The organism is Actinoplanes nipponensis (assembly GCF_016862275.1).
GTDB classification, from domain to species: Bacteria; Actinomycetota; Actinomycetes; order Mycobacteriales; family Micromonosporaceae; genus Actinoplanes; species Actinoplanes nipponensis.
Genome location: NZ_BOMQ01000055.1, coordinates 1 through 54,774, shown reverse-complemented (window position 1 = coordinate 54,774; position 54,774 = coordinate 1). Strand labels below are relative to the sequence as shown.

General features: G+C 73.5%; 59 protein-coding genes (1 of these 59 only partly in view). 26 read left to right on the top strand and 33 right to left on the bottom strand.

Going from position 1 to position 54,774, the window contains the following annotated elements:
• Positions 1-193 carry the end of a LuxR C-terminal-related transcriptional regulator gene (locus tag Ani05nite_RS23710; RefSeq protein ID WP_203771562.1) on the top strand. It extends 515 nt beyond the left edge of the window, so 193 of the gene's 708 nt are visible here — the last part of the coding sequence; its start codon lies off the left edge, out of view; its stop codon occupies positions 191-193.
• Between the two features lie 19 nt (positions 194-212).
• On the opposite strand, the gene Ani05nite_RS23705 is transcribed toward Ani05nite_RS23710, so the two are convergent.
• On the bottom strand, positions 213-1,016 hold the full coding sequence (locus tag Ani05nite_RS23705; RefSeq protein WP_203771558.1) for a DUF4097 family beta strand repeat-containing protein: 804 nt from the start codon (positions 1,014-1,016) through the stop codon (positions 213-215).
• Positions 1,017-1,041: 25 nt separating this feature from the next.
• The gene (locus tag Ani05nite_RS23700) at positions 1,042-1,530 is read right to left on the bottom strand and encodes a toxin-antitoxin system HicB family antitoxin (protein WP_203771556.1); all 489 of its coding nucleotides are present in this window, start codon (positions 1,528-1,530) and stop codon (positions 1,042-1,044) included.
• A 191-nt stretch (positions 1,531-1,721) separates the two neighbouring features.
• Between Ani05nite_RS23700 and Ani05nite_RS23695 the strand changes: the two genes are divergently transcribed.
• Together Ani05nite_RS23695 and Ani05nite_RS23690 are read left to right on the top strand one after the other, a co-directional pair.
• The gene (locus tag Ani05nite_RS23695; protein WP_203771554.1) at positions 1,722-2,489 is read left to right on the top strand and encodes an ABC transporter ATP-binding protein; all 768 of its coding nucleotides are present in this window, start codon (positions 1,722-1,724) and stop codon (positions 2,487-2,489) included.
• The gene (locus Ani05nite_RS23690) at positions 2,489-5,035 is read left to right on the top strand and encodes an ABC transporter permease (protein ID WP_203771552.1); all 2,547 of its coding nucleotides are present in this window, start codon (positions 2,489-2,491) and stop codon (positions 5,033-5,035) included. Before Ani05nite_RS23695 ends, Ani05nite_RS23690 begins: the two co-directional genes overlap by 1 nt.
• Positions 5,036-5,079: 44 nt before the next feature.
• Here the strand turns inward: Ani05nite_RS23690 and Ani05nite_RS23685 are convergent, their stop codons facing one another.
• Positions 5,080-5,727, bottom strand: coding sequence for an HAD family hydrolase (locus tag Ani05nite_RS23685; protein ID WP_203771550.1), 648 nt, complete (start codon positions 5,725-5,727; stop codon positions 5,080-5,082).
• 102 nt (positions 5,728-5,829) lie between these two features.
• Positions 5,830-6,570: a neutral zinc metallopeptidase gene (locus tag Ani05nite_RS23680; protein ID WP_203771548.1), complete on the bottom strand. Its 741-nt coding sequence runs from the start codon at positions 6,568-6,570 to the stop codon at positions 5,830-5,832.
• Positions 6,571-6,724: 154 nt separating this feature from the next.
• On the opposite strand from Ani05nite_RS23680, the gene Ani05nite_RS23675 reads away from it, so the two are divergent.
• Positions 6,725-7,273, top strand: coding sequence for a hypothetical protein (locus tag Ani05nite_RS23675; protein WP_203771546.1), 549 nt, complete (start codon positions 6,725-6,727; stop codon positions 7,271-7,273).
• Positions 7,274-7,338: 65 nt separating this feature from the next.
• A complete protein-coding gene (locus tag Ani05nite_RS23670) occupies positions 7,339-8,085 on the top strand; it encodes a YqjF family protein (RefSeq protein ID WP_203771544.1) in 747 nt (248 codons plus the stop codon).
• Here the strand turns inward: Ani05nite_RS23670 and Ani05nite_RS23665 are convergent.
• From Ani05nite_RS23665 to Ani05nite_RS23640, 6 genes are all read right to left on the bottom strand, one after another.
• Entirely contained in the window at positions 8,082-8,540 is a 459-nt protein-coding gene (locus tag Ani05nite_RS23665) for an SRPBCC family protein (protein WP_203771542.1), read from the bottom strand. The genes Ani05nite_RS23670 and Ani05nite_RS23665 overlap by 4 nt on opposite strands.
• Entirely contained in the window at positions 8,537-8,872 is a 336-nt protein-coding gene (locus tag Ani05nite_RS23660; protein WP_203771540.1) for an ArsR/SmtB family transcription factor, read from the bottom strand. The genes Ani05nite_RS23665 and Ani05nite_RS23660 overlap by 4 nt, the downstream gene beginning before the upstream one ends.
• 77 nt (positions 8,873-8,949) lie before the next feature.
• Positions 8,950-9,495 (bottom strand): hypothetical protein, encoded by a 546-nt coding sequence (locus Ani05nite_RS23655; protein ID WP_203771538.1) that lies wholly within the window; start codon positions 9,493-9,495, stop codon positions 8,950-8,952.
• Positions 9,496-9,513: 18 nt separating this feature from the next.
• The gene (locus Ani05nite_RS23650; protein ID WP_203771536.1) at positions 9,514-10,227 is read right to left on the bottom strand and encodes a spermidine synthase; all 714 of its coding nucleotides are present in this window, start codon (positions 10,225-10,227) and stop codon (positions 9,514-9,516) included.
• Positions 10,228-10,332: 105 nt separating this feature from the next.
• On the bottom strand, positions 10,333-11,295 hold the full coding sequence (locus tag Ani05nite_RS23645) for a CDP-alcohol phosphatidyltransferase family protein (RefSeq protein WP_203771534.1): 963 nt from the start codon (positions 11,293-11,295) through the stop codon (positions 10,333-10,335).
• Positions 11,296-11,431: 136 nt separating this feature from the next.
• Positions 11,432-12,211: a hypothetical protein gene (locus Ani05nite_RS23640; RefSeq protein WP_203771532.1), complete on the bottom strand. Its 780-nt coding sequence runs from the start codon at positions 12,209-12,211 to the stop codon at positions 11,432-11,434.
• A gap of 150 nt (positions 12,212-12,361) precedes the next feature.
• Between Ani05nite_RS23640 and hpt the strand changes: the two genes are divergently transcribed.
• From hpt to Ani05nite_RS23625, 3 genes are read left to right on the top strand one after another with little or no spacing between them, the layout of a single operon-like run.
• Complete coding sequence (hpt, locus tag Ani05nite_RS23635; protein WP_203771530.1) at positions 12,362-12,916, top strand: hypoxanthine phosphoribosyltransferase; 555 nt, start codon at positions 12,362-12,364, stop codon at positions 12,914-12,916.
• Positions 12,913-13,617 carry an HAD family hydrolase gene (locus Ani05nite_RS23630; protein ID WP_203771528.1) on the top strand — a complete coding sequence of 235 codons (705 nt, stop codon included), beginning with the start codon at positions 12,913-12,915 and terminating at the stop codon, positions 13,615-13,617. Before hpt ends, Ani05nite_RS23630 begins: the two co-directional genes overlap by 4 nt.
• Complete coding sequence (locus Ani05nite_RS23625) at positions 13,608-14,126, top strand: pyridoxamine 5'-phosphate oxidase family protein (RefSeq protein ID WP_203771527.1); 519 nt, start codon at positions 13,608-13,610, stop codon at positions 14,124-14,126. Before Ani05nite_RS23630 ends, Ani05nite_RS23625 begins: the two co-directional genes overlap by 10 nt.
• Positions 14,127-14,287: 161 nt before the next feature.
• Here Ani05nite_RS23625 and Ani05nite_RS23620 read toward each other — a convergent pair whose 3' ends face one another.
• Positions 14,288-14,902, bottom strand: coding sequence for a LysE family translocator (locus Ani05nite_RS23620; RefSeq protein WP_203771526.1), 615 nt, complete (start codon positions 14,900-14,902; stop codon positions 14,288-14,290).
• A gap of 32 nt (positions 14,903-14,934) precedes the next feature.
• Between Ani05nite_RS23620 and Ani05nite_RS23615 the strand changes: the two genes are divergently transcribed.
• Entirely contained in the window at positions 14,935-15,414 is a 480-nt protein-coding gene (locus tag Ani05nite_RS23615; protein ID WP_203771525.1) for an AAA family ATPase, read from the top strand.
• Between the two features lie 334 nt (positions 15,415-15,748).
• Here Ani05nite_RS23615 and Ani05nite_RS23610 read toward each other — a convergent pair whose 3' ends face one another.
• From Ani05nite_RS23610 to metH, 5 genes are all read right to left on the bottom strand, one after another.
• Positions 15,749-16,606 carry an arginase family protein gene (locus tag Ani05nite_RS23610; RefSeq protein ID WP_203771524.1) on the bottom strand — a complete coding sequence of 286 codons (858 nt, stop codon included), beginning with the start codon at positions 16,604-16,606 and terminating at the stop codon, positions 15,749-15,751.
• 127 nt (positions 16,607-16,733) lie between these two features.
• The gene (locus tag Ani05nite_RS23605; RefSeq protein ID WP_203771523.1) at positions 16,734-19,589 is read right to left on the bottom strand and encodes a carbohydrate-binding protein; all 2,856 of its coding nucleotides are present in this window, start codon (positions 19,587-19,589) and stop codon (positions 16,734-16,736) included.
• Positions 19,586-20,092, bottom strand: a complete 507-nt coding sequence (locus Ani05nite_RS23600) for a DUF2690 domain-containing protein (protein WP_203771521.1) — start codon at positions 20,090-20,092, stop codon at positions 19,586-19,588. Before Ani05nite_RS23600 ends, Ani05nite_RS23605 begins: the two co-directional genes overlap by 4 nt.
• An 87-nt stretch (positions 20,093-20,179) precedes the next feature.
• A complete protein-coding gene (locus Ani05nite_RS23595) occupies positions 20,180-21,193 on the bottom strand; it encodes a hypothetical protein (protein ID WP_203771519.1) in 1,014 nt (337 codons plus the stop codon).
• 293 nt (positions 21,194-21,486) lie between these two features.
• Positions 21,487-25,011 (bottom strand): methionine synthase, encoded by a 3,525-nt coding sequence (metH, locus tag Ani05nite_RS23590; protein ID WP_203771517.1) that lies wholly within the window; start codon positions 25,009-25,011, stop codon positions 21,487-21,489.
• Positions 25,012-25,178: 167 nt separating this feature from the next.
• Here metH and Ani05nite_RS23585 point away from each other — a divergent pair, with 167 nt between their 5' ends.
• A complete protein-coding gene (locus tag Ani05nite_RS23585; RefSeq protein ID WP_203771515.1) occupies positions 25,179-26,048 on the top strand; it encodes a PAC2 family protein in 870 nt (289 codons plus the stop codon).
• 45 nt (positions 26,049-26,093) lie between these two features.
• On the opposite strand, the gene Ani05nite_RS23580 is transcribed toward Ani05nite_RS23585, so the two are convergent.
• From Ani05nite_RS23580 to Ani05nite_RS23555, 6 genes are all read right to left on the bottom strand, one after another.
• Positions 26,094-26,291, bottom strand: coding sequence for a DUF397 domain-containing protein (locus Ani05nite_RS23580; RefSeq protein WP_203771513.1), 198 nt, complete (start codon positions 26,289-26,291; stop codon positions 26,094-26,096).
• Between the two features lie 105 nt (positions 26,292-26,396).
• The gene (locus Ani05nite_RS23575; protein WP_203771511.1) at positions 26,397-26,579 is read right to left on the bottom strand and encodes a DUF397 domain-containing protein; all 183 of its coding nucleotides are present in this window, start codon (positions 26,577-26,579) and stop codon (positions 26,397-26,399) included.
• 123 nt (positions 26,580-26,702) lie between these two features.
• Positions 26,703-27,602 (bottom strand): helix-turn-helix domain-containing protein, encoded by a 900-nt coding sequence (locus tag Ani05nite_RS23570; RefSeq protein WP_203771510.1) that lies wholly within the window; start codon positions 27,600-27,602, stop codon positions 26,703-26,705.
• 223 nt (positions 27,603-27,825) lie between these two features.
• Positions 27,826-28,233 carry a DUF6232 family protein gene (locus Ani05nite_RS23565; protein WP_203771509.1) on the bottom strand — a complete coding sequence of 136 codons (408 nt, stop codon included), beginning with the start codon at positions 28,231-28,233 and terminating at the stop codon, positions 27,826-27,828.
• Between the two features lie 310 nt (positions 28,234-28,543).
• Positions 28,544-28,891 carry a hypothetical protein gene (locus Ani05nite_RS23560; protein WP_203771508.1) on the bottom strand — a complete coding sequence of 116 codons (348 nt, stop codon included), beginning with the start codon at positions 28,889-28,891 and terminating at the stop codon, positions 28,544-28,546.
• Positions 28,892-28,900: 9 nt separating this feature from the next.
• A complete protein-coding gene (locus Ani05nite_RS23555; RefSeq protein WP_203771507.1) occupies positions 28,901-29,704 on the bottom strand; it encodes a class I SAM-dependent methyltransferase in 804 nt (267 codons plus the stop codon).
• Positions 29,705-29,819: 115 nt separating this feature from the next.
• Here Ani05nite_RS23555 and Ani05nite_RS23550 point away from each other — a divergent pair, with 115 nt between their 5' ends.
• A complete protein-coding gene (locus tag Ani05nite_RS23550) occupies positions 29,820-30,611 on the top strand; it encodes a GntR family transcriptional regulator (protein ID WP_203771506.1) in 792 nt (263 codons plus the stop codon).
• Here the strand turns inward: Ani05nite_RS23550 and Ani05nite_RS23545 are convergent.
• Positions 30,598-31,104 (bottom strand): MarR family winged helix-turn-helix transcriptional regulator, encoded by a 507-nt coding sequence (locus Ani05nite_RS23545; RefSeq protein ID WP_203771505.1) that lies wholly within the window; start codon positions 31,102-31,104, stop codon positions 30,598-30,600. The two genes, Ani05nite_RS23550 and Ani05nite_RS23545, sit on opposite strands and share 14 nt — an antisense overlap.
• Before the next feature lie 121 nt (positions 31,105-31,225).
• Between Ani05nite_RS23545 and Ani05nite_RS23540 the strand changes: the two genes are divergently transcribed.
• A complete protein-coding gene (locus Ani05nite_RS23540) occupies positions 31,226-32,293 on the top strand; it encodes an alkene reductase (protein WP_203771504.1) in 1,068 nt (355 codons plus the stop codon).
• 42 nt (positions 32,294-32,335) lie between these two features.
• On the opposite strand, the gene Ani05nite_RS23535 is transcribed toward Ani05nite_RS23540, so the two are convergent.
• Complete coding sequence (locus tag Ani05nite_RS23535; protein WP_203771503.1) at positions 32,336-33,586, bottom strand: hypothetical protein; 1,251 nt, start codon at positions 33,584-33,586, stop codon at positions 32,336-32,338.
• 178 nt (positions 33,587-33,764) lie between these two features.
• On the opposite strand from Ani05nite_RS23535, the gene Ani05nite_RS23530 reads away from it, so the two are divergent.
• On the top strand, positions 33,765-34,907 hold the full coding sequence (locus tag Ani05nite_RS23530; protein WP_203771502.1) for a sensor histidine kinase: 1,143 nt from the start codon (positions 33,765-33,767) through the stop codon (positions 34,905-34,907).
• The gene (locus Ani05nite_RS23525) at positions 34,904-35,572 is read left to right on the top strand and encodes a response regulator (RefSeq protein ID WP_203771501.1); all 669 of its coding nucleotides are present in this window, start codon (positions 34,904-34,906) and stop codon (positions 35,570-35,572) included. The genes Ani05nite_RS23530 and Ani05nite_RS23525 overlap by 4 nt, the downstream gene beginning before the upstream one ends.
• A 62-nt stretch (positions 35,573-35,634) precedes the next feature.
• On the opposite strand, the gene mshC is transcribed toward Ani05nite_RS23525, so the two are convergent.
• The 5 genes from mshC to Ani05nite_RS23500 form a co-directional block, all read right to left on the bottom strand.
• The gene (gene mshC / locus Ani05nite_RS23520; protein WP_203771500.1) at positions 35,635-36,873 is read right to left on the bottom strand and encodes a cysteine--1-D-myo-inosityl 2-amino-2-deoxy-alpha-D-glucopyranoside ligase; all 1,239 of its coding nucleotides are present in this window, start codon (positions 36,871-36,873) and stop codon (positions 35,635-35,637) included.
• 55 nt (positions 36,874-36,928) lie between these two features.
• A complete protein-coding gene (locus tag Ani05nite_RS23515) occupies positions 36,929-37,744 on the bottom strand; it encodes an SCO1664 family protein (RefSeq protein WP_203771499.1) in 816 nt (271 codons plus the stop codon).
• Complete coding sequence (locus tag Ani05nite_RS23510; RefSeq protein ID WP_203771498.1) at positions 37,741-38,340, bottom strand: DUF3090 domain-containing protein; 600 nt, start codon at positions 38,338-38,340, stop codon at positions 37,741-37,743. Before Ani05nite_RS23510 ends, Ani05nite_RS23515 begins: the two co-directional genes overlap by 4 nt.
• A 109-nt stretch (positions 38,341-38,449) precedes the next feature.
• On the bottom strand, positions 38,450-39,139 hold the full coding sequence (locus Ani05nite_RS23505; RefSeq protein WP_203771497.1) for a histidine phosphatase family protein: 690 nt from the start codon (positions 39,137-39,139) through the stop codon (positions 38,450-38,452).
• 2 nt (positions 39,140-39,141) lie between these two features.
• Positions 39,142-40,194, bottom strand: a complete 1,053-nt coding sequence (locus Ani05nite_RS23500) for an LLM class F420-dependent oxidoreductase (protein WP_203771496.1) — start codon at positions 40,192-40,194, stop codon at positions 39,142-39,144.
• A gap of 165 nt (positions 40,195-40,359) precedes the next feature.
• On the opposite strand from Ani05nite_RS23500, the gene Ani05nite_RS23495 reads away from it, so the two are divergent.
• Together Ani05nite_RS23495 and Ani05nite_RS23490 are read left to right on the top strand one after the other, a co-directional pair.
• Entirely contained in the window at positions 40,360-41,376 is a 1,017-nt protein-coding gene (locus Ani05nite_RS23495) for an aldo/keto reductase (RefSeq protein WP_203771495.1), read from the top strand.
• A gap of 5 nt (positions 41,377-41,381) precedes the next feature.
• Positions 41,382-41,573 carry a DUF5703 family protein gene (locus tag Ani05nite_RS23490; protein ID WP_203771494.1) on the top strand — a complete coding sequence of 64 codons (192 nt, stop codon included), beginning with the start codon at positions 41,382-41,384 and terminating at the stop codon, positions 41,571-41,573.
• A gap of 59 nt (positions 41,574-41,632) precedes the next feature.
• Here Ani05nite_RS23490 and Ani05nite_RS23485 read toward each other — a convergent pair whose 3' ends face one another.
• Both Ani05nite_RS23485 and Ani05nite_RS23480 read right to left on the bottom strand, forming a co-directional pair.
• Positions 41,633-42,301, bottom strand: coding sequence for a hypothetical protein (locus tag Ani05nite_RS23485; RefSeq protein WP_203771492.1), 669 nt, complete (start codon positions 42,299-42,301; stop codon positions 41,633-41,635).
• 19 nt (positions 42,302-42,320) lie between these two features.
• Entirely contained in the window at positions 42,321-43,631 is a 1,311-nt protein-coding gene (locus Ani05nite_RS23480; RefSeq protein WP_203771491.1) for a M20/M25/M40 family metallo-hydrolase, read from the bottom strand.
• A 96-nt stretch (positions 43,632-43,727) separates the two neighbouring features.
• Here Ani05nite_RS23480 and Ani05nite_RS23475 point away from each other — a divergent pair, with 96 nt between their 5' ends.
• The 8 genes from Ani05nite_RS23475 (at position 43,728) to Ani05nite_RS23440 (ending at position 51,611) form a co-directional block, all read left to right on the top strand.
• Entirely contained in the window at positions 43,728-44,333 is a 606-nt protein-coding gene (locus Ani05nite_RS23475; RefSeq protein WP_203771489.1) for a hemerythrin domain-containing protein, read from the top strand.
• Positions 44,334-44,513: 180 nt separating this feature from the next.
• Positions 44,514-45,494: a LysR family transcriptional regulator gene (locus Ani05nite_RS23470; protein ID WP_203771487.1), complete on the top strand. Its 981-nt coding sequence runs from the start codon at positions 44,514-44,516 to the stop codon at positions 45,492-45,494.
• A 233-nt stretch (positions 45,495-45,727) separates the two neighbouring features.
• Positions 45,728-46,483, top strand: a complete 756-nt coding sequence (locus Ani05nite_RS23465; protein WP_203771485.1) for a hypothetical protein — start codon at positions 45,728-45,730, stop codon at positions 46,481-46,483.
• 23 nt (positions 46,484-46,506) lie between these two features.
• Positions 46,507-46,881 carry a PIN domain-containing protein gene (locus Ani05nite_RS23460; RefSeq protein ID WP_203771483.1) on the top strand — a complete coding sequence of 125 codons (375 nt, stop codon included), beginning with the start codon at positions 46,507-46,509 and terminating at the stop codon, positions 46,879-46,881.
• 223 nt (positions 46,882-47,104) lie between these two features.
• Entirely contained in the window at positions 47,105-47,365 is a 261-nt protein-coding gene (locus tag Ani05nite_RS23455) for a hypothetical protein (RefSeq protein ID WP_203771481.1), read from the top strand.
• A gap of 4 nt (positions 47,366-47,369) precedes the next feature.
• On the top strand, positions 47,370-48,266 hold the full coding sequence (locus Ani05nite_RS23450) for a hypothetical protein (protein ID WP_203771479.1): 897 nt from the start codon (positions 47,370-47,372) through the stop codon (positions 48,264-48,266).
• Positions 48,259-50,904: an FtsK/SpoIIIE domain-containing protein gene (locus tag Ani05nite_RS23445; protein ID WP_203771477.1), complete on the top strand. Its 2,646-nt coding sequence runs from the start codon at positions 48,259-48,261 to the stop codon at positions 50,902-50,904. The genes Ani05nite_RS23450 and Ani05nite_RS23445 overlap by 8 nt, the downstream gene beginning before the upstream one ends.
• Positions 50,901-51,611 carry a hypothetical protein gene (locus Ani05nite_RS23440; protein ID WP_203771474.1) on the top strand — a complete coding sequence of 237 codons (711 nt, stop codon included), beginning with the start codon at positions 50,901-50,903 and terminating at the stop codon, positions 51,609-51,611. Before Ani05nite_RS23445 ends, Ani05nite_RS23440 begins: the two co-directional genes overlap by 4 nt.
• A gap of 98 nt (positions 51,612-51,709) precedes the next feature.
• On the opposite strand, the gene Ani05nite_RS23435 is transcribed toward Ani05nite_RS23440, so the two are convergent.
• Both Ani05nite_RS23435 and Ani05nite_RS23430 read right to left on the bottom strand, forming a co-directional pair.
• Entirely contained in the window at positions 51,710-52,957 is a 1,248-nt protein-coding gene (locus Ani05nite_RS23435; protein WP_203771472.1) for a cupin domain-containing protein, read from the bottom strand.
• A 10-nt stretch (positions 52,958-52,967) separates the two neighbouring features.
• Entirely contained in the window at positions 52,968-53,150 is a 183-nt protein-coding gene (locus Ani05nite_RS23430) for a hypothetical protein (protein WP_203771470.1), read from the bottom strand.
• A gap of 93 nt (positions 53,151-53,243) precedes the next feature.
• Here Ani05nite_RS23430 and Ani05nite_RS23425 point away from each other — a divergent pair, with 93 nt between their 5' ends.
• Positions 53,244-53,975 (top strand): DUF72 domain-containing protein, encoded by a 732-nt coding sequence (locus tag Ani05nite_RS23425; RefSeq protein ID WP_239130539.1) that lies wholly within the window; start codon positions 53,244-53,246, stop codon positions 53,973-53,975.
• Between the two features lie 9 nt (positions 53,976-53,984).
• Positions 53,985-54,773 (top strand): aminotransferase class IV, encoded by a 789-nt coding sequence (locus tag Ani05nite_RS23420; RefSeq protein ID WP_203771465.1) that lies wholly within the window; start codon positions 53,985-53,987, stop codon positions 54,771-54,773.
• Position 54,774: the final 1 nt, after the last annotated feature.

Genomic DNA, 54,774 nt, shown 5'->3' with positions numbered 1-54,774 from the left:
CGACCGGGAACGCGAGGTGCTCGCCCACGTCGCCAAGGGCCACTCGAACGCGGAGATCGCCCGTGCCCTGACGGTCAGCGAGACGACCGTCAAGACCCACGTCGGCCACATGCTGACCAAGCTGGGCCTGCGCGACCGGGTCCAGGCGGTGGTGCTGGCCTACGAGACCGGGCTGGTGCGCCCGGGCGGCTGACGCCGCCGCGGCGGCCCGGTCAGGCCGCCGCGCGCAGGTCCCCCGTCGCCCGGTGCACGTCGATGTCGCCGCTGGCCGTGCGCACCCGCAGCTCCAGCGCCGCCTCCGGTGTCCCGGCCGGGGCTCCGCCGCGCATCGCGAGATCGCTCGACGTGGAGCCCGACGCGGTGTCCAGGTCCAGCCACACGCCCGTGCCCGCGGCCACCCCCACCGACACGTCACCGGACGCCGTGCTCACCCGGGCCTTGCCGCGGCTCAGCAGGCCGACCTCGACCTCGCCGGACGCCGTCCTCGCGTGCAGCGAGCCACCGACCCGGCGGAGCGTGATGTCGCCGCTGGCCGTGTCCGCGTTGACGTCACCGTTGACGTCACCAACGCGCAGGCCGCCGGAGCTGCTGCTGATCCGCAGCGAGCCGCCGACCCGCCCGGCGGCCAGGTCGCCGCTGGCCGCCTTCAGGAACGCGTCGCCGGTCACCTCGTCGAGGGACACGTCGGCCGACGCCACGTCGGCCTGCGCGCTCGCCCAGCGGCCGGTCGCGCGGATGTCGGCCGACGCCGACTTCGCGGCCAGGGCGCTGTCCAGCGGCACCCGGATCCGGACCCGCACCTTCGGGGTGCGGCGCCAGTTCCAGGTCCATTCGGGCGCGTGCACCACCAGGGTGTCGCCCTCCAGGGTCACCGTGAAGTCTTCGACGGCCTCACCGCCGTTCTCCGCGACGACTTCCACCTGGGCGTCGGGGCGCTCCTCGGCCACCACTTCCGCGGTGCCCCGGTGCAGGCGCAGGGACACCGTCACGGGGGTGGAACGGTCGAACACGTACATGGTCTCTTCCTTCCGTCGGGGCTGGTCAGGCTTGTGCGAAGCCGGTGATGCGCTTGCCGGGCCGGCCGCGGCGGGCGTCCGGGGGCGGGCCCGCCGGCGCCGCCCCGGCCGCGGCCGTGACTGCCCGGACGAGCCAGGCGTTGACCGAGACGCCCTCGGCCGCCGCGGCCTGCTCGACGTGCGTCTTGAGCGATTCGGGCATGCGCAGGGTGAGGCGGGCCAGGTCCCCGCCGTCGGCCGGCGGCGGGGCCGGCGCCGGCGGGGCCGAGAAGGCCGGCTCGGTGACCACGAGGTCCGCCTCGCGGCCGCGGAGGCGGACGTCCACCACCGGGCCGTGCAGCCGGGTGGTGATCTCGGCCGCCGCGTCCGACAGCGCCTGGAGCAGCGCCAGGCGGGCCGAGGCCTCCAGGGCGTGGCCGAGCAGCTCGGCCGCCCGGGTGGTCTCCGGACCGCCCGGGGCCGCGGCGGCGCTGAGGTCGCTGCGGAGCGCTTCGAGGTACGGCGTCAGGTCCATGACCCCACTATGACGTCACTTATGACGTCTGTCAACCGTCACGATGACGTCGAGGGGGAACCCTGAGCGCCCCTGGGTGGCCACCCCCAGCGGAATCTCCGCGTCGGGCTACGCCCCAGGGCGGACGCCCCGCACCGCGCCCGCCGGAAGACTGGGCCCGACCGTTCAAGGGCGTATCCCAGGGAGCCACAGTGACAACGACGAATTCCGGCGAGCCGGCGGCCGCACGGGCCGATGAGGTCTGGAAGGTGTACGGCACCGGCGAGGCGCGCGTCGTCGCGCTGCGCGGCGTGAGCGCCGAGTTCGAGCGCGGCCGATTCACCGCCATCATGGGGCCTTCGGGCAGCGGCAAGTCGACCCTCATGCACTGCCTGGCCGGGCTCGACACGGTCGACCGCGGCGAGGTCCACGTCGGCGGCACCAAGATCACCGGAATGGGCGACAAGGCGCTCACCCGGCTGCGCCGCGACCGGGTCGGCTTCATCTTCCAGCAGTTCAACCTGCTGCCCACGCTCAGCGCCAAGGAGAACATCCGGCTGCCGCTGGACATCGCGGGCCGCAAGCCCGACCCGCAGTGGTGGGACATCGTGATCGACACCGTGGGGCTGCGGGACCGGCTCGGCCACCGGCCCAGCCAGCTCTCCGGCGGCCAGCAGCAGCGGGTGGCCTGCGCGCGGGCCCTCATCGGCCGGCCGGACGTCATCTTCGCCGACGAGCCGACCGGCAACCTGGACTCGCGCTCGGGCGCCGAGGTGCTGTCGTTCCTGCGGGCCAGCGTGCGCGAGCACCGCCAGACCATCGTCATGGTCACCCACGACCCGGTCGCCGCGGGCTACGCCGACCGGGTGGTGTTCCTGGCCGACGGCGCGATCGTCGACGAGCTCGCCGGGCCGACCCCCGAGACAGTCCTGGACACGATGAAGCGCCTCGACACGCACGCCGAACCGGTGATGCTCTGATGCTGCGCGCGACCCTGAAGAGCCTGCTGGCGCGCAAGCTGCGGCTCGTCCTCTCCGGGCTCGCCGTGGTGCTCGGCGTCATGTTCGTCTCCGGCGCGTTCGTGGTCACCGACACGCTGAGCCGGTCGTTCGACGCGCTGTTCGCCAGCGCGTACGCCACCACCGACGTCGGCGTCACCGCGAAGCCGAAGGTCGAGGTGTCCGAGTTCGAGGGTGAGCAGGTGGTCACGCCGCTGCCGGCGAACGCGGTGCAGCGGGTGCGGGCCGTGCCGGGCGTACGGACGGCGACCGGACTGGTGGAGGCCGACGGGGCCCGGGTGATCGGCAGCGACGGCAAGGTGGTCACCTCGATGGGTCCGCCCCGGCTGGGCATCGCCTGGACCGGCGCGGACGACCTGGTCGAGCTGCGCGCCGGCCGCGGTCCCGTCGCCGCCGACGAGTTCGTGGTGAACGCGACGGTGGCCGAGGCCGCCGGCATCACGGTGGGTGACCGCGTCGGCGTGCTCACCCTGGCCCCGAAGAAGCAGTTCACCCTGGTCGGCATCTACGGCTACAGCGGCAACCGGGACAGCATCGGCGGCGTGCAGGAGGTGGCGTTCACCGAGCCGGTGGCGCAGCAGCTCATGCTCGGCGAGACCGGGGTCTACAGCTCCATCCGGGTCACGGCGGCGCCCGGGGTGACCCGCGAGGAGCTGCGGGACCGGATCGCGACGGCCCTGGGCCCCGGCTACGTGACCAAGACCGGCGACCAGCTCGCCGCGGACAACGCCGCGGGCCTGCAGGAGGGGCTCGGCTTCTTCACCAACATCCTGCTCGGCTTCGCCGGCGTGGCGCTGTTCGTCGGCATCTTCCTGATCCTCAACACGTTCTCGATCATCGTGGCCCAGCGGACCCGCGAGCTGGCGCTGATGCGGGCCCTGGGCGGCAGCCGGCGCCAGGTGATCGGCTCGGTGCTGGTCGAGGCGGTGGTGATCGGGCTGATCGCGTCGGTGCTCGGCCTGGCCGCCGGGGTCGGGGTGGGCGCGCTGCTGGCGTACCTGTTCAGCTCGTTCGCCGGCGGGATGGAGCTCGGCACGGTGGGCGTGCCGCTCGCCGCGGTCGTCAGCTCGTTCGTGGTCGGGGTGCTGGTCACCGTGGTGGCCGCCGTGCTGCCGGCGCTGCGGGCCTCGCGGATCGCGCCGGTCGCCGCCATGCAGGACGTCGCCACGCCGGACCGGCCGCTCACCAGAATCAGCGTGGCCGGCGGCGTCGTCACGGCCGCGGGCGCCACCGGGCTGGGCCTGGGCCTGTTCGCCGACCTGGGCGACGCCACCCTGTGGACCATCCTGGGCGGCGTGCTGGTGTCGTTCGTCGGCGTCGCGCTGCTCACGCCGCTGATCAGCCGCCCGGTCGTGTCCGGCATCGGCCGGCTGTTCTCCTGGTCGCTGCCCGGGCGCCTGGGCCGGCTCAACTCCGGCCGCAACCCGCGACGCACGGCGATCACGGCGGCCGCCCTGATGGTCGGCATCGCGCTGGTCACCGGCGTCACCGTGGTGATGGATTCGGCCAAGAGCAGCCTCAAGGCCGAGGCCGCGACGATCCTCAAGGCCGAGGTGATCATCAGCGGCGACCAGAACGGCCCGCGGCCGCCGAGCTACGACCCGGCGGTGCTGCGCGGGGCCGCGACGATCCCGGGGGTACGGTCGGTCGCCGGCCTCTGGAACGACCAGGTCGTCATCGACGGCGAGAAGCACTACGTGAACGCCACCGACGACCTGGCCGCCCTCAAGGACGCGTTCGGCGACGCGGCGGGCGCCGTGCCGGCCACGTTGCGGGACGACCAGCTGGTGGTCAGCGTGCCGGAGGCCGCCGCGTACGGGTGGCAGGTCGGCACCAAGGTGACGATCCAGCCGTCCCGCGGCGATCCCCGGGCGTACACGATCGCCGCGACCTACCCGGAGGACAGCCTTCCGGGCGACTACCTGCTGCCGGTCGCGGCGGCCCGGGACTTCGGCATCACCCAGCCGACGATGGGCTTCCTGCGCCTGGCCGACGGCGTGCCGGTGGGCCAGGTGCTGCCCCGGGTCAAGGCGCTGCTGGCGGACAGCCCCGAGGTGTCGGCGCAGGACGCCCAGGCGTTCGTCGACCAGCAGGCGGCGACCTTCGACACCCTGATCACGATGATCCAGATCCTGCTGGCGCTGGCCATCCTCATCGCGGTGCTCGGCGTGGTCAACACGCTGGCCCTGTCGGTGCTGGAACGCACGCGGGAGCTGGGGCTGCTGCGCGCGGTCGGGCTGGGCCGGGCGCAGACCATGCGGATGGTGACGGTCGAGGCGGTGGTGATCTCGGTCTTCGGCGCCCTGCTCGGCGTGGTCGTCGGGGCCGGCATGGGCACCGCGGTGACCCGCGCCCTGAAGAGCGACGGCATCACCGAGCTGGTGCTGCCGTGGGAGCGGATGGGCACGTACCTGGTGCTGGCCGCCCTGGTCGGGGTGATCGCCGCGGTGCTGCCGGCGATCCGCGCCGCCCGGCTCAACGTCCTGGGCGCCATCGCCCACGACTGACCCGGCGCCCCGGCCCGGACGCCCCCACGGGTTCGGGCCGGGGCTCAGGCCGTCGCGGAGGCCAGCACGGCCGCCAGGAATCCCGGGTCCACGCCCTCCAGGGACTCCCGCAGGTGCACCCCGTCGGTCGGCGGCAGCTCCAGCTCGGCCGGCACGGCCAGCACCGCCGCCCCCGACGCGACCGCGCTCTTCATCCCAGTCGGCGAGTCCTCGATGGCCACGCACGCCTCGATCGGCACGCCCAGCAGGTCGGCGGCCGTGCGGTAGGGGGCCGGGTCCGGCTTGGGCGCCGACACCTCGTCGCCGCAGACCACGACGTCGAAGTTGTCGCGGCCCAGCGTGTCCAGCGCGACCTCGACCAGGCGGCGCCCGGTCGAGGTGACCAGTGCCGTCGGCAGGCCGGCCGCGCGGACCGCGCGCAGCAGCTCCAGCGCCCCCGGCCGCCAGACCAGCCCCTCGGCGAACAGCTCCTCGACCCGGCGCGTCAGCCAGGCCACGTCGGCGGCCTCGTCGCGGTCGGGCTGGGCCAGGTCCTCGCGCAGGATCCGCATGGAGCTGGCCATGCTGCTGCCGATCATCGCCAGGCGCGCCCCCTCGGAGAGCTTGCCGCCGGCGTGGGCCGCCAGCTCGTGCAGGGCGATGTCCCAGACCTTCTCGCTGTCGACCAGCGTGCCGTCCATGTCGAAGAGCACCGCAGCCGGTGGTGTGGGTGTCAGGGCAGGCCTCCCGAGCCGATCGCTTCGTGTCCGCCCATTGTCCCCGGCCGGGTGGCCCGGCGCGGGCCGGTGTGACTGCTACGACACGTCGCAGGGCGCCAGCGAGCGCCGGTAGCCGTTGCTGAAGGACCTGGTCCGCTGCTTGGCGGAGCCGTGCGCGCCCTCGGCGAACCAGGGCTGCCCCGGGTCGTCGCCCACGGCTTCCAGGCCCCGGGCCAGCTCCTCGAGGTCGCCGTCGTCGAGCTTGAGGGTGCCCTTGCGCTCGGTGTCGCCGATGTACGCCCCGGCCATGCAGTCCGCCTGCAGCTCCTGCTCGATGGTGAACTTCTTCTGGATGCGCAGCCGCAGCTGGATCGCGTGCGCGTACTCGTGGCCCAGCAGGTAGAAGATGAACGCGTCGCCGATCTGCCGGAAGGCGGCGAACGCCCAGTTCACGTCGTAGGCGATGAAGTCGCCGGCCGAGCAGTACGCGGCGTTGTTGAGACCGAGCCCCTGCCCGCCGCAGTCGACCTCGCCCTCCCGCTCGTACGGGATCAGCCGCGCGACCGGCCGGAACTGCAGCCCGGACTTGCGGAACTCGTTCTTCCAGTAGTCCTCGGCCACCCGCGCGGCGTCGCCGATGTCGGCCTCGAACTCCTCCGGGGTGTCCGTGCCGTCCGGGTCCTCGCCGGCCGCGGTGGTACGGGCCGCGGCGGGCGCCCGCCGCTGCTCACCGCCCGCCCCGGCGTCGTCGTCGGGCGCGGAGACGCAGCCGAGGGCGATCAGCGCGGCCAGCACGGGGGCCAGGACGGCGGAACGGGTGCGGCGCGGCACCGGCATGCGGGTCCTCCGAGGGGCTGGCGTGACCGGACACACCCACGATACGGGCGGTGCCCGCCGCCGGATCAGCGCTGTGGGACGCCACACGCGTAGAGCGCCCCGCCCGGGGTAGCCGGACCAGGTACCCCATCCTGCACGAACTATGGAGGACCCCTTGGCACAGGACACACTTTCCCGTTCCCTGCACGACGTCGGGCTCGCCGCCTGGTTCGGCGGCACCCTGGCCAACGCGGTGGCGCTCAACCCGGCCGCGGCCGAGACGGCCGACCCGCAGAGCACCGGCCGGGTGGCCAACACCGGCTGGAACAAGTGGACGCCGGTCAACGCGGCGGCGATCGGCGCGCACCTGGCCGGCAGCGTCGGCGAGCTGGTCGGCAACCGGTCCCGGCTGGTCGCCCAGCAGGGCGTGGGCACCATGTCGCTGGCGAAGACGGGGCTGACGGTGGCCGCGCTCGGCGTCACCGGCTACAGCCGCCTGCTCGGCCGCAAGGTCGCCCAGGACACCGCGGTGCCCGCCGCGTCCGGCACCGAGTCGACTGTGGACACCCCGATCGACGTGGTGCGGGCGCAGAAGAAGCTCTCCACGCTGCAGTGGGTGGTGCCGGCGCTGACCGGCGCCCTCATCGTGCTGAGCGCGTTCGCCGGCGAGCAGCAGCGGCCCAGCCAGGTCAAGAAGGGCATCCTGGCCCGCTTCACCCGGTGACCCGCCGCGGGGCGCGGCGACGGAACTCACACCGGCGCCGCGCCCGGCGCGGGCATGATGGTCACGTGCGGATCGAGGACGTGACCCCGGAGACGCTGCGCCCGGTGCGCCGGCCGTTGCTGGTGCAGAGCTGGCACGACCTGACGTTCCTGCACTGGGCCGTGCCGCCGGAGACGGTCGCGCCGTTCCTGCCGCGGGGCACCGTCCCCGACACCCTCGACGGCGTGACCTACGTCGGGTTGATCGGCTTCCGGATGGTGCGGCTGGGCGCGCTGCGCGGGCCGGGAATTCCGTACCTGGGCACGTTCTGCGAGACCAACGTGCGCCTCTACAGCGTGGACGCGCGCGGGCGGCGGGCCGTGGTCTTCCTCTCGCTGGACGCCGAGCGGCTGGTGCCGGTGCTGACCGCGCAGGCGCTGCTGCGGCTGCCCTACAAGTGGGCCCGGATGCGGCTGGAGAAGGACGGCGACGTGCTGCGCTACACCAGCAGGCGGCGCTGGCCCGGGCCGCGCGGGGCGGCCAGCGAGCTGACGGTACGGGTGGGCGCCCCGGTCGAGCAGCCGTCTCCGGTCGAACACTTCGTGACCGCCCGCTGGGGCCTGCACACCCGCGCCTGGGGCCGCAGCCTGCACCTGCCCAACGAGCACCCGCGCTGGCCGCTGCGCCGCGCCGAGCTGCTCGGGCTGGACGACGAGCTGATCACCGCGGCCGGCCTGCCCACGCCGGCCGGGCCGCCGGCGAGCGTGCTCTACTCCCCCGGCGTCCCGGTCACCTTCGGCGCACCGGACACCCTCGAGGCCGCCGGCGATTAGCCCAGGGTCTTGTCGAGCTTGGTGAACGAGCTGCCCCAGCCGGCCCGGGCCTGCTCGACGACCTCCCGGCTGAACGGGCCCTGGGTGAGCACCAGCCGGGTCCGCCCGCCGGGCTCGTCGTGGAACTCCAGGCGCATCCGCATGACGTCGCCCGCGAAGTCGGGCAGCGCGGAGACGTCCTCCTCGCCGACCAGCAGCTCGTTCTCGACCACCTCGACGAAGGTGGTCTCGACCGGCGAGGTCTGCGCCGGGTCGGCGTCGTTGACCATGGTGAAGCGCTGGTGGCCGCCCACCTTGGCCTCGACCTCGACGCTGTCGCGGGGCACCGACCAGCCGACCGGGCCGAACCAGGCGGAGATCTGGTCGGGATCGGTGAAGGCGCGGTAGACCAGCTCGCGGGGGGCGTCGAAGATCCGGGTGATGACCAGCTCGGTGGTGGCGTCGCTGTCGCTCATTGCTGTTTCTCCTGTTCTTGGATGTGGCGCAGGTGCGCGTCCAGCCGCGTGAAGTTGTCGTCCCAGAACCGCCGGTAGCGCTCCATCCAGGCGGTGGCCTCGCGCAGCGGCTCGGCCTGCAGGCTGCTGGAGCGCCACTGGGCGGACCGGCTGCGGGTGATCAGGCCGGCCTGCTCCAGCACCTTCAGGTGCCGGGAGACGGCCGGCAGGCTGATCGAGAACGGCTCGGCCAGCTCCGAGACGGTGGCGTCGCCCTCGGCCAGCCGGGCCAGGATCGCCCGGCGGGTCGGGTCGGCCAGGGCCGCGAAGATCACGCTGAGCCGGTCGGTCATGCTGTTTAACACCCTCGTTAATTAACGGATAGGTTAAACATAGGACCGGGCCGGGGCGGCGTCAAGGATCGCGAGGGTCAGACCCGGGACGGAATGCGCCGGTGCAGCTCGGCGAGCAGCGTCTCGGGCCCGGGTGACATCATGCCGACGTCGATCAGGAACGCCGAGCCGGACTCGCGGCGCAGCACCCGCGGGCGCCGGCCCGGGCCCGGCAGCTCGCTCACCTCGGCCATGTCGGTGGGCGTCACCACCAGCTCGGTGAACGGCCCCCAGCGCCGCAGCCCGACCGCGGCGATCGACGCCCAGGGCAGGCGCACGCCGCGCCGCCCGGTCGCCGCGAACTCCAGGCCGTGCACGGAGCTCTTCATCCAGCCGAGCCGGTTCCAGGCGACCAGCAGCACCAGGGCGGCGACCACGACCGGCACGATCAGCAGGCTCTCCGCGACCCGGACCAGCTCGCCGATCGTCGGCCGGTCGCCCAGCAGCAGCTGCACCAGCAGCGACAGCACCCGGCACAGGAACCAGACGGCCGCGCACACCCACAGCATGGTCACGAAGACCTCCGCGCGGGGCTGGAAGAACGTCGTGGCGTCCTCGCCGGGTTCGAGAGGGTGGTCGTCCACGAGCGCCAGTATGCCCGCTTATGTAGCTACATATACAGTGTTGGCCGACTCTCCGCCGGTCAGTGGGTTGGCGAACGACACCACGTGGGCGGTCGACGCGGTGAAGACCTCGGCCAGCACTGCCGCGAAGTCCGCGTCCGGCGGGTCATCGGACCACAGCGCGAAGACGCCGCCGGGCCGCAGGTGCGCGCGCAGCCGGCGCATCCCGTCGGCGGTGTAGAGCGCCGCGTTGGCCGGGGCGAGCACGTGCCGCGGGCTGTGGTCGACGTCGAGCAGGATCGCGTCGAAGCGCCGGCCCGGCGCGGCCGGGTCGAAGCCCTCCGGTCCGGCCGCCATCGCGAAGAAGTCGCCCTCCACCAGCCGGCTGCGCGGATCGCTGACCAGCGCCGCCGCCTCGGGCAGCAGCCCCCGCTCGTGCCAGGAGATGACCTCGGCGACCGCGTCCACCACCAGCAGCGAGGCCACCCGCGGATCGGCGAGCACGGCGCGCGCGGTGTACCCGAGGCCGAGCCCGCCGACCACCACGTCGGGGCGGGCGTCCGCCGGCAGCGCCGCCAGCCCCAGCCGGGCCAGCTCGATCTCGGCCACGGTGAACAGGCTCGACATCAGGTACTCGTCGTTGATCTTGACCTCGTACACGTCGACCCCGAGCCGCGGATCGCGCCGGCGGCGCAGGCTGATCTCGCCGATCGGCGTCTCGCGCCAGGCCAGCTCCTCGAACCGGGCGCTCACGCGGCCGCCGTCCTGGTTGCCGGGGGCCCGGCGGTCACCGCGGATACGCTCATGGCCGGTCAGCTTGCCACGCCGGCCGGCCGGCCGCGGCGACCCGCCCGGGCCTCAGGCCGAAATGCGCTGCGGGGCCAGCTCGTCGTCCTCGTCGTCCTGCGTGCCCACGCCGGCCGCGACGGCGGCCGCCTCGGCCTCCGCCTCGGACGCGCCGATCTTCGCCAGCTCCCGGCCGTAGACCTTGGTCGCGCTGTAGAGCTTGTAGATCAGCAGCAGCTCGAACGCGGCGAGCAGCACCGCGGACAGCACGGTGAAGAAGACGACCTGGTCGGTCAGCGGGCCCAGGATGAAGACGAACATCTGGAACTCGATGCCGCTGAACAGGTGCGCCCGGATGCGCTGGCCGGCCAGGAAGTTGCGGACCTTGACCAGCGGGCCCAGCTTGGCGCGGAACTCGCCGTAGACGTCGACCACCGGCTGCCCGCTCCCGCCGTCGGCCACGCCGACCGGCTGCGCGGCGCTGGTCTCCTCGACGACCACCGGGCCGCCGGGGCCCTCGCCGCGCGCCGCCTCCAGGTTGCGCCGCATGTCCCCCTTGACCTTGCCCATCTGCAGGGCGTTCAGGTAGCGGAACATGTCCAGGAAGATGACCAGGCCGGCCAGCCACAGGTAGACCATGCTGTCGGTGCGCTCGTACTGGCCGACCATGAGGGCCACCGCGCAGGTCACCACGCGGAGCCGGTCGAAGACGTAGTCGAGCCAGGCGCCGAAGACCGAGCCCGTGCCCTTCAGCCGGGCGATCTTGCCGTCCATGCAGTCGAGCACGAAGCTGACGTGGAAGACCACGGCGCCGGCCACCAGCCACGGGTAGTCACCCTGCAGGAAGCAGTAGGCGGCCACGAAGCCGAGCAGGAACGCGCCCATGGTCAGCAGGTTCGGCGTGACCCACCGCAGCGGGGCCACCAGCCAGACCAGCCGCGATGCCAGCGGGTCGACGAGCCACACGGTCCACCAGGCGTCGCGGTCCTTGTACGTACGGGTCCGGATCTCGTCCAGCGTGAACCGTTGTGCCATGCCACGACTCCACCGAGGTGATGAATACATGAATAGTGGGACGCGCGGACATTACAGCAGTCTTATTACGGGCAGCGAAAGCAGCCCGAGAATCTGGACAAACGGCGGTGCAATGCGCCTACCCGGCCACAGTCCGTCACGCCGCCGCATATACCAGGAGAACGGCCAGCGCCGGCACGCCGCCGGTCAGCAACCCGCGGCCGAAGGCCCGGGTCCGGGGCACGACCAGGCAGGCGAGCCCGCCGACCAGGGCGCCGCAGCCGGTCAGCAGCAGAGCCGGGTACGTCGCGGACAACGCCGCCGTGACGCACGGCACGGCCCCGGTCGCCAGTCCCGCCACGAAGGCCCACCGCCGTCCGGGCGGCGCGGCCACCCGCAGAATGGCGTCGCCGAACACCCCGGGCCCGGCCTCCAGCGAGAACTCGTAACCCTCCCGGTCGTACGCCCGCAGCGCCAGCGGCTCCTGTTGCTGGCGCACCCGCAGGCCGGCGTCGTGCCAGAGGTCGCGGTAGACGCCGACCAGCCGCGGGAACTCGATCGGCACGTCGCGCAGCAACAGGCTGCGTTCGCGCCGGCGCCCGGGCCGCATCATCGGCGTGACCGCCAGCCGGGTCGAGACCAGGGCCAGGTGCAGCCGGTCCTCCACCCCGCGGGCGACCGGATCGCGGGGCACGGCCCGGCGCAGCGACCGCAGCACGAACGCGTTCCCGGCGGCGAGCAGGGGCAGGGCGTACCAGCCGTGGTGGTCCGGGATCAGGGCCAGCAGCGGGTACAGCAGGCCGGTCGGCAGGGTCGCGGCCAGCGCCACGAACGCCGCCAGATCCGCGTGCCGGGGCGCCAGCCGGCCGGCGACTGTGAGCAGCGCCACGACGGCGACGTAGCCGGCCGCCACCGGGGCGAAAGGGAGCCGCGGCATGCCCGCAGTCTGCCGCCTGGCCAGGGCGGACGGGGGCGAATCGCCGGCCTCACCCGGGGGCTGGACGTGTGTTGGCGCGCGCGCCCGCGCGTGTCAGGATTCCGGCGTGACCTCGCGGGGGGCTGCGGGGCACGGCGACAACTCAGGGGGATGACGGTGGACGCCGACCACGTCGCGGGTGACCTGGAGTCCGTGCTGCTCACCGAGGACGAGATCCGGGCCCGGGTGGCCGGGCTGGCCGCCGAGATCGGCCGGGACTACGCGGGCCGCGACATCGTGCTGGTGGGCGTGCTCGGCGGGGCGGCCACGTTCACCGTGGACCTGGCCCGCGCCCTGGACAGCCAGGTGGAGATCGACTGGATGGCGATCCGGTCGTACACGACGAGCAAGCGCGCCTCGGGCTCCGTACGCCTGCTCAAGGATCTTGATCTGGACATCGCGGACCGCGACGTGATCATCGTCGAGACGGTGATCCAGACCGGCCTGACCATGTCCTGGCTGATCGCGAACCTGCGGCAGCGCCGGCCCGCGTCGATCGCGGTGGCCGCGCTGCTGCGCAAGCCGGACACCCCGGAGCTCGGCGTGCCGATCTACCCGGGCTTCGACGTGCCGGCCGGCCTGATCGTCGGGTACGGCCTGGACTACCGCGGGCGCTACCGCAACCTGCGCTGCGCGGCCGTGCTGGCCCCGCACGCCGTGCGATGAGAGCCGTCGTCTTCGACTTCTTCGGCACCCTGACCGACCCGGCCGCGGAGGCCGGGCGCCTCGCGGCCTTCACCGCGACGGCCGCCGCGCTCGGCGTGCCCGCGGACGCCTTCCGGGCGGCGATGTCGGCCACCTTCGGCGAACGGGCGACCGGGGTCTTCGGCGGCACCCGCGCCACGCTACGGACGATGGCGCTGCGCTGCGGCGTCTCCCCCGCCCCGGAGGCGCTGGAGGCGGCCACGGCGGTGCAGCTGGCCGGCGCCGCCACCGTGCGCACGCCCCGGCCCGGCGCCCTGACCGTGCTGGCCGCGCTGCGCGAGCGCGGCCTGCGGCTCGGGCTGATCTCCGACTGCAGCAGCGAGCTGGCCGAGAGCTGGCCGCGGACGCCGTTCGCGCCGCTGATCGACGTGCCGGTCTTCTCCTGGCGGGAGGGCTGCCGCAAGCCGGACCAGCGGCTCTACGCCACGGTGGCCCGGCGCCTGGGCGTGCCGCCCGCGCAGTGCTGGTACGTCGGCGACGGCGGCAGCCGCGAGCACACGGGCGCGGCCGCCGCCGGCATGCGCCCGGTGCTGGTGACCAACGCCGGCTACCCGCAGGCCGCGGCGTACCGCGACGACCCCGACACCCACGTGCCGGAGCTGGCCGTGGCCGAGCTCACCGAGCTGCTCGCCGTGCTGGACCGGGACCGCGCATGCCCGTGACCAACCCGTGGCTGTCCGGCCCGGCGCCGACCGCCCGCCTGGACCACGCCCGGCTCTCCGAACGCGTGCTCAACCTGCTGTCGTCGCAGAACATGTGCGTGCTGGCCACCGCGGGACCGGCCGGCCCGCTGGCCACCCCGGTGCGCTACTTCCACCTGGACTTCACCCTGCTGTTCACCGCGGCCGCCGGCTCGCCGAAGCTGCGCAACATCGCCGCCGACCCGCGGGTCTCGGTGGGCGTCTTCGCGCCGCTGGTGGGCCAGGCGAGCAGCCGCGGCGCGCAGATCTTCGGCCGGGCCCGGGTGCTGACCGACGCGGACGAGGAGTACGGCGCGTACTGGCCGGCGGTGCGCTGGCAGTCCGACCACGTGGAACGGTCCCGGTCGCTGGACGACCCGCCGCGGGGCCCGCTGGTGGTGATCCCCGCGGAACGCATCGTCTACACCGAACACTGGCTGCGCCGCGACGGCTTCGCACCCCGCCAGGTGTGGCGGCCCGGGCCGGCGTGAGCCGGGTCGGCCGCGGCTCAGGGCCGGCCTCTGCTCAGGGCCGGCCTCTGCTCAGGGCCGGCCTCTGCTCAGGGCCGGCCTCTGCTCAGGGCCGGCCGCGGCTCAGGGCCGGCCGCACACCGAGAGCCGCGACGGCCTGGCACGCCGCCAGGTGTGCCGGGTCAGCCGCTGCTCAATGCCAGCCGCACACCGAACGCCGCGATGACCGTACCGGCGATCCGGTCCAGCACCCGGCGGGCGACCGGCCGCCGCAGCACCGCCCGCATCCGGTGGGCGAGCCCGACCAGGACCGCCGACCAGGCGGTGCCCAGCCCGATGTGGACCACCGCCAGCAGCACGCCGAAGGCGAAGACCGGCACGCCCGGCGGGATGAACTGCGGCAGCAACGCGACGTAGAAGGCGCCCATCTTCGGGTTCAGCAGGTTGGTGAGCAGCCCACGCCGCCAGCCCGGCGCGTCCCCCGCGGCCGCCGGCTCGGGCCGGCCGCGGCGGGCGCCCCACAGCATGCTCAGCCCCAGCCCGACCAGGTAGGCGGCCCCGGCCCAGCGCAGCACGTCGTAGGCGAGCCGGGAGGCGGTGAGCAGGGCCGTGACGCCGGCCGAGGTCAACACCCCCCAGACCAGCGTCCCGGCCTGGATGCCGACCACGACACCCCAGGCGCGGCGCGGGGCGCCGACGGCGGCGGTACGCAGAATGAGCGCGGTGTCCATCCCCGGGGTCAGGGTCAGAACTCCCACCACCACGACGAACGATCCGAGGCTGCCGAGCACCGTCACGCCGCCAAGCTACCGCCTCCTAAGCTCGGCGGATGGCCACGATCCTGATCACCGGGATGTCCGGCACGGGCAAGTCCACGGCCCTGGGCGTCCTGGCCGCGCACGGGCACCGGACCGTCGACACGGACACCGACCGGTGGAGCCGCTGGGTGACGCGGCCGGACGGCTCGGCCGACTGGATCTGGCGCGAACCGGAGATGACCGGCCTGCTGTCCCGGCCCGGCCCGGGACATCTGTTCGTGGCCGGCTGCAAGAGCAATCAGGGCACGTTCTATCCGCTGTTCGACGAGGTGGTGCTGCTCAGCGCGCCGGCCGAGGTGATTTTGGCCCGGATCGCGGCGCGCACCGGCAACCCGTACGGCAAGAGCCCCGAGCAACGCGCGGCGGTCCTCGACCACCTGGCCCACGTCGAGCCGCTGCTGCGGGCCACCGCGACCGCCGCGATCGACGCGTCGGCGCCGCTGGACGAGGTCGTCCGGCAACTGGAGGCACTAGTCCGCCCACCCGGTTAGCGCGACGATCGCGGCGGCGAGGCCGGCGACCGTCCGGCTGTCCGTGGCGACCCGGTGCACCCAGTCCGGGCTCTCCCGCTCGAGCTCCCGCGCCGCCCTCGATGAGGCAGTGCTGGACGCGGGCGGCGGACAACCGCACGTGGATCTCGACGGCGATGGTGCTCTTGCCGGCTCCGGAGCGGCCGCCGAGCAAGAGGACCTCACTGCGCACGGCGCCGGTCACCTCGGCCGCCCTTCCTCTCGGCCGCCCTTCCTCTCGGCCGCCTGTTCATCCTGGCCGCCGCCCTCGTCTCGGCCGCCCTCACCTTGCCCCCGTTTCGCCTTGGGCCGTCGCTCATTGCAGGGCCTTGGCGAGCATGGCGATGAGCGGCTGCAGGTCGGTCGGCTCGGGCAGGTGGTCCGGGTTCACCTCGGTGATGCTCAGCCCCGCGAACCGCGGGCTGGCCGCGAGGATGGACAGGGTGGTGCCGGCCTCGTCCAGGCTGAGGCCGAGCGGCTCGGGCACGTCCGCGAACGGCGCGGCCCCGAACGCCAGCACGTCGACGTCGAAGTGCACGACGAAGTGGTCGGCCGCGCCCTCCGCCGCCGCCCGGGCCCGGCCGGCGGCCGCGGCGGCGTCGGCGTGCACCTCCGAGCCGGGCACGTAGGTCAGGCCGAGGCTGTCCACCAGATCGCGTTCGGGGTCACCCACGGGGAGGTCGTCGCCGTAGACCACGACCCGGTCCGGCGTCAGCATCGGCGTGGCGCCGCCCACCGCGGCGACCTCGGGCGCGGCGCCGGGGAGGCCGAGCATGTGGGCCAGGCCCATCGCGTCCAGATTGCCGTTGAGGCGGGTCTGCGGCGTGTAGAGGTCCGGGCCGCCGTCGACGTACACCAGGGCCGGCGCGCCGGCGCCGGCGACCAGGCCGAGCGTCACCGTGCAGTCGCCGCCGAGCACCAGCGGGGTGCCGGGAACGGCGGCGACAGCGGCGGCCACGTCGCGGGCCACGCGGGCCACGGTCGGGGCGTTCTGGGCTGTCGGGCGGGACGGATCCGGCCGCCAGCGGAAGCCCGGGATGTCGCCGAGATCCGTGACCCCGTCCAGGGATCGCAGCAGGCCGGCGGCGCGGAGGGCGCCCGGCGCCTGCTCGACGCCGGGGGTGTGCGCGCCGGCGCTGGACGGCGCCCCGATCAGACTCCACTGTCGATTCATGGTGTCCAGGATGGCCCGGCGGTACGACACTTTTCCGGTCCGTGGACATCGAGCCGGGCCGGTCCTGGTCGCCCACGACCAGCCCGGCGGCCCTCGCCGAAACGAGGACCACCGGGCTCACCACCGATCAGTAGTCGGCGTTGCACACCTGGGCGTCGGTCGTGCCGGTCGGGATGAACGCCACCGCGTCGAACGCGATGTCGATGTTCCCCTGAGCGCCGGCGGCAACGTTCTTCAGCTGCACCCGGGCGCCCTTCTTGAGGGGCAGGTTGCCGAGATACTTCCACCTGTCGGCGCCGTTGGTGCTCTGGTCGATCGAGCAGATCTTCGGCACCACACCCTTCGGGTCCGGCCAGATGTAGTACCGGGAGGTGTCCCACTCCCCGCCGTGGCTGGGCAGGTGCGCCACGATGTCGTAGCGCGTGTCGTCGGGATAGGGCAGGTCGGGGCTCCACGTCGCGACGATCTGGTGCTTGGCGTTCGAGTCGCCGTCGGGGTAGTCGGGCTTGTAGACGTGGGTGAACCACATGTGCCCTTTGTGACCCGCGCCCAGCTGATGCAGATCGATCTGGGCGAACCTCCATGTCGGGTCCACCGGGTTGGCGTATCCACCCGCCGGGTTGCCCAGCCGGAGCGTGAACTTGCCGTCGCTGGGGCCGATCGGGCACCCGAGGTTGTATTGACCGGTCTCGTTGAGCGTGTAGACGATCAGCGGCGGCCCGATCTTGCGAGGCTCGCGGTCGCCGGTGAAGTTGCCGCAATCTGTGCCGTAAGAGCGTTGGAGAGGTCGCTCCGCGCTGCCCAGCGGGTAGGTGAGCCGCTCGGTGGCGCACGCGCTCGAGCAGATCGCCCAGAACGTCTCTCCGTGCCACCAGCAGTTCTCGTTCCGGTCCGGGCACGGATTGGCCGGCAGTCCCTCCACGCACTTGGCGGACGTGCAGAAGGAATAGATGTTCGGCAGGATCAGCTTGCCGGACGAGCCGAACGCGGGCTTGGAGTACTTGAAGAGCCGTTCGTTGCCCAGCCAGTACCACTGCGGCGTCTCGGCCCAGCCCATGATCAATTCAGGGTAGGTCCAGTCGCCCGGATGGGAGGCGTCGTCCGGATCGGCCAGGAACCGGGGGCGGTTGGCCGGCAGCCGTGGGTTGACCGGATTGTTGAACCATCCCACACCCCAGTTCCCCCCGTGCGACGCCCGCTCGGCATAGGGATAGAACCCACTGTTGTACGCCCAGACGGCTGCGTACCAGTTCTCGATGTACCGCGGGTCGCCGTCGTTGAGCTTGTTGCGCCCGCCGGAGTCCTGGTTGAGCTGGTTCCACTTGTCGATGAGGATGTTCATCGCCGCGGCGATGTTGGCGGCGTAGTCGACCGCGATCCGCACCTTGTCCTCCGGGGTGAAGACGGTTTCCCCCGCCCGCATCCCGGTGGTCACCTGGCCGATGCCGTATCCGCAGTCGGACTTCGTATAGTCGATGACCTCGATGTTGCTGTTGCCGTTGGCGTCGCGATTGCCGTAGTAGTCGGAGACCAGCGGGTTCGCCGTGTCCCCGGGCACCCCGTGCCAGGACGCCTGGGCCATGTTCGTCTCCTGGGACAGGATCGCCATCATCAGCTGGGACGGCACGGTGCCGCCGTAGGCCACCTGATGCGGCGGGAACCGGACCTGCGGCTGATAGGCGTTCAGCCCGGTCTTCAGGTAGTTCGCCGGGCGCTGCACCAGGAGCTGGCCGTGCACCGCCTGCTCGACCGCCCATTCCACCATGTTGTAACTGGGCTGGAGCGGCTGGACCGACGGATTGTTGCGCGGGACCGCGCACGCCGGCGCGTCTTCGGCGAGCCTCGCCGCCGGACCCGCCCGCACGGCCGGGCCGGCCTTCGCCGCCGGCCGGCCGGGCAGCGGCACGCTGAGCGTCGGCCCGCCGCCGGCGCTGATCGATCCGTTGATCTCGCGCCCGCTGTGCGCCGCCCGGGTGGTCAACTCGACCGCCTTGTCGGTGGGCGCGACGCGCTCGACCATCAGGTGTCCCTGCGCCGAGACGGCCCGCACCGGGCGCTCCGCCCGCAGAGTGCTCAGGCCGGGCACCCCGGACCGGACCTTCGTCACGTCGCCGACCAGGCGGTTGCCGCCGGCGCCGCGGAAGAGCTGCAACCGTTGCCGTGGCCCGGTGCCGGTCCGGGTGAGCCGTCCCCCCTGCCAGCGCTGGGCGACTGCTTGCTCGCCTCGCACGGAGACCAGGTCAACGGCGCCGCCGGAGGTCGCCTCCACGGCGAACGGCTGCCCGGCCGGGGTGGCCACGGCGGTCAGCCGACCCGTGGCGCCGACCTTGACCAGTCGGCCACCGGCGATGCCGTAGTCGCCGTCCGGCGCGGGCGTCGGCGTGGTGAGCTGCCGGTCGATGCGGCGGGTGGACTCGACCTCGGCGGTGACCGCGTCGACCGCGAGCAGGTCCGTCCGCTCCCCTTCGCGGCCGACGGCCCGGGTCAGCAGCACCCGGTCCGACGGGCCGCAGGCCGGGTTGAAGTAGGCCAGCTGCACCCCGGTGACGAGGTGCCGGGCCGTGCCGGTGGCCAGGTCCACCACCGACGCGAAGGCGCCGGCCATCGTCGCGGCCGGTCGGTTGGTGGCGATGACCGGGGCATAGACGGCGACCGCGTACCGGCCGGAACCGGTGGTGCACACGTAGCCGGTCCAGGCGCCCAGGTCGGTGCCGGAGGCCCGCAGGGTGGCCAGGGGCGTCCACCGGAAGGCGGCCGCCTCGCGGGCCACGTACAGATGGAACCCGTCGGTGTCGCCGACCCCGGCGACCGCGGTGTCCGACGAGGTCTGCCAATCATCGCCGAGGGCGTTGTCCGGCGCCGCGAAGGCTACGCCCGCAGCGGTCGGTGAGGCGGGCGCGGCCTGCGCCGACGTCGCGGCGGCCGACCCGGCCAGCAGCGCCAGGATCCCGAGGATGCCGATCGAGTTCTTTCGCATCGTCATCGCCACTCGGTGCATTTGTCGTTACCGTTCGGGAGGGGCCGGATGCAGACCCTGATCGAGAAGCCCCAGGGCACCATCTTGGTGTAGAAGGTGTTCCGTCCCCTGCTGGGATAACCGATCTCGTCTTCCGGCAACGGCGCGCCGCCGTAGGGGTACAGCGTCTGGACGAGGATGTTGCTCTGATCGCCGTCGTTCCCGCTCCAGTAGTACCCGTAGGCCGCGTCGCAGGCCGGCGAATAGTAGAGCAGGGCGTGCGGAGCGGGCGGCGCCCCCGGCGGTACGTCCTCGACCGCCACGCCGGCCACCTGATACGCGTCGGCGGCGCAGCCCTGCTCGGCGGCGACCTTGCCGCGGCAGGACTCTCCGCTGCAGGAGGCCAGGGCCGCCGCCGGCGCCTCGGCGACCCGGTCGGGTCCGGCCGCCGCCGCACTGGCCGCACCCACCATGATCGTCGCCACCGCGATGGCTGATGCCGCCATCGTGACCAGATTTCGATGTCGCATGAGTCCTCCCCGACGCACCGATTGATGGGCGGACTGTCGCAATCGGCCCGGGTGGGGAGCAATACGTTTCAGCCGAAGCTGAAATGATCAGGTGAAGGTGCTGGCCTCGTTCAGCCAGTAGAGCATCCACGTCAGCAGGTTCAGCACCCGTTGGCGAGCAGGGTCCCCGACAGCGTGGGTGAGCAGAACCTGTGCCTGTTCGCTGTACTCGACAAGCAGGGCGCGGTCGCGCCAATGTCGGCTGGTCCCCTCGGCCGCCGCGTGCACCGAGTCGGCCGCCCGGATGACGACGGCATCCAGCGTGCCGGTCTCACTCAGGATTTCACGGACGACGCGTTGGACGAGCCGGTGCACGACGAGATGGTCGGTGTCGTCGGCCGGCACGGTCAGCGACCGTCCGGTGAGGATCGCGACCACGGCGTCGACGTCGGCCGGCTCATCGGGATCGGGGGACGGCTCCGCGGCGGTGGCGAGGTGGCGAGGTGGCGGTCGACGCCGGTCGGGGACAGGACGGCGAGCCGGTCGAGCATCCGGCGGGCCTGCTCGCCCTGGTCGGTCATCCAGGCTGAGCAGAGGACGGCCTCGGCGAGGCCGTGCGGGTACGGGTCGCCCTTGGTGCGGGGCCGCAGGCGGCTGGCGTCCATCTGGTTCATGGCCCGTACGTACTGCCGGTAGCTCGGGTAGCGGCGGCCCGGCCCGGTCGTCGAGCCCGATCCGCCGGGCCAGATCGTCCACGGCCTCGTCCGGGGTGAACAGGGTGACGTCGATCAACGGGCCGAGACTGTCCAGCACCCGGTGGGTGGTCGTCGCGACCGTGTGCACTTTCCCGAACGCCGGTGTCCACTCCTGGACGACGTCGGCATCCACCGCGTTGTCGAAAACCGGCAGACACGGCCCGGGCTGGGTGCGCAGCCAGCGCAACCCCGAACGCGCCGCGACCTGCGGGTCGGCTCCGGGCTCACGCACCCCGGCCGCCGTGGCCAGCTCGTCCAGCGCAGCGACGACGCCGCCCTCGGATTCCGCGTTCGCCCACACCACCACCGGCCAGCCGTGCCGGATCCGCAACCGCGCGTAGGCGGCCGCAAGCTGCGTCTTGCCCACCCCACCCCGCGCTGCCCGGCGTGACAGCCGCGGCCGCGGTCGTGCACAGCGCGGTCAGACGGTCCACGAACCGGTCGTCGGGCAGCTCACCGTTGCGGGCGTCGAACGCGTGGACGCCCCCAAGGCGCGCGGGACAGCTCGTTGCCGACATGCTGGGACGCCTCCGCCGCCGGGCTCATCACGACCACCATCGCCGCGCACCCGTCGACCTGGTCGCGGGTGACCAGTTCCCACCGGTCGCCGTACTCGATGCGTTCGGTGTCCGGCCACACCGCTCAGTAGGGGTCCAGCGACTACTTGGCGTTGAAGTAGTTGGCGTCCGGGTGGTGCGTGATGATCGCGTCCGTCGACTGTTCCGGCTCCAGCTGGAACTCCTCCGACAGCGTCACCCCGATGCGTCCCGCGTCCAGCAGGTCCACCACCTTCGCCCGGTCCTCCAGGTCCGGGCAGGCCGGGTAGCCGAACGCGTACCGGCAGCCCCGGTAGTCGTTCTTCAGGATGCCGGCCAGGTCCGACGGGTCGTTGACGCCCACCGTCGCGCCGCCGGGCAGGATCAGTTCCGAGCGGACGCGCCGGTGCCAGTACTCGGCCAGGGCCTCCGTCAGCTGGACCGACAGGCCGTGGACCTCCAGGTAGTCGCGGTACTCGTTGCGGGCGAACATCTTGGCCGTGTACTCGCTGATCGGCTGGCCCACCGTCACGAGTTGCAGGCCGACCACGTCGAGCTCGCCGTCGGCGCCGCGGGGCTTGAAGAAGTCGGCCAGGCACAGCCGCCGCTCCTGGCGCTGGCGGGGGAAGGTGAACCGGGCCCGTTCCGCCGTGCCGTTCTCGTCCAGCACCACCAGGGTGTTGCCTTCGGAGTACGCCGGGAAGTAGCCGTACACGACCGCCGCCTCCAGGACCTTGTCGGCGGTCAGGCGGTCCAGCCAGTAGCGCAGCCGGGGCCGGCCCTCCGTCTCGACCAGCTCCTCGTACGACGGGCCGCTGCCGCCCCGCGCCGCCTTCAGGCCCCACTGGCCCAGGAACGTCGCGCGTTCGTCCAGCATCGAGGCGTAGTCGTTGAGCGGGATGCCCTTGACCACGCGGGTGCCGAAGAACGGCGGCCGGGGCATGTCCACGTCGGTCGCCACGTCGGAGCGGACCGAGGCGTCGTCCAGCGGCGGCAGGTTGTCGGTGACCATCGCGCGCTGCTTCTCGCGGCGGGCGCGGCGGGCGGCCAGCGCCGCCTCGCGCTCCGGGTCGATCACCGGGGCGCCGCCGCGCTTGGCCGTCATCACCTTGTCCATCAGGGACAGGCCCTCGAACGCGTCCCGGGCGTAGTGCACCTCGCCCTGGTACTGCGAGCGCAGGTCGTCCTCGACGTACGCGCGGGTCAGCGCCGCACCGCCCAGCATGACCGGGTACTTGGCCGCGACGCCCCGCGTCGCCATCTCCTGCAGGTTCTCCTTCATCACGACCGTGCTCTTCACCAGCAGCCCGGACATGCCGATGGCGTCCGCCTGGTGCTGCTCGGCCGCCTCGATGATCGCGTTGATCGGCTGCTTGATGCCGATGTTGACGACCTCGTAGCCGTTGTTGCTCAGGATGATGTCGACCAGGTTCTTGCCGATGTCGTGCACGTCGCCCTTGACGGTGGCGAGCACGATGCGGCCCTTGCCTTCCTCGTCCTCGTTCTTCTCCATGTGCGGCTCGAGGAAGGCCACCGCCGCCTTCATCACCTCGGCGGACTGCAGCACGAAGGGCAGCTGCATCTGCCCCGAGCCGAACAGCTCGCCGACCGTCTTCATGCCGTCGAGCAGCACGTCGTTGACGATGGCCAGGGCCGGCTTGGTCTGCAGCGCCTCCAGCAGGTCGTCCTCGAGGCCGTTGCGCTCGCCGTCGATGATGCGGCGCTTGAGGCGCTCCTCCAGCGGCAGCCCGGCCAGCTCCTGCGCGCGGGACTCGCGCGCCGAGGTGACGTCGACGCCCTCGAAGAGCTGGAGGAACTTCTGCAGCGGGTCGTAGCCCTCACGGCGCCGGTCGTAGATCATGTCGAGCGCGACCTCGCGCTGCTCGTCCTGGATCTTCGACATCGGCAGGATCTTGCTGGCGTGCACGATCGCGCTGGTCATCCCGGCCTGCACGCACTCGTGCAGGAAGACCGAGTTGAGCACCTGGCGGGCGGCCGGGTTGAGGCCGAAGGAGATGTTGGAGACGCCCAGGGTGAAGTTGACCCCCGGGTACAGCTCGCTGATCCGCCGGATCGCCTCGATCGTCTCCAACCCGTCGCGGCGGGTCTCCTCCTGCCCGGTGGCGATCGGGAACGTCAGGCAGTCGACCAGGATGTCCGACAGGTTCATGCCCCAGGTGCCGGTCAGGTCCTCGATGAGCCGCGAGGCCACCCGCACCTTCCAGTCGGCGTCGCGGGCCTGGCCCTCCTCGTCGATGGTCAGCGCGACCACCGCGGCGCCGTGCTCCTTGACGATCGGCATCATCCGGGCATACCGGGAGCCGGGGCCGTCGCCGTCCTCGTAGTTGACCGAGTTGACCACGCAGCGGCCGCCGAGCATCTCCAGGCCGGCCTCGACCACCTGCGGCTCGGTGGAGTCCAGCATGATCGGCAGGGTCGACGCGGTGGCGAAGCGGCCGGCCAGCTCACGCATGTCCTGGGTGCCGTCGCGGCCGACGTAGTCGACGCACAGGTCCAGCAGGTGCGAGCCGTCGCGGGCCTGGCTGCGGGCGATCTCCACGCAGGCCTGCCAGTCGCCGGCCAGCATCGGCTCGCGGAACGCCTTCGAGCCGTTGGCGTTGGTCCGCTCGCCGATCATCAGCACGCCGGCGTCCTGCCGGAACGGCACCTCGTGGTAGATCGACGCCGCGGCCGGGGCGTGCTGCGGCCCGCGCGGCGCCGCCTTGAGCCCGCGGACCCGGTTCACGACCGCCTCGATGTGCGCGGGCGTGGTGCCGCAGCAGCCGCCGACCAGCGCGACGCCGTACTCGCGGACGAAGCGGTCCAGCGCCTCGGCCAGCTCGTCCGGGGTCAACGGGTAGTACGCGCCGCCGGCCGCCAGCACCGGCAGGCCCGCGTTCGGCATGACCGAGACCGGCACCTTCGCCGACTGCGACAGGTACCGCAGGTGCTCGGTCATCTCCGCCGGGCCGGTGGCGCAGTTGAGTCCGATCAGGTCGATGCCGAGCGGCTCCAGCGCGGTCAGCGCCGCGCCGATCTCGCTGCCCAGCAGCATCGTGCCGGTGGTCTCCACGGTCACGTGGCAGATGATCGGCACCGTGCGCCCGACCTCGGTCATCGCCCGGCGCGCCCCGACCACCGCGGCCTTGGTCTGCAGCAGGTCCTGGCAGGTCTCGATGATCAGCGCGTCGGCGCCGCCGAGCACCAGGCCGGCCGCGTTCTCGTGGTACGCGTCGCGCAGCGTGGTGTAGTGGGTGTGCCCCAGCGTGGGCAGCTTGGTGCCGGGGCCGATCGAGCCCAGCACGTACCGGGGCTGCTCGGGGGTCGAGAAGCCGTCGGCCGCCGCCCGGGCGACCGCCGCACCCGCCTCGGAGAGCTCGCGGATCCGGTGCTGGATGTCGTAGTCGCCCAGGTTGCCGAGGTTGGCGCCGAAGGTGTTGGTCTCGACGCAGTCGGCCCCGGCGGCCAGGTACGCCTCGTGCACGCCCCGGACCACGTCGGGACGGGTCACGTTGAGGATCTCGTTGCACCCCTCGAGACCCTGGAAGTCGGTGTCCACGTCGAGGTCGGCGGCCTGCAGCATCGTGCCCATCGCCCCGTCGGCGACGAGGATGCGATCGGTCAGCGCGGCAAGGAAGGAGTTCGGCACCTTGCCAGGCTAATCGCACAGGGCCCCGGTACCGAATGTCGGAGTCCGACAGGTGGACACACTGTGACCGGGCTCTCCACGCGAAGCCGGGGGTCGGCGCGGCCGCCGGGTGGGATCAGACGCGGACACGTAGGCTTTGCCTACGTGAGGTACGAAAGGTTGGCACCGTGACAGAGTTCGACGGTCTACCCCTGCTGCGCTCCCCCGTGGCGATCGCCGCCTTCGAAGGGTGGAACGACGCGGCCGACGCGTCGACGGCCGCGGTGGAGCACCTCGAGCAGGTCTGGCAGGCCCGCGAGATCACCACCATCGATCCCGAGGAGTTCTACGACTTCCAGGTCAGCAGGCCGACGATCACCATGACCGAGGGCGAGACCCGCAAGATCGAGTGGCCGACCACCCGGTTCAGCGTGGCCAGCCCGCCCGGCACCGACCGCGACGTGGTGCTGATCCGCGGCATCGAGCCCAGCATGCGCTGGCGCACCTTCTGCGAGCAGATCCTCGAGGTCTGCCACAGCCTGGAGGTCAACCGGGTCGTGCTGCTGGGCGCGCTGCTCGCGGACGTGCCGTACACCCGGCCGCTGCCGATCAGCGGGTCGGCGTCGGAGCAGGAGGTCGCGGAGAAGTACAAGGTCGTCCCGACCCGCTACGACGGCCCGACCGGCATCGTCGGCGTGCTGCAGGAGGCGGCCGACCGCGCCGACGTCGACGCCCTGTCGTTCTGGGTACACGTGCCGCACTACGCCAACAACCCGCCCTGCCCGAAGGCGACCCTCGCGCTGCTGAGCCGGCTGGAGGACGTGCTGGACCTGCCCGTGCCGCTGGCCGACCTGGCCGAGGAGGCCGACGAGTGGGAGAAGCGCGTGCGGGCCGCCGCCGAGCAGGACACCGAGCTCGGTGACTACGTCCGCGAGCTGGAGGAACGGGTCGGCGACGAGGGGATCAAGCCGCTGACCGGGGACGAGATCGCCACCGAGTTCGAGAAGTACCTGCGGCGGCGGGGCGGCTCGGCCGGACCGACCGCCGGCTCCTGGTAATGATGGTCGGCACGGCCTCCCCTGGGTGCGGGGCCGTGCCCTCGATCAACCGCGGTCGAACTCGCCGGCACGAACCCCGGCCCGGAATGCGGTCCACTGCTCGAGCGTGAATGTCAGCATGGGGCCGTCGTTGTCCTTGCTGTCGCGCATGAGAACCGCCTCGCGGTACAGCGCTACTTCGACACAGGCATGATCCGCGCATCGACGGATCCACCGTAGCGAACTGAGCTCGTTTTGCGCCATGACGCCTCCGACCTCGGGACTAAACAGCGTACGTGCCGGCCTGCAAAGGTTGAACTCAGAAATGATAAATGGGCGTCCCACTTGCCCGGGACGCCCATTCGTCACCTACCGCTCGGAGAAGTCACCGGCCTTGACGCCGTCGACGAAGGCCGACCAGACGGCTCGATCAAAGCGGAGAAAAGGCTGTTCAAGGCACTTGGAATCGCGCAGGCCGATCACACCGTCGCCGACTCTGGCTACTTCTACGCACGCACTGTCGGCGCAACGGGAACTTTTGATCCAGTCCATGGATGTCAAAAACTCGCTCTCCTCACATCGTCGGCAAATCGGGCCGAAGCACGCGGCCTTCGCGTGATCAAGGAGGCTCCGGATGCAACGACGGAGGCGTCAACGACTCGCATGCGGCCGCCGTCAGCGATCTCTTACCAGGGACGCGCGCAGTGCGGCTGCCGCGGCGCGGATGAGTCGGAGCGAGTCGGCTTCGTCGTAGCAACGCGACCAGGCGGCCTCGAATCTGGCGCGGTAGTAGGCGACGTCTTTGTCATCCTGGCTGATGTTGTCGGAGGTGTAGAACTCGCGATAGAGAACCGCGTCCCCGATGTCGTCGTCGCTCAGATCAAGAAGGGTGAAAGGACCGAGCATCCCGAGATGCATTCCCTCGGCCAGCCGTACGATGCGGATGTGGATGTTGGGCCGCTGCGCGAACTCGATGGCCGCTTCGAGCTGTTCGGCCATGATGGCGCGGCCGCCGATTTCTCTGCTGAGCGCCGCCTCATCCAACATCAGCAGGTAGGTCGGCGCCCGATCGTCTTCCACGATCCGCTTCGACCGCGCCATTCTGACGTCCAGACGGACCTTGCGGTCGTCCTCGGTCAGGCTTTCACTGAACCAGCCCAACACGTATTCAGCGGTAGCCGGAGTTTGCAGGACGCCCGGGAAGGTGAACGGCTGATAGGCACGAATGACCGTTGCCTGGCCCTCGAACTGGAGCAGCTGCAGGAGCCCGGGGGTGAGGTGCTCGCGGTGCGCGGCCGGCACTGTCCACCGCTGCCGGCGCGAGATTGCCGCATCTCTGGCCAGCGACTCGACGGTGCCTTCGTCATCGACGCCGTAGACGCCGAGGAGCGCATGAAGATCAGTGACCGAGACGGCGACGGAGCCGCTCTCGATACGCTGCACCTTGGACAGTGACCAGTTCAGCCGTCGAGCGACATCGCCCTGCACCAGGCCGGTTTCCAGCCGGGCGTTGCGCAGGGCGCGACGCACACGCTGTCGAGCGACAGCGGGCGGTTCCACGCTCGCGGCTTCCATGCCACCTTGCCTCGCCAAGACACGACGGGCGCCCCCATGAGGAGAGAGACGCCAGCCTGCTACGTTGCTGACAGCAACATAGCAGTTACGCGGCCGCATGGCACGCTCCTGCGCGGGTCTCACCCTCTCAGAAACGAGCTCGGCCCGCGAGGGTTACGGTTGCTCGCGTCCTTCTTCCTGCCGAGCGTGAGCATCTGCTATATGGCAGACAGCTGCAGCGCAATCAGCGTTGTCGCTCCATTGCCCGCTGGACCCCGCGGCACACTTGTCCGAACTCCCGCGGGTCGTCGGAGGCGAAGATGACGACTCGTCGCCCGCGGTAGGTAGCCACGAGTTCGTGATGTGCCGGCGGATCGATCCGCAGACAAATGAAGGCGCACAGAAGAAGCGCGCCCACCATGGCCACGGTCAACGGGGGTGATACCGGCCCCATCACGGGCACCGTGACGATGCCTCCGACCAGCGCAGACACCCCCATAGCGCGACTGCCGAGGGGCTCCGGCCCCCTCCGCTGCACGACCAGATGGAGGTCAATGAGGTCGGCCAGGACATAGCTGATCGATGTGGACCGGGCCACGGTGATGGTGTCCGAAGTGATCAATGCCCGTGGCCCTCTGTAGAACACCCTCATTGCTCCTCCTTCGAGAGGCATATGGAAGGAGACGGGTATTCAGGACCGGCGGTCGACGGTAGCTGGGCGCCTGCCTGACTGCGTTACGTCTCCATGAGGTGACGCACCGCAATTATGTGACCGATATAGGGTTGATCGCCAGACTTCTATCTGCCGTACTGCAGATAGAAAACCGCACCGGCCCGTGGCCCGATCCCCGCTACCGTCGCTCGGGGCCGTCCGCAACAGACTCTGCACCTCACGCGCGTGCGCAGATCAGGGCGCCGGTCCGGGACTGCCTCCGGTGAGCTCGCGCTGCCGTCCTGAAGGGCTAGTGCCAGAAGGTGGCGACCGCGGCGTTGACCAGCGTCAACGCGATGATGCCGAGGAAGTGCCCCCGGTTCACCTCGGCCCGCTTGCGCGGGATGAACACCATCACGAAGATCATGATCGCGATCACCAGCTTGACGGCCAGCTTGACCGGGCTGGGCTCGTCGTCGCCGCCCCCGCGCAGCGGCGCGGACAGCGCCACGCCGGTGAGCACCTGGATGATGGCGCCCCACAGCATCGCCGGGTTGATCCGCAGCTTGCCGGAGACGAACTGGGCGATCGCGCCGCCCAGCAGCAGGGCGAAACCGATCAGGTGCGCGTACCGCAGGATCAACCGCAATGCTTCCACGCGGACAGCTTAGGGGGCGGGCCGGTGGGCGATGGTCAGCAGGTGGCTGCTCGCGCCGAGCAGGCTCGGCTCGTCCTCGACCGCGCGCAGCAGGTCGAGCATGATGCCGGTCAGCCGCTCGTCGGCGAGGAACTCCGTCAGCCGCGGGCCGGTCAGCCAGGCCGGTCCCTCGACGGCGACCGTGCGGGCCCCGGCCAGACCCGCGCCGGTCGCCTCGGCGGCCGGCTCCTCGGGCCGGTGGAAGTACGCGCTGGTGAACCAGCGCGACTGGCCGTCGGCGTTGCGGTGCACGCCGTCGCGCAGCGCGCGCCGCACGATCGGCGGGAACTCCGGCTCGGCGTGGTAGCCCCGGACGAATCCGTCCAGCAGGGACGCGAAACGGCTGATCACCGCGCCGGCGACCACCCCGCCCGGGCGCACGACCCGCGCGGCCTCCCGCCACGCCGTGATCCGGTCGGCCCGCTCCGGCAGGTGGTACAGCGGTCCGAACAGCAGCACGGCGTCCGCGCTCGCGCCGGGCTCGGGCAGGTCGCGCGCGTCGCCCTGGACGGCGCTCACCCCCGGTAGCGCGCCGGCCGCCGCCACGTGCGCCGGAACCGGATCCACCACCCGGACGGTGTAGCCGGCCTCGGCCAGCGGGCCGGCGTAGACGCCGGTGGCGCCGCCCACGTCGACGATCCGGGCCGGCGCGGGCGGCAGCACCCGGGCCAGCACGTCCCAGGTACGCAGGAACTCCAGGCGGCCCGCGCCGGCGGCAAGGCGTTCGTGCTCGCCGCCGCGTTCGTAGTAGGCGGCGATCTCCGGGCTCAGCATGCCGACCATCGTCGATGCCGCCCGGCCGCCGGTCGACCGGATTTCGCCGCGTGTCGCTGTCGACCGGGACACGCCGCGTCAGTCATCCTAGGAACCTAGGGTCTGGAGGTACGCCATGCCGATCAATCCCGGCGCCGCCGAGTTCCCGCACCGGCAGATCGCGGCCCAGCTGCGGGAACGCATCCGCCGCGGGGACTGGAACCCCGGTGAGCGGCTGCCGTCCATCCCGGCCATGGCGGAGATGTTCGGCGTCGCCAAGCAGACCGTGCAACGCACCGTCGACCAGCTCCGGGTCGAGGGCATCCTGATCACCAAGCCGGGCTCCGGCACGTACGTGCGCGGCACCCGGCGCCGGCTCAACCGGCTCTCCCGCGGCCGCTACGGCGCCCACCGCGGTTACCACGCCGACCTGGCCGCCCGGTACCGCCAGCAGCTGGCCGGCGTCGGCCGCGAGGCCGCGCCGCCCGAGGTGGCGGACGCGTTCGGCGTCCGCGACGGCACCGAGATGCTGGTACGCCGGCACCTCGTGCGCGCCGACGACGCCACCGTCGAGGTCGGCGCGTCGTGGTTCCGGGTGACCGACGCGACCGGGACCTCGCTGGAGCGCGCGGAGGCGTTCGGCCGGCCGCTCTACCAGGAGGCCGAGGAGGCCATCGGGCGGCGCTACGCCTCGGCGACCGACACCATCAGCGCCCGCCAGCCCAGCCGCGAGGAGGCGGAGATCCTGCAGATCCGACCGGACACGCCGGTGCTGCACCTGCTGCACGTGGCCTTCGACGAGACCCGCAAGCCGATCGAGGTGGCCCAGGCGACCTGGCCCGGTCCGATGACCACGCTGACCGAGGAGTACCGCATCCCGGCGCCGGTCCCCGACCCGGACCCGGACCCCGGCCTCACTCTCGCGTGAGGCCCCGCTTGCCGACCCGGCGCCCGAGCTCCTGGCAGGGGTCGGTGGCCAGCACGTTGCGCTCCAGCCGCAGCAGGCCGGCCAGTGCCGACCCCTGCTCGGCCGGGGTCATGTCCCCGACGGTGAGCTCCTCCAGGTGGGTCCAGATCCGCTCGACGTGCTCGCGCAGCGCCGCCCCGGCCGGGGTGGTCTCGACCAGGGTGGCCCGCCGGTCGGCCGGGTCGGGCCGGCGGCGGACGTAGCCGGCCTCCTCCAGCCGCTGGACGATCCGGGTGGTGCCGGCCGAGTCGGTGCCCAGCTCGGCCCCGAGGTCGGTCTGCCGGCGCGGCCCGCCGTCCCAGAGCGCCATCAGCAGCAGCTCCTGGCTGGGGTGCAGGCCGACCTCGCGGAGCAGCCGGCCGGCCAGCAGCGAGTGGATCCGGGCCAGCCGGAAGATGGTGTGGCTGATCGGCCCGCCGGCGGCGGCGCCCGGCGCGATCGACCCCTCATCCATGCGGCTCAGCGTAGTCGGGCCGGGGTGTGGGCCTGATCACCCGGCGGGGCGCAATAAATCCGGGACCGGGTCGCTTACCTGTCTTGGACAGCAAATTAGCTGTTGAGGACAGGAGATTGTCATGACGAGTGCATTCGACGGCGCCCGGGTCGGCCGGTACACGACGCGCAACCGGGTGGTGATGGCCCCCATGACGCGCAGCCGCGCGTACGGGCCCGGCGGCACCGCGACCGAGCTCATGGCCACCTACTACGGCCAGCGCGCCGGCGCGGGCCTGATCATCACCGAGGGCACCCAGCCCTCGGCCGTCGGCCAGGGGTACATGAACACCCCCGGACTGCACACCGCCGAGCAGGTCGCGGCCTGGCAGCCGGTCACCGCCGCGGTGCACGAGCGCGGTGGCCTGATCTTCGCCCAGCTCATGCACACCGGCCGGATCGGGCACCCGAGCCTGCACGGCGCGACCCCGGTGGGCGCCTCACCGGTGGCGGCGGCCGGGCAGGTCTTCACCGCCGACGGCCCCCAGGACCTCGTCACGCCCGAGCCGCTGGACGCCGCCGGCATCGCGGAGACCATCGCCGACTTCGCCGCCTCGGCCCGCAACGCGATCGCGGCCGGCTTCGACGGCGTGGAGCTGCACGGCGCGAACGGCTACCTGCTGCACCAGTTCCTGTCGACCAACGCCAACCGGCGGGACGACGAGTGGGGCGGCACGATCGCCGGCCGGATCCGGCTCACCGTGGAGGTCGCCCGGGCGGTCGCCGCGGAGATCGGCGCGGACCGGCTGGGCCTGCGGATCTCGCCGAGCAACCCGTTCAACGACATCAGCGAGGACGACCACCGGGCGACGTACCTGGCCCTGGTCGACGCGCTGGCCCCGCTCGGGCTGGCCTACCTGCACGTGGGCGAGGGGCCGGACACCGAGTTCACGCCGGTGCTGCGGGAGCGCTGGGCGGGCACGTTCATCCTGAACCCGTACACGCCGGGCGCGTGGACCGGGCCCGAGGCGCTCAAGCGGATCGAGAACGGCGACGCCGACCTGATCTCGTACGGCGCGCTCTTCCTGGCCAACCCCGACCTGCCGGCGCGGCTCGCGGCCGGCGGCCCGTTCAACACGCCCGACTACGGCAAGGCGTACGGCGGCGACCACGAGGGCTACACCGACTACCCGGCGCTCGACGCCGCGTGAGCGACGCCGCCCGGCAGCCCCCTCCGGCCGCCGGGCGGCCCCTCACGCCGCTGCCGCCGCGACCGTCCCGGCCGGGAGCTCCGGCGCCTCCCGCGGCCGGCGCAGGTCCCGGCCCAGCAGCCCGTACGCGGCCAGCAGCAGCACCGGCCCGCCCAGCCCGGCCAGGCCCACCGGCACCACGAGGAACGCGGCCAGCCCGGCACCGGCCAGCACCGGTACCCACCACCGGGTCACCCCGTCCACCGCGGCCGCCACGGGCACCGCGACCAGGCCCAGCAGGCTCAGCGCCATGCCCGGCAGCGCCCAGCCGACCGTGAGCAGCGGCAGCCCGCCCAGCGTCTCGGCCACCCGGTCCGCCGTGGCGGCGCCGAGCACCTGCCGCGCGGCCAGGTCAGCCGCGTCGCCGACCATGAGCGCGCTGAAGTTCAGCAGGGCCAGGACGGTGACGCCTGCGGCGACCCGGGTGAACCGGCCGCCCCGCGCCGCCACGAGCAGCACCGCCGGCACGAACAGCAGCCAGCCGTAGTGCAGCAGCAGCGCGCTGACCTGCGTCTGCACCGGGTGCGCCAGGAAGTCGCCGGGCGGCGCGGCGACCACCCCGGCGCCGAGCACCACCGGCGCGGCGTACAGGCAGACCAGGCCGGCCCGGCGGCGGAACGCGCCGAAGGTGTCCGGCTCGGCGGCCGCCGGCCGCGGCCGCAGCAGCTGCCACGCCGCCGCGTACGCGCCGACCAGCACGACCGGGCCGAGCAGATTCACCGGTACGGGCGCGATGGCGAACAGGAAGTACAGCGCCGTGCCGGCCAGCGCGGCGCCGGCCGTCCACCAGGAGACCACCCGCGCGCGGGCCGCGGTGACCGGCACCAGCAGCAGGGCCAGCGCCCAACCGGCCAGGCCCGGCCACTGCCAGCCGGCCACCGTGGGCAGCAGGTCCTGGAACCGGGCGTCCACCGCGGTGACCTGGGCGTCCGGCAGCGTCTGCTCCAGCGCCAGCACGAAGAAGTCGACGGCCATCAGCGCCGAGAACGTCGCCAGGCCGAGCAGCACCGCCACCCAGGCGACCCGGGCCAGGACCGCGCCCCGCCGGCGGACCGGGGCGAGCAGGCCCAGGAACCCCGGCACGAACAACACCCAGGCCCAGTGCAGCAGCAGCGAGTGCCACTGCGTCGCCTCCGGGTGCTGGCGGTAGACGCCGACAGCCTGGTCGGCGCCGAGCGCCGGGTCCACGCCGGTCGCCACCGCCAGCAGGATCGGGGCCGTCACCAGGCTGACGGCGGCAGCTCTGCGCCACATCAAGGGCCTCCTCGTCTCGTCGTCGCGGGCCGCTGTCCCGCGGCCGGCGGCGAACGTTACGAACCCGCGGGCGCGGCGTCGCCCGTACCGGGAGTGATCACGGGTCCCCCGCGCGGGGGACGGCGCATCCGCCCCGAGGTGGTCTCGGCGACCGGGGTCCGGCCCGTACGGTCAGGGGGTGATCCGGACGCTCGCCGGGCGGCTGCGCCCGCTCGACCTCGCCCTGGCCGCGGCCTTCGTGGTGTTCGCCCTCGTCGAGGAGTACGTCGTCCGGATGCCGGGCGCCTGGTGGCCGTACGTGCTGACGCTGTTCGCCACCCTGGTGCTGCTGCGCCGGCTGGCGCCCGTGCTGGCCATCGCCGCCAGCAGCGTGAGCGCCGCCCCGGTGTTCTACGACGACGCGCCGGTCAGCTACCGGCTCTGGCAGCTGGTGGCGATGATCATCGCGGCGTACACCGCGGGACAGATCGTGCCCGCGCCGGGCGCGGACCGGCGGGCCCGGCTCCGCGGGCTCGCCGCCGGGTTCTTCGTGCTGCTCACCGGGCTGGTCTACTGGGCCAACGACCGCACGGACCCGATGGCCGCGTTCTTCTTCAGCCTGGCGCCCTACGCGCTCGGCGTCGCGGTGGCGCTGCAGAACAGGCGGGTCGCGGACACGGCCGCCGTCCGCGCGTCGATCCGCGAGCAGCAGGCCCGCGAGGCGGTCACGGAGGAACGGGTCCGCATCGCCCGCGAGCTGCACGACATGGTGGCGCACAGCGTCACCGTCATGGTCGTCCAGGCGGGCGTGGTGCGGCGCCGCCTCGACGCCGGCCTGGAGATCGACCCGCAGCTGCTGCGGAGCATCGAGGTGTCCGGCCGGGAGGCGGTCGGGGAGCTGCGCCGCACCCTGGGACTGCTGCGCGGCGACGCCGCCGAGACGGCGCCGCCGGCCGGGCTGGACCGCCTCGACGACCTGGTCGCCCAAGTGCGCGAGGCCGGGCTGACGGTCACCGTGCACCGCAGCGGGGAGCCCGCGGCGGTGCCGCCGGCGGTGGACCTGTCGGCGTACCGGATCGCCCAGGAGGCGCTGACCAACGTGCTCAAGCACGCCGGCGCGGCGAGCGCGACGGTCACGGTCGAGCACCGGGCCGACGGCCTGCACCTGACGGTGGCCGACGACGGCCGGGCGGCGCCGGCCGGGCCGGGCGGCGGCCAGGGCCTGATCGGCATGCGGGAACGGGTGATGCTGTTCGGCGGCGAGCTCACGGCCGGGCCGCGGCCCGAGGGCGGCTTCGCGGTACGGGCGCGGCTGCCGCTGCCGGCGCCGGCGGCCCGATGAGCATCACCGTGGTCATCGCGGACGACCAGCTGATGCTGCGGGCCGGGCTGCGCATGGTCATCGAGACCGAACCGGACCTGACCGTGGTGGGCGAGGCCGGCGACGGCGCCGAGGCGGTGAGCGTGGTCCGGCGGCTGCGCCCCGACGTCGTGCTGATGGACATCGCCATGCCGCGCCAGGACGGGCTGAGCGCGACCCGGGCCCTGCTGGCCGCCCCGCACCCGCCCCGGATCATCGTGCTCACCACCTTCGACACCGACGAGAACCTGTACCGGGCGCTGCGGGCCGGGGCCAGCGGCTTCCTGCTGAAGGTGTCCTCGCCCGAGCACCTGATCACCGCGATCCGGGTCGTGGCCGGCGGCGAGGCGCTGCTCGACCCGGCGGTCACCACCCGGGTGATCTCGGCGTTCGCCGGCCGGCCCGGCCCGGCGCCGCCGCCGGAGCTGGGCGAGCTGACCCCGCGCGAGACCGACGTGCTGCGGCTGCTGGCCCGGGGCCGGTCCAACGCCGAGATCGCCGCCGGGCTGGGCGTCGGGGAGGCCACGGTCAAGACCCATGTGGCCCGGGTGCTGATGAAGCTCGGGCTGCGCGACCGGGTGCAGGCGGTGGTGTACGCCTACGAGTCGGGGCTGGTCCGGGCCGGCGACGGCGTCACCGGGCAATGACGCCGTCGTCGCTCATCGCCGGGCCGGGCCGTGACGGGTCGGGCGCCCCCGGGCCGAGGCCGTCAGAGGCGGATGCCGAGCAGCGCGTCCACCGTCCGGGCCATCAGCGCCGGCGCCTGCGCGTCCTCCCCGATGCCCGACACCGCCGCCTCGGACCAGGCGTCCACCAGGGCCAGGGCCGCCGGCGTGTCCAGGTCGTGGTGCAGGGCCTCGCGGACCGCGGCCAGCAACCCCTCGCCCGACGGGCCGGCCGGGGCCGCGGCGGCCTCGCGCCAGCGGGCCAGGCGCTGCTGGCCGGTCTTGAGCACGTCGTCGGTCCACTGGCGGTCGGTGCGGTAGTGCTCGGCGAGCAGGCCGACGCGGACCGCCATCGGGTCGACCCCGTCGCCGCGCAGGCGGGAGACGAACACCAGGTTGCCCTTGGACTTCGACATCTTCTCGCCGTCCAGGCCGATCATGCCGGCGTGCACGTAGTGCCGGGCGAACGGCTCCGTGCCGGTGAGGCGCTCGGCGTGCGCGGCCGAGCACTCGTGGTGCGGGTAGAGCAGGTCGTTGCCGCCGCCCTGCACGTCCATCGTCTCGCCGAGCAGGCCCAGGGCGATGGTCGCGCACTCGATGTGCCAGCCGGGCCGGCCGGGGCCCAGGTCGCCGCCGTCCCAGGCGGGCTCGCCGGCGCGGGCGCCGCGCCACAGCAGCGGGTCGAGCGGGTCGCGCTTGCCGGGGCGTTCCGGGTCGCCGCCGCGCTCGGCGGACAGCACCAGCATCTCCTCGCGGGACAGGTGCGACTCGTAGCCGAAGCGCGGCGCCGCCTCGAGGGTGAAGTAGACGTCGCCGGTGCCGTCGTCCAGCCGGTATGCCGAGCCGTCGTCGATCAGCTCGCGCACGTGCGCCGCGATCGCCGGGATGGACTCGACCGCGCCCACGTAGTGCGCCGGCGGGATCATCCGCAGCGCCTCCATGTCCTCGCGGAACAGGGCCGTCTCGCGCATCGCCAGGACCACCCAGTCCTCACCGTCGCGGGCGGCCCGCTCGAGCAGCGGGTCGTCGATGTCGGTGACGTTCTGCACGTAGCGCACCTCGAGGCCGGCGTCGCGCCAGGCGCGCTGGACCAGGTCGAAGGTGATCATCGTGGCGGCGTGGCCCAGGTGGGTGGCGTCGTACGGGGTGATGCCGCACACGTACATCGTCGCGACCGCACCCGGCGTCGTGGGCTGCACCGACCGGCGGGCCGAGTCGTACAGCGCGGGCGGCGTCGCGGTCCCCGGCAGCGTCGGCACCTCGTGCCCCGTCCATGCGTCCATGGTCAGGAGCCTATCCAGCACCACCGACAGAAACCGCGTGGGCGTGAGTAAAGCCTCAGACCGGCGGCCAGGGCACGGCCGGCCAGTCCTGCGGCGGCTTGGGGAAGCGGGCGGCCCGCAGCAGCCGGCGCACCCGCAGCCGGGCATGCTGGATCTCGGTGAGCGTCAGGTGCTCCTCGAGCGCCTCGCCCAGCGCGCCGTCGAGCTGCTCGCCGAGCCGGGCGAGCACCTCGACCGACTCGGCCGGGATCGGCCGGCCCGTCCAGCCCCAGAGCACCGTGCGGAGCTTGTTCTCCACGTGGAAGCACACGCCGTGGTCGACGCCGTGGATGCGGCCGTCAGGGGCGTACAGCACGTGGCCGCCCTTGCGGTCGGCGTTGTTGATCACCGCGTCCAGGACCGCGAGGCGCGACAGCCGCGGGTCGTCGGCGTGGGCCAGCGCGTACGCGTCGCCGTCCTCGTCGCGGGCCGCCGCCACCGCGAACCAGCCCGGCGGCACGTCGTACGCCGGGACGAAGCCGATCAGCGACTCGGCGTCCTCCGGCTCGTCGATCCACAGCTGGCAGGCGCCCGGACCCAGCGGCCCGTCGCGCAGGATGGTCGGTGGCACCAGCCCCCAGCCGGTCGCCTGGGAGACCAGGAACGCTGACACCTCGCGCCCCGCCAGCGTGCCGTCGGGGAAATCCCACAGCGGGCGCTCGCCGCGCACCGGCTTGTAGACGCAGCGGCGGGTGACGCCGTCCAGGGTGATCTCGGCGCGCAGGGTGGTGTTGGAGGCGTCGACGAGCCGGCCCTCCAGCTCCAGCTCGCCGCGGGCGAGCAGCTCCAGGGCCTCGGACTCGGCGAGCACGCTGGCCGGCTCCGTCGTCACCGGTGGTAGCCGTTGTGCCGGGGGCAGAGGTGGCCGGCCGGGTCGAGCGGCTGGCCGCACAGCGGGCACGGCGGCCGGCCGGCCGCGACCACGCGCCGGGCCCGGTCGATGAACGCGCGGGTCGCCTCGGGGGTCAGCCGTACGCGCAGCCGGTCGAGGTCGTCGTCGGGCTCGTCGTCCTCGTCGTCGTCGGCGACCGGGTCGTCGTCGTCCTCGTCGTCCTCGTCGAGCTCGACCTCCGCGTCGCCCTCGCCGGCCTCGATGGCCTCGATGACGACCGTGGTGGTGTCGACGTCGAACGCCAGCCCCAGCGTGCCGACCCGGAACTCCTCGTCGACGGGGGTGTCCAGCGGTTCGTTGTCGTTGATCGCGAGCACGGGGGCCTCGGGCAGGTCGACGCCGAACCGGCGGCTGGCCTCGGTGAGCAGCTCCTCGAGCTTCTCGGCGAGCAGCGACACCTGGACCTTCTCCAGCGCCACGCTGACCACCCGGCCGCCACCGCGGGCCTGGAGGAAGAATGTCCGGTCCCCCGGCTCGCCCACCGTCCCGGCGACGAACCGCTCCGGCGGCTCGAAGGCATGCACCTGGTGGGTCATGGGTTCGACCCTATCCGCCCGCGTGCGCGATCGCTCAGCCCACGGGCGCGGTTCGCCGAGGGCGCAAAGCACGCGCACGCTGTGGTAACACGCCGGTTACCGGCCGTACTCACGCGCCGCCGCCCGCGCCCCCGCCCACGGCCGCGTCGGACTCGGGCAGCGCGCCCTCGGCGGGCTTCGGGGGAATCAGCGCCGACAGGTCGGCGGTGTCGTTGAGCCGCACCAGGAACGGCCGGGTCGGGGTGTAGCGGATGACGCTCACCGAGGCCGGATCGGCCACCAGGCGCTGGAACTCGTCGAGGTGCAGCCCCATCGCGTCGGCCACGATGGCCTTGATCACATCGCCGTGGCTGCACGCCAGCCACAGCGCCTCCGGGCCGTGCGTGGCGGTGACGTGCGCGTCCCAGCGGCGGATCGTGGCCACCGCGCGCGCCGACATGGCCGCCATCGCCTCGCCGTTCGGGAACACGGCCGCGCTGGGATGCTGCTGCACGACCGGCCACAGCGGCTCGCCGGTCAGCTCCTTGAGCGGGCGGCCCTCCCAGTCGCCGTAACCGCACTCGATCAGGCCCTCGTCGACCTCCGGCACGATGTCGGGCAGGGCCAGCTCCAGGGTCTGCCGGCAGCGGACGAGCGGGCTGGTCACCACGGCGGCGAACGGCAGCTTGCGCAGCCGCTCGCCGACCCGCTGGGCCTGGCCCCGGCCGGCCTCGTCGAGCTCGACCGGGAGCCGGCCGGCGAGCTCGCCGGTGGCGTTGGCGGTGGTCCGCCCGTGGCGGAGCAGCAGGACGGTGGCCACGGCTACTCGGCCACGCCCGACGCCTCGAACGCCTCCGCGACGGTGCGCAGCGTGGCGATGCCGCTCTCCAGATCGCCCACGTACGGGCTGATCGAGAGCGTGCCGACGCCGGCCGCCGCGTACTCGCGGATCCGTTCGGTGATCCGCTCCTTCGGGCCCACCATGGACGTCCGGGTGATGAAGTCCTGCGGGATCGCGGCCGCCGCCTCGCGCGGCTTGCGGTCCAGGTAGAGGTCCTGGACCTGCTTGGCGGCGTCGGCGTAGCCCATCCGGACGGCGAGCTGGTTGTAGAAGTTCTGCTCGCGGCTGCCCATGCCGCCGACGTACAGCGCCGCGTACGGCCGGACCTGGTCGGCGCCGGCCGCGATGTCGTCGCCGATCACCACCGGCACGGTGGGCGCGACGTCGAAGCCGGTCAGCCCGGCGCCGCCGCGGGCCCGGCCGCGCTCGATGTGCTGGAGGTACTCCCCCGCCGCGTCGGGCGCGTAGAAGATGGCCAGCCAGCCGTCCGCGATCTCGCCGGCCAGCTCCAGGTTCTTCGGGCCGACCGCGGCCAGGTAGATCGGGATGTGCTCGCGCGGCGGGTGGAAGCCCAGCCGCAGCGCCTTGCCCGGGCCGTCCGGCAGCGGCAGCGTGTAGTGCTCGCCGTCGTAGGCCACCGGCTTGCGGGCGATGGCCAGCTTGACGATGTCGACGTACTCGCGGGTGCGGCCCAGCGGCTTGCCGAAGCGCACGCCGTGCCAGCCCTCGGAGACCTGCGGCCCGGACACGCCCAGGCCCAGCCGGAACCGGCCGCCGGACAGCGTGTCGATGGTCGCGGCGGTCATCGCGGTCATCGCCGGGCTGCGCGCCGGGATCTGCATGACGGCGGCGCCGACGTCGATCGCGGTGGTCTGGCCGGCGATCCAGGCCAGCATGGTCGGCGAGTCCGAGCCGTACGCCTCCGCCGCCCACACCACCGAGTAGCCGAGCCGATCGGCCTCCTGGGCCATGGCGAGATGGTCCGCGGGTGTGGTCCACGATGTCTGGTATCCGAGGCTGAGTCCGAGCCGCACGGGTCCTCCCGGTTCTGCGCGGGAGCACCGATGCTCCGCGCTACGAAGCCTAGGCGAACACGCTCAGTGATCTTTACGGACTTGGGTCGCGTACCCGACCGATCGCCGCCCTATTGAGCTGCCGGGAGCGTTTCGCGGCCGGGCGTGTCTGAATAAGGTTCACCCATGCAACAGCGACCGCTCGGCCGAAGCGGGCTGGCGGTCTCGCGGCTCGCCCTCGGCACCATGACGTGGGGCCGGGACACCGACCCCGACGACGCGGCCGCCCAGCTCAAGCTCTATCTGGAGGCCGGCGGCACGCTGCTGGACACCGCCGACGTGTACGGCGACGGCGACGCCGAGACGGTGATCGGCTCGCTGATCGACCACCTGGTGCCCCGCGACGAGGTGCTGATCGCCACCAAGGCCGGCCTCGGCGGGTACGGCCACCGCCGCCGCGACAGCTCCCGCGGCCACCTGCTGCGCACCCTGGACGCGTCGCTGCGCCGGCTCGGCACCGACTACGTGGACCTGTGGCAGGTGCACGGCTACGACCCGCAGACCCCGCTGGAGGAGACGCTGTCGGCGCTGGACCACGCGGTGAACAGCGGCCGGGTCCGCTACGTCGGGGTGTCCAACTTCGCCGGCTGGCAGACCGCGCGGGCCGCCGCCTGGCAGCAGGCGTTTCCCACCCGGGCCCCCATCGTCGCCACCCAGGTGGAGTACTCGCTGCTGGAACGCGGCATCGAGCGCGAGGTGCTGCCGGCCGCCGCGGCGCTGGGCATCGGCGTGCTGCCGTGGTCGCCGCTGGGCCGCGGGGTGCTGACCGGCAAGTACCGCAACGGCCGGCCGCTGGACTCGCGGGCGGCCACCGAGCACCTGGCGCCGTTCGTGCGGACGTACCTGGAGCCGCGCAGCTCGAGCATCGTCGAGGCGGTGGTCATCGCGGCCGGGGGGCTGGGGGTGTCGCCGCTGGAGGTGGCGCTGGCCTGGATCCGCGACCGGCCCGGGGTGGTCGCCCCGATCCTGGGCGCGCGCACGGCCGGGCAGCTGCAGGGCGCCCTGCAGAGCGAGGAACTGGTCCTGCCGGGCGAGATCGCCGACGCGCTGGACGACGTGTCGGCCGTGCCGGTCGGCTACCCGGAACGGGAGGGCCTGACCGGCCCGGGGGCTGGTGACATGCCTGGCGCAGGGGCATATTAGGACGCATGGACTACGAGTACGCGCCGCTCCGGTTGCCATCGAATGTCGATCGCTTGACCGCCGCGGCGCAACTGGCGATCCAGGCCGAGTTCTCGGGATGGGAGCTGGCCCGCGTCCAGCTCTTCCGGGACGGGACCAGGCAGGTGATGCTCCGCCGCAAGGTCCAGAGCAACCTGCAGCCCGGCCTCATCACATAGCCACGGACATGGAGCAGCCGCCCGCCTCATCGAGGCGGGCGGCTGTCGCCCTGTCCAACTCAGTGGTTGTGACCGGCGTGCTCGTCTTCCTCGTCCTCGGTGAAGGGGTGCTCGTCCAGGCGGCCGACCAGCTGGTCGTCCGGGGCCGGGGCGAACGGTCCGGCGCCGTCCTCGTCCTCGAACGCCTCGAGGTCGAGCGGCTCGGTGACCTCGCTGACGGTGAGCAGGCCGTCGAGCGGCTCCAGCTCGGGCACGTCCAGCGAGGCGAGCGAGCCGTCGCCGGCCTGGAGCAGCTCCAGCACGGCCTCGCCGACGGACTCGACCTCGCCGGCCTCCTCGTCGGCCGGCACCAGGTTGCGGCGGGCGGCGTCGGCCACCCGCAGCAGCGCGGCGACGCTGGGCACCCGGTAGTCGCGGCGCTGGCGCACCGAGATCACCCGCGGGTGCGGGTCGGCGCCGGCGCCGTCCAGGCCGCCGAGGCCGCCGCCGAAGCGCTGGTCGGCCTCGTCGGGGTCGATCGATTCGACGTCCCACGGCGTGACCTCGCCGTACGCCTCGAGCAGCTGCTCGTCGTACGCGAAGGAGGTGTTGTTGAGGTGGACGTACGCCTGCCACACGTCGTCGTCGTCCACCCGCCCCTGGGCGGCCTTGACCGCCGCCAGGTGGGCTTTCGCGGCCTCGATGACGCGCTCGAGGGCGGCGTCGAGGTCCGCGTGCTGGTCGGTCATGGTGTGAAAAGTCCTCTCATCAGCTCGCCTGCAGCAGTCGGTCGAGCACACGCACGCCGAACTGTAGTCCCTCCACCGGGACCCGCTCGTCCACGCCGTGGAACAGCGCGGAGAAGTTGAGGTCGGCGGGCAGTTTCAGCGGCGCGAAGCCGAAGCAGCGGATGCCCAGCGTGCTGAACGCCTTGGCGTCGGTGCCGCCGGAGAGCATGTACGGCACCGTGCGGGCGCCCGGGTCCTCGGCCCGCAGCGCGGCGCCCATGGCCTCGACCAGCGCGCCGTCGAAGCCGGTCTCCAGCGCCTCCTGCCGCGAGACGTGCTCGATCTCGATGTCCGGGCCGATCACCTGGCGCAGCTGGTCAAGGAAGATCTCGGCCTGGCCGGGCAGGGTGCGGCAGTCGATGGTGGCGGACGCCTTGCCGGGGATGACGTTGTCCTTGTATCCGGCCTCCAGCCGGGTCGGGTTGGCGGTGTTGCGCACGGTCGCGCCGATCAGGTTGGCGATCGGGCCGAGCTTGGCGATGGCCAGTTCCGGCTCGTCGGGGTCGAGCTCTATGCCGAGCGCCTCGGAGACCTGCTCGAGGAAGGCCCGCACGGTGGGTGTGACGACCATCGGGAACCGGTGCCGGCCGACCGCGGCGACGGCCTCGGCGAGCGCGGTGACCGCGTTGTCGTCGTGCACGAAGGAGCCGTGCCCGGGCCGGCCCTTGGCGTGCAGCCGCAGCCAGTCGATGCCCTTCTCGGCGGTCTCGACCAGGTAGAGCCGCAGGTCGTCGTTGACCGTGTAGGAGAAGCCGCCGACCTCGCCGATGGCCTCGGTGCAGCCCTCGAACAGGTCGGCGTGCTCGCGGACCAGGAACTGCGAGCCGTACTCCATGCCCGCCTCCTCGTCGGCGGTGTAGGCCAGCACGATGTCGCGCGGGGGCACGTAGCCGGTGCGCTGCCAGCCGCGGACCACGGCGAGGGTCATCGCGTCGAAGTCCTTCATGTCGATCGCGCCGCGGCCCCAGAGGTAGCCGTCCTTCTCCTCGCCGGAGAACGGCGGCACCGACCACTCGCTGGCGTCGGCCGGGACGACGTCGAGGTGGCCGTGCACGAGAAGCGCGCCGCGGCTGCGGTCGGCGCCGGGGATGCGGGCCACCAGGTTGGCCCGCCGGGGCGCGGACTCGTGCAGCTCGACGGCGATGCCGGCCTCGCTGAGCTGCGCCGCGACGTACTCCGCGGCGACGCGCTCGCCGACGGTGGTGCGCGGATCGCCGGTGTTGCTGGTGTCGATCCGGAGCAGGTCGCGGCAGATGTCGACGACCTCGTCGGCGGCGGAGAGAGGTTCCATGCGCTCTTCTTACCAGCTCAGCCCGGGCGGCGTTTGGCGGGAGATCAGGTACGGGTAAGACCGGCGCGACCTTGCGCACCGTGGAGAGGAAGCAGAGTGTCCGTACCGTTGCCGCCCCTGCCGCCCGTGGGCGGTGAGACGACCGGCCCCAACGTCGTCGACCTCGTCAGCCGGCAGCACCGCGAGCTGCTCGACCTCTGCGCGGAGCTCACCGGCGAGGCGACCGACGCCGCGCGCCGCCGCAGCATCGCCCAGGTGATCAGCGCGGAGCTGTCGCGCCACCTGTCCGCCGAGGAGCAGTACCTCTATCCCGCGGTGCGCTCGACGGTGCCGGACGGCTACGCGCTGGTGGACCGGGAGATCGCCGAGGACCGGGCGTTGCTGGAGGCGCTGCGGCTGCTGGAGGCCGCGGACGACGGGAACCGGGCGGAGCGTGCCGGCGACGTGTGCCGGCGGCTGACCCGGCACGCGGACGCGGCATCGTCCGAGCTGCTGCCGCTGCTGCTGCGGATGGCCCCGGTGGAGGATCTGGTCCGGCTGGGCAACCGGGTGGAGCTGGCCGAGGAGGCGGCGCCGACCCGGCCGCATCCGTCCACCCCGGCCACGCCGCCGTGGAACAAGGTGGTGGACCCCGCGGTGGCCGTGGTGGACAAGATGCGCGACATGATCAGCCGGCGGACGACGTACCCCCGGGATCTCTGAAGAAAGCACAAAGTGGACGGCAAATTTCACTCATAGCGAAAGCAACCTCACTCTACGCACGGGTAAGGGTGCACGGGTTAGCTGCTTCTGCCCTTTTGGTTAACCTATTTGTCACAAGTGGAGGATCTTTGGCTGGCCGAAGGTCTAGCCGATATCCCGCGAACGTCCTACCGTCACGCTATGAACCTGGAGCTGCGGCATCTCAAGGTGGTCTGTGCCATCGCGGAGACGGGCAGCGTGACGAAGGCGGCCTCGCTGCTGGGCCTCGCCCAGCCGGCGTTGACCGCCCAGCTGCAACGCATCGAGCGGACCCTGGGTGGGCCGCTCTTCGAGCGGGACCGGCGTGGCGCCCGGCCGACGGCGCTGGGTGAGCTGGTGCTCTCCCGGGCCCGGGTGCTGCTGCCGGCCATGAAGGGCCTGCAGGACGAGGCGGCCCGACTGGCCGGGTCGGGCACGGACGAGAACGTGATGACCCGCTACCGGATCGGGGCGATCGGCGGCCCGGTCATCGGCGGCATGGTGCACCGGCTCTCCGAGGCCCAGCCGGACGCCCAGATCAGCACCCACGCGTCGTACTACGTGGAGGAGCTGTGCGGCATGGTGCTGGCCGGCAAGCTCGACTACGCGCAGGTCGGCGTCTGCGGCGACGCCATCCCCTCGGCCGACTACGGCATGGTGTGGCAGACCATCGCGGTCGACGCGGTGTGCGTGCTCATGCCGGAGGACCACTCCGCGGCCAAGGGCGTCGACGTGGACCTGTCCGAGCTGGCCGACGAGCAGTGGGTGGCCGGCACCGGCGACGGCTGCTTCGCCGACTGCTTCGCGGCCGCCTGCGCCCGGGCCGGGTTCACCCCGCGCCGGGTGCTGGAGACCGACATCCGCGGCTGCGTGGACATGGTGGAGTCCGGGCTGGCGCTGGCGCTGTGCCAGCCCACGTTCCGGCCACCCGCCGGGCTCACCCACCGCCCGCTGCAGGGCGCGCCGCTGCGCTGGCGCCAGGTGCTCGGCTGGCACCCGGACAGCCCCGCCGCCCGGGTCGCGCCCCGGCTCATGGGCATGGCCGGCGAGGCGTACCACGAGGTGGTGGCCCGCAACCCCCTCTACATCGAATGGCTGGTGGACTACCCGCAGCTCGGCGGGGCCCAGCTGGCCGCGGCGTGAGGAACGCCCCGGCTCCCTGCGGAGCCGGGGCTGCACGTTTCCCGGATCAGGCGGTGGCCGCCGACCCGACCGCGGAGGCCGGCTGACCGTCCACCGCGTCCGCCCGTACCGTCTGGCCGGGCGCAGCTGTTCACGCAGCCGCCGGTCGAGCTTTTCCTGCAGCTCACGGTCCGGCGTTCTTGGGGCGCCGCGACAGGATCTCGACGGCCTGCCCGATCTCGTCGGCCCGGCCGATGACCGGGTCGATCTCGCCGCGCCGGGCCGGCCCGGTCAGGTCGACGCCCCACTGCTCCAGCGTGGACGGGCTGCCGGGCTCGCCGCCGCTCCCGGCCGGGCCGCCCCGGCCCGGCTGTGGCTCGGTCGGCTGTGGCTCGGCCGGCTGCGGCTCGGCCGGCTGCGGCTCGGCCGGCTGCGGCTCGGCCGGCTGCGGCGTGCGCGGGTCGATCGGCCCGGCGAGCAGCCGGCCGTCGAGTCCGGGTGAGGTCCGGCGTCATCAGGACGTGCTCGGGGCCCACGTAGGAGGCGCCCAGCGCGCGCGGGAGCTGCAGGCTCTCCAGCAGCGCGAGCTTGGTCGCGTGGGTCAGCGCGGTCCGGTCGGGCAGCAGGGCACCGGGCACGCGGGACGGGCCGCCGGGCTCGGCGAGCAGGGCGTCCGGGTCGGTGCCGACCCGGCGGACCTGGGCCTGCTGGGCCGGGAGCTGGAGCACGGCCCAGAGCAGATGCTCGGTGTCGAGGTCGGCCACGCCGATGCCGGCCGGCGCCGGCTCCACGGCCCGGCGGGCGGGCGGCGGGCAGGCGGCGGCGGGCCGGCGGGCGGCCGGCGGCCGGGCGGCGGCGGGCGGCGGCGGGCGGCGGCGGACAGGACCTCGCGGGGCGTCCGCGCTCAGGAAGCGGGTGATGTCGATCCGGGCGGCGGCCCGTCGTGGCTCGGCCGCCGCGAAGAAGAAGCGGGCGAACCAGACCGGTCAGCGGCTGGGACAAGCGTCTGATTCCGGTGTGGGACGCTCCTTGCATGAACGTCCCGCTGCTGGTCGTCGACGCCGCCAACGTGGTCGGCTCCAAGCCGGACGGTTGGTGGCGGGACCGCGCCGCGGCCACCGCGCGCCTGCGCGACGGCCTCACCGGGGTCGCCGACACCGGCCTGCCGGGTCTTCCCGGGCCGGTCGAGGTCGTGCTGGTCGTGGAGGGCCGGGCCCGCGACGTGCCGGCCGTGCCGGGGGTACGCGTCGAGCGCGCGGCCGGCTCCGGCGACGACGCGATCGTGGCCCTGGTCGCCGCCGAGGGCGCCGGTCGTGCGGTCGTCGTGGTGACCGCCGACCGCGGCCTGCGCGACCGGGTCACCGCGCTGGGCGCCGGGGTACGCGGCCCGTCCAGCGTCCCCCGCTGAGGCCGGTGGCGTACCCGTCCAGCGTCCCCCACTGAGGCCGGCGGCGCACCCGTCCAGCGTCCCCGCTGAGGCCGGCGGCGCACCCGTCCGCCGTCCCGCCCGGGCGACGGCGCGGCCCGGCAGGCGGCTCGCGCGGAAACGGGCACGCGGACACGACCGACGCATCGCGGACAGCTAAGGTGACTCCTAGCAAGGTGCTACCTATTCCCAGGAGGCTGCCCGGGTGGCCAGCGTCGCCGAGGTCAGAGCGGCCGTCGATGCCGCGCTCCAGCAGGTCACGGAGGGTCAGGCAGCGATACAGGCGGCCCGGGAGAAGCTGGGTGAGGCCCAGCAGAGCCTGGCCGCGGCCCTCGACGGCAGCGTCAACGACGCCGTCGGCGCCGCCCACGCCTCGCTGTCCCAGGCCGATCAGCAGCTCGAGGAGTGCCTGGGCGCCACGCTGCTCGCGGTCGAGCAGGCGCAGACCTACACGGCGACGCTGTAACGCGATGTCGCTCCTGCAGGAACTCGGCGCCCAGCTCAGGGCCACGTCCGACGAGCTGCCCACCGGCCTGGTGTCGGTGGCCATGGAACGCCTGCGCACCGCCACCGAGCTGCTGAACTGGGTGCGCCAGACCTCGGTCGACCCGATCGGCGTGCCGCAGCTCGGCAACGCCACCGAGCACGCCGAGCACGCCGCGGCGGCCCTGCGGCTGGCCCAGGACGCGATCGCGGCGTACCTGGCGGCGCTGGGGCTGGCCGCGGACGCGAGCGCGCCGCCGGACCGCGACTGGAAGGCCGGCCTGGCGAAGCAGAAGCAGCCGGACGAGCCGGCCGGGCCGCCCGGCGAGCAGCACCACCGGCCCCCGCCGGAGAAGCTGGGCCCCTGGTGGCGCGAGCGGGTCGAGAAGCTGACCGGCGAGGCGCCGCCCCCGCCCCGGGAGAACGGCGCCTCCCCGGAACGCCCGGCCGACACCGCCGAGCTGCTGCGCAAGGTGGCCGCCGGGGTGCGCTCGGGCGACCGCGCGCGGCTCGGCCGGGACCTGCACGACGTCAACGCGGCCACCGGGCTCGGGCTGTCCGCGGTCACTCCGCCGGTGCTGCACCGCCTGGCCGGCGACCTGCTGGGCCACGAGCCCGGGCCGGACGACCTGCCGCGGCTGCGCGGCGCCGCCGGCGGCCGGGTCAGGTCGCTGCTGCCCGGCACGCCGCCCGCGGTGCTGGACGCGCTGCTGGCCCGCATCTGCCGCACGCCCCCGCCCGAGCAGCCGCCCGCGCACCCGGCCGACTCGGCGGTCACGGCCAGCGTGCTGACCGGGGTGCTGCTGGCCCGCCTGGGCCGCGATCCGGCGACGCTCGACCCGGGCGCCCCCGAGCCGTTGCGATCCCGCGGCGTCGATGCCTGACTCCAGGGCGCAACAGGTCGTCGAGGTCCGGGCCGCACTGTCGCACGCGCTCGGCGCGGCCGAGGACGCCCTGGAAGCCGCGCAGAACGCCTACGAGCAGGCGGTGACCCGGCGCGCCCGGGTGGTCGCGGCCGCCCGCGAACGCCGGCGGCGGCTGGCCGAGCAGCGCGACAAGCGGCTGCACGAGATCGACGAGCAACACGAACGGGACCTGGCCGCGCTGGCCGGCGCGGCCGCCGAGACGGCCCTGGCGGCCGCGCCCGGCGCCGCGGGCCTGCCGTGGGACCGGTGGCGGCCCACCCCCGCCGGCACCCAGGCCCCGGCGCCGGAGCTGCGGGTGGGCCGGCTGCTGCTGCCGTACGACGGGGAGGTCCCGGCGCTGGCGCCGCTGCTCGACCACGGGCACGTGGTGGTCGAGGGCGACGCGCGCATCGGCGACGACGTCGTCGCCGGCCTGCTGCTGCGCGCGCTGGGCGGCGCGCAGGCGGGCCGGGTGCGGCTCACCGGGTACGACCCGGAGCAGCTCGGCGGCGGCCTGGCCGGGTTCGCCCCGCTGGCGCCGGCCGGGGTGCTGAGCTTCGTCGGGCCGGGCGGGCTGCCGGCGCTGCTGGACGAGCTCGTCGACCACGTCCGGCGGATCAACGAGACCGTGCTGGCCGGCGAGCACTCGTCGCTGCGCGAACTCGCCGCCGCCACCGGCCGGCGGCCCGAGCCGTGGCGGGTGGCCATCCTGCTCGGCGCCGGGCGCGCCGACGAACTGTCCCGGCACGAGCGGGGCCAGCTGGACAGGCTGCTGCGCACGGGCGCCGCCTGCGGCGTACACCTGATCATCAGAGGTCTCCCGGTGCGGCCCGCCGCCGGCATCGAGGTGGTCAGCGCGGCCGAGGGCGACGCCGCGCGGCTCAGCGGGTGCGGAGATCTGCCGGTGTGCCTGGACGCGGGTCCGCCGGCGTCCGTGATCACCCGCACCGCCCGGCAGATCGCCGACGAGGTCGCCGCCGGGCCGGCCCCCGTCGCGCTGGACAGCCTGCTGCCGGAGCACGAGTGGCAGCAGAGCTCGGCGCGGGCGCTGACCGCGCCGCTCGGCGACAGCCCGCAGGGCGCCCCCGTGCTCGTGACGCTGAGCGACTACCCGCCGCACGCCCTGATCGCCGGCCCGTCGGGCACCGGCAAGACCAACCTGATCTACGCCTGGATGGGCGCGCTGGCCGCCCGCTACTCCCCCGCCGAGCTGGCGTTCTACCTGCTCGACTTCAAGGAGGGCGTGTCGTTCGCCCGGTTCGCGCCGGGCCGGCGGGACCCGAGCTGGCTGCCGCACGTCCGGCTGGTCGGGGTGAACGTCAACACCGACCGCGAGTTCGGCCTGGCCCTGCTGCGCTTCCTCGGCGCCGAGCTGCGCAGCCGGGCCGACGCGGCCAAGCGGCACGAGGTCACCAACCTGGCCGAGCTGCGCGCCGAGGACCCGGCGGGCTCCTGGCCGCGGATCGTGGCCGTGGTCGACGAGTTCCAGGTGCTGCTCTCCGGCCGCGACGCGGTGGCCGCCGAGGCCGTGGACCTGCTCGAGGACCTGGCCCGGCGCGGCCGCTCGCAGGGCATCCACCTCGTGCTGGCCAGCCAGGACGTCTCCGGCATCGAGGCGCTGTGGGGCCGGCCGGCGCTGGTCGCCCAGTTCTCGCTGCGGATCGCGCTGCCCCGGGCCCGCCGGGTGCTGGCGGAGACCAACCAGGCGGCGGACTCGCTGCCGCGCTACCACGCGGTGGTCAACGCCGACTCGGGCGCGATCGAGGCGAACCGGGTGGTCCGGGTGCCCGACGCCGGCAACCGGGAACGCTGGAGCGAACTGCAGCACCGGCTGTGGCGGCACCGGCCGCCGGAGCTGAGCGCCCCGCGGCTCTTCGACGGCGACGCCATCCCCCGGCTGGAGGACAGCCCCGAGTTCCGCACGTTCACCCCGGCCGACACGGTGCCCGCCCCGGTGGTGCTGCTCGGCGAGACGATCGACGTCGCCTCCCGGTCGGCGCAGACGGTGCTGCGCCGGGCGCCGGGCCGCACCATCGCGGTGCTCGGCACCCGGGTCGACGAGGCCTGCGCGGTGCTGGGCACGGCCGCGCGGTCGCTGGCCGCCCAGTTCACGCCGGGCGCGGCGCAGTTCTCCGTGGCCTGCCTGGACACCGACGCCGGCGCGGCGGTCGACGCGCTGAAGGCGTACCTGCCGGCGGAGACGGGCTACTTCGACAACGACAACATCGACGTCCTGCTGGAGGGCGCGGCCGAGCGGGCCGAGTTCGGCTCGGCGGCCGACAAGCCGTGGTTCCTGCTGCTGTACGCGGTCGACGCGGCGCCCGGGGGCACGAGCGAGCTGCTGCGGCGGATCATGCGGCAGGGGCCGGAGCGGCGCATCCACCTGATCGGCTGGTGGCGCGGGGCGGCCCTGCTGCGCGACACCCTGGGCGGCCAGGGCACCAGGACCGACACGGTGGGAGCGTGGGTGGCGCTGGACGTGCACGGCAGTGAGCTGTCGCCGTACTACCCGGGGCACGGTTCGCCGAACTGGTATCCGCGGCCCTGGCGGGCGCTGCACTTCGACCGCTCGGTGCACCGCGGCGCCGAGGTGATCATCCCGTACGGGCCGTCATGACGGGGCCGGAGAACGACGGCACGGTCGAGCGGCGCACGCCCGACTACCGCGGCGTCGTGCGGAAGCTGACCCAACTCGACGACGAGGCCGCCGCGCACCGGGCCGAGGCGCACGCCTGGCACGACAGCCGCGCGCGGGAGGCCGACGAGGCGGTGCGCGCGGCCGACGAGCGCATCCGCGAGACGCAGGCGGCGTGGCGGGCGGCGCAGCGCGACCGCGAGGAGGTCGACGCCCGGTCGGCGGTGCTGTGGGCGGAGTTCGCGCACAAGGTGGGCCGGGTGGCCGAGCGGTTCGGCGCGCACGCGCCCCAGCCGGCCGTGCCGCGCCAGCGGGACCGCGACGCGGACGACTACCTCAAGGAGGCCGAGGCCACGGCGGCGTGGAAGCCCGCGCCGCGCAAGCCGACCCGGGGCGCCTCGCTGGTGTACGTCGTGCTCGGCGCGCTGGGCGGGGCGGCCGGGGTGGCGGCGTGGTCGACGCTGCGCTGGGCGGGCCGGCAGGCCGGTGGTGACTGGGCGGCCGCGCTGCCGGTGGTGGCGCTGGTCGTGGCGCTGCTGGGCCCGATCCTGGCCGTGATCGGCGCGAAGCGGGTGGCCGACCGCAACGGCGTGCAGCTCGACCCGTCCGCGGTGGCGACCGTGCTGATCGCCGGCCTGATCGCCGCCGGGCTGGTGCTGGCCCTGGCCCGGGGCGGCGCCGCGACCTGACCCCGGCCGCCCCGCCCGCGGCGCGGAGCCGGGCCGATCCGCGGCCGTGCCGGAGGCATCGGCCGGCGGGCGGCGGCGGGTCGGGCGGGCGGCGGCGGTCAGGCGGGGACGGCCAGGGCTTCGCGGAGCAGGCGGCGGGCCAGGACCAGGCGGTCCTCGTCGTCGTCCAGGCCCGGCAGGTCGCCGACACGGTGCGGCGCGCCGTCCAGAGCGGTCCGCACGGCCGGCGCGCAGAAGGCCGGGAACCGCAGCGTGCGCCCGGTCAGCCGGAGCAGCACGTGCTCCGGGCCGTCCTCGTGCAGCTGCCAGCGCAGGCCGTCGCGGACCGTGATGCGGTCGTCCGGGCCGAGCCGCTCGGCGAAGGAGAGCTGGGCCAGCGGCCGGAGCGGGGCCGGACGCTGCGCGGGCCAGGCCCGGTCGCGCAGGCGGGCCGCCACGGTGGCCGGGTCGGCGGTGAGCAGCCAGTCGCGCAGGGCCTCGACCGTCTCGGCGAGTTCCGGCGCGACCGCCTCCGGGTCGGCGACGTCCATCGCGTACGGCAGGGTGGCGCGCAGCCGCCGGTCCTCGGCGGCCAGCCGGAGCAGCTCCTCCACCAGCGCGTACCGGGTCAGCGCGCGCACGCCGAAGGTCAGGTGCAGCGACCGCTCGCCCTGCGCCTGCGCCGAGTGCAGCCAGCCGCGGGGCAGGTAGAGCGCGTCGCCGGGGGCCAGCACGACGTCCAGCGCCGCCGGGCCGTCGGCCACCGCGCCCACCTCGTCCGCGTGGCCGCCCCAGGCCTGGCGTTCGAGCGGCTCGGGCAGCACGGGCTCGTGGATGCGCCAGCGCTTGGTGCCGTCCACCTGCAGCACGAAGACGTCGTGGGTGTCGTAGTGGGTGGCGAAACCCTTGTTGCCGGCCGGCGTCAGGTAGGCGTTGACCTGCAGCGGCTGCCGCAGCTCGGCGCCGAGCCGGCGGGCGTAGTCGGTCAGGGGCGGCCAGATCCGGTGCAGGCCCTGCAGCACCAGGGTGGCGCCGTCGGCGTACAGGCGCAGCACCTTGTCGTCGATCACCTGGTCGCCGACCTCGGCGCCGGCGCCGCCGCTGCCGGTGAAGGCCGAGGCGGGCAGCACCGTGCCCCGGTCGGCCACCCGCAGGAACGGCGTCCGCAGCCCGCGCTCGCTCAGCAGCTCGTCGACCGCGTCCACCGACAGCAGGTCGGTGAAGCCGTCCGGGCCGGCCAGCTCGTCGGCCCGGGTGAGCAGCGGCTGGCGTCCCCAGTAGGCCTCGGCGAACTTCGCCGGGTCGACGGCGACCGCCCGGGCCAGAGCCGGGCGGTCCTCGCTGCCGCCCGGCGTGTGGTTCGTCATGGCTTCAGCCTCAGGAGGCGCTGCCGTCGGCGCCGCCGTCGTGGCCGGCCGGGTTCGCGCCGCCGTCGGCCGGGCCCTCGCCCGCGCCGCCGTCCGCGCCACCGTCGTGACCGTTCGGGTTGGCGCCGCCGTCGGCCACACCCTCGCCCGAGACGCCGCTGCCGCCGGTGATGTCCTCGTCGCTGAGTCGCATGAAAGCTCCTTCGTCAGGTTGAGATCTGCTCGTACCCTTCGTGGATCACGTCTAACCGGGGCGCGACGCGGGTAACACCACGCCGTGCTGGTGATGGGGACCTCGGGCTGGCAGTACAAGGACTGGCGGGGCGAGGACCGGTTGTACCCGCCGAAGCTGCCGCAGCGGCTCTGGCTGGAGAGGTACGCCGAGTCCTTCGCCACCGTCGAGGTCAACAACGCGTTCTACCGGCTGCCCGAGCGCGACACGTTCGCCCAGTGGCGGCGGCGCACCCCGGACGGCTTCGTCTTCGCCGTCAAGATGAGCCGCTACCTGACCCACATCAAGCGGCTGCGGGAGCCGGCCGAGCCGGTGGCCCGGTTCCTGGGCCGGGCCGAGGCGCTCGGCGACAAGCTCGGGCCGGTGCTGCTCCAGCTGCCGCCCACCCTCAAGATCGACGTGGCCGCGCTGGACGAGACGCTGGGCCTGTTCCCCCGGGGCGTCAAGGTCGCCGTCGAGCCGCGGCACGACTCCTGGTGGACCGACGAGGTCCGGGACCTGCTGCGCCGGCACAACGCGGCGCTGAGCTGGGCCGACCGCAAGGGCCGGCCGGTGACCCCGCTGTGGGTCACCGCGGACTTCGGCTACCTGCGACTGCACGAGGGACGCGCGCAGCCGTGGCCCCGGTACGGCCGGACGTCGCTGGGCACCTGGCTGGACCGGCTGCCCGGCGTGCCGACGTACGTCTATTTCAACAACGACCCCGGCGGCGCGGCCGTCACCGACGCCGCCGCGATGGCCGCGCAGGCCCGCCGCCGCGGCATCAAGGTCACCCGGACGCCGTAGCGTGGTGGGGTGTTGAACGCCGAGCTCAACGGTCGGCCGCCGGACCTGGCGGAGCTGCACCGGATCGCCACCCTCAACTACGGGCACTACACCTCGCTGCAGGTGCGCGACCATCGGGTCCGGGGCCTGGCCCTGCACCTGGCCCGGCTGGCCGACGGGGCGGAGGAGCTGTTCGGCCACCGCATCGGGGTGGCCGAGGAGCACCAGCTGCTGGGGCTGATCCGGCACGCCCTCGGCGACGTCCGGGACGCCTCCGTACGGGTGACTTTCGTGCCGGGTCCGGACGTGCAGGGCCCGCCGGACGTGCTCGTGTCGGTCTCCGAGCCGGCGCCGGCCGAGCCCGGACCGCCGCTGCGGGTGCAGACCGTGCGCTACGAGCGTGAGCTGCCCGAGCACAAGCACCAGGCGACGATGGGCCTGAACTACCGGCTCCGCGAGGCCCGGCTGGCCGGCTTCGACGACGCGCTGTTCGTCGGTCACGACGGGCGCGTCCGGGAGGGCACGGCGTGGAACGTGGCGTTCTGGGACGGCGGCCAGGTGGTGTGGCCGGACGCGCCGGTGCTGCGGGGGGTGACCATGGTGCTGCTGCAGATCGCCATGTCGATCAACGGCATCCCGTGGCGCCTGCGGCCGGTGGACGCCGAGGAGCTCAGCGGCTTCGCGGCGGCCGCCGCGGTGAGCACGCGGTCGGCCGCCCGGCCGATCGCCAGCATCGACGAGCTGCCGCTCAAGGACGACGGCCTGCTCGGCGAGACGCTGCGGGCAGCCTGGGCCACCGTGCCCTGGGACGAGCTCTAGT

Bases quoted from the DNA above. Each gene is read 5' to 3' on its own strand.
- Ani05nite_RS23705 (WP_203771558.1), bottom strand. From the start codon at position 1,016: ATGTACGTGTTCGACCGTTCCACCCCCGTGACGGTGTCCCTGCGCCTG.
- Ani05nite_RS23700 (WP_203771556.1), bottom strand. From the start codon at position 1,530: ATGGACCTGACGCCGTACCTCGAAGCGCTCCGCAGCGACCTCAGCGCC.
- Ani05nite_RS23690 (WP_203771552.1), top strand. From the start codon at position 2,489: ATGCTGCGCGCGACCCTGAAGAGCCTGCTGGCGCGCAAGCTGCGGCTC.
- Ani05nite_RS23680 (WP_203771548.1), bottom strand. From the start codon at position 6,570: ATGCCGGTGCCGCGCCGCACCCGTTCCGCCGTCCTGGCCCCCGTGCTG.
- Ani05nite_RS23665 (WP_203771542.1), bottom strand. From the start codon at position 8,540: ATGAGCGACAGCGACGCCACCACCGAGCTGGTCATCACCCGGATCTTC.
- Ani05nite_RS23660 (WP_203771540.1), bottom strand. From the start codon at position 8,872: ATGACCGACCGGCTCAGCGTGATCTTCGCGGCCCTGGCCGACCCGACC.
- Ani05nite_RS23645 (WP_203771534.1), bottom strand. From the start codon at position 11,295: ATGGCACAACGGTTCACGCTGGACGAGATCCGGACCCGTACGTACAAG.
- Ani05nite_RS23640 (WP_203771532.1), bottom strand. From the start codon at position 12,211: ATGCCGCGGCTCCCTTTCGCCCCGGTGGCGGCCGGCTACGTCGCCGTC.
- hpt (WP_203771530.1), top strand. From the start codon at position 12,362: ATGACGGTGGACGCCGACCACGTCGCGGGTGACCTGGAGTCCGTGCTG.
- Ani05nite_RS23630 (WP_203771528.1), top strand. From the start codon at position 12,913: ATGAGAGCCGTCGTCTTCGACTTCTTCGGCACCCTGACCGACCCGGCC.
- Ani05nite_RS23625 (WP_203771527.1), top strand. From the start codon at position 13,608: ATGCCCGTGACCAACCCGTGGCTGTCCGGCCCGGCGCCGACCGCCCGC.
- Ani05nite_RS23615 (WP_203771525.1), top strand. From the start codon at position 14,935: ATGGCCACGATCCTGATCACCGGGATGTCCGGCACGGGCAAGTCCACG.
- Ani05nite_RS23610 (WP_203771524.1), bottom strand. From the start codon at position 16,606: ATGAATCGACAGTGGAGTCTGATCGGGGCGCCGTCCAGCGCCGGCGCG.
- Ani05nite_RS23605 (WP_203771523.1), bottom strand. From the start codon at position 19,589: ATGACGATGCGAAAGAACTCGATCGGCATCCTCGGGATCCTGGCGCTG.
- Ani05nite_RS23600 (WP_203771521.1), bottom strand. From the start codon at position 20,092: ATGCGACATCGAAATCTGGTCACGATGGCGGCATCAGCCATCGCGGTG.
- Ani05nite_RS23580 (WP_203771513.1), bottom strand. From the start codon at position 26,291: ATGGCGCAAAACGAGCTCAGTTCGCTACGGTGGATCCGTCGATGCGCG.
- Ani05nite_RS23575 (WP_203771511.1), bottom strand. From the start codon at position 26,579: ATGGACTGGATCAAAAGTTCCCGTTGCGCCGACAGTGCGTGCGTAGAA.
- Ani05nite_RS23570 (WP_203771510.1), bottom strand. From the start codon at position 27,602: ATGGAAGCCGCGAGCGTGGAACCGCCCGCTGTCGCTCGACAGCGTGTG.
- Ani05nite_RS23565 (WP_203771509.1), bottom strand. From the start codon at position 28,233: ATGAGGGTGTTCTACAGAGGGCCACGGGCATTGATCACTTCGGACACC.
- Ani05nite_RS23555 (WP_203771507.1), bottom strand. From the start codon at position 29,704: ATGCTGAGCCCGGAGATCGCCGCCTACTACGAACGCGGCGGCGAGCAC.
- Ani05nite_RS23550 (WP_203771506.1), top strand. From the start codon at position 29,820: ATGCCGATCAATCCCGGCGCCGCCGAGTTCCCGCACCGGCAGATCGCG.
- Ani05nite_RS23545 (WP_203771505.1), bottom strand. From the start codon at position 31,104: ATGGATGAGGGGTCGATCGCGCCGGGCGCCGCCGCCGGCGGGCCGATC.
- Ani05nite_RS23540 (WP_203771504.1), top strand. From the start codon at position 31,226: ATGACGAGTGCATTCGACGGCGCCCGGGTCGGCCGGTACACGACGCGC.
- Ani05nite_RS23535 (WP_203771503.1), bottom strand. From the start codon at position 33,586: ATGTGGCGCAGAGCTGCCGCCGTCAGCCTGGTGACGGCCCCGATCCTG.
- Ani05nite_RS23525 (WP_203771501.1), top strand. From the start codon at position 34,904: ATGAGCATCACCGTGGTCATCGCGGACGACCAGCTGATGCTGCGGGCC.
- mshC (WP_203771500.1), bottom strand. From the start codon at position 36,873: ATGGACGCATGGACGGGGCACGAGGTGCCGACGCTGCCGGGGACCGCG.
- Ani05nite_RS23510 (WP_203771498.1), bottom strand. From the start codon at position 38,340: ATGACCCACCAGGTGCATGCCTTCGAGCCGCCGGAGCGGTTCGTCGCC.
- Ani05nite_RS23495 (WP_203771495.1), top strand. From the start codon at position 40,360: ATGCAACAGCGACCGCTCGGCCGAAGCGGGCTGGCGGTCTCGCGGCTC.
- Ani05nite_RS23490 (WP_203771494.1), top strand. From the start codon at position 41,382: ATGGACTACGAGTACGCGCCGCTCCGGTTGCCATCGAATGTCGATCGC.
- Ani05nite_RS23485 (WP_203771492.1), bottom strand. From the start codon at position 42,301: ATGACCGACCAGCACGCGGACCTCGACGCCGCCCTCGAGCGCGTCATC.
- Ani05nite_RS23480 (WP_203771491.1), bottom strand. From the start codon at position 43,631: ATGGAACCTCTCTCCGCCGCCGACGAGGTCGTCGACATCTGCCGCGAC.
- Ani05nite_RS23470 (WP_203771487.1), top strand. From the start codon at position 44,514: ATGAACCTGGAGCTGCGGCATCTCAAGGTGGTCTGTGCCATCGCGGAG.
- Ani05nite_RS23465 (WP_203771485.1), top strand. From the start codon at position 45,728: ATGACCGGGTCGATCTCGCCGCGCCGGGCCGGCCCGGTCAGGTCGACG.
- Ani05nite_RS23460 (WP_203771483.1), top strand. From the start codon at position 46,507: ATGAACGTCCCGCTGCTGGTCGTCGACGCCGCCAACGTGGTCGGCTCC.
- Ani05nite_RS23450 (WP_203771479.1), top strand. From the start codon at position 47,370: ATGTCGCTCCTGCAGGAACTCGGCGCCCAGCTCAGGGCCACGTCCGAC.
- Ani05nite_RS23445 (WP_203771477.1), top strand. From the start codon at position 48,259: ATGCCTGACTCCAGGGCGCAACAGGTCGTCGAGGTCCGGGCCGCACTG.
- Ani05nite_RS23440 (WP_203771474.1), top strand. From the start codon at position 50,901: ATGACGGGGCCGGAGAACGACGGCACGGTCGAGCGGCGCACGCCCGAC.
- Ani05nite_RS23435 (WP_203771472.1), bottom strand. From the start codon at position 52,957: ATGACGAACCACACGCCGGGCGGCAGCGAGGACCGCCCGGCTCTGGCC.
- Ani05nite_RS23430 (WP_203771470.1), bottom strand. From the start codon at position 53,150: ATGCGACTCAGCGACGAGGACATCACCGGCGGCAGCGGCGTCTCGGGC.
- Ani05nite_RS23425 (WP_239130539.1), top strand. From the start codon at position 53,244: ATGGGGACCTCGGGCTGGCAGTACAAGGACTGGCGGGGCGAGGACCGG.